Origin of the sequence: Streptomyces sp. NPDC007875, assembly GCF_042868035.1 — a bacterium.
Lineage (GTDB): Bacteria > Actinomycetota > Actinomycetes > Streptomycetales > Streptomycetaceae > Streptomyces > Streptomyces antimycoticus.
Window position 1 is genome coordinate 55,446 of the sequence record NZ_JBIADZ010000018.1, and the last position, 54,804, is coordinate 110,249.

At 70.3% G+C, this 54,804-nt stretch carries 54 protein-coding genes and 3 pseudogenes (1 of these 57 cut by a window edge); 29 read left to right on the plus strand and 28 right to left on the minus strand.

Translation table 11 applies throughout. The features are described 5' to 3' along the window. Positions 1-64: 64 nt before the first annotated feature. The gene (locus ACFYOY_RS31240; RefSeq protein WP_388590837.1) at positions 65-1,261 is read left to right on the plus strand and encodes a helix-turn-helix domain-containing protein; all 1,197 of its coding nucleotides are present in this window, start codon (positions 65-67) and stop codon (positions 1,259-1,261) included. Positions 1,262-1,345: 84 nt separating this feature from the next. Here ACFYOY_RS31240 and ACFYOY_RS31245 read toward each other — a convergent pair whose 3' ends face one another. Together ACFYOY_RS31245 and ACFYOY_RS31250 are read right to left on the minus strand one after the other, a co-directional pair. After that, positions 1,346-2,641 (minus strand): sialidase family protein, encoded by a 1,296-nt coding sequence (locus ACFYOY_RS31245; RefSeq protein ID WP_351882970.1) that lies wholly within the window; start codon positions 2,639-2,641, stop codon positions 1,346-1,348. A gap of 112 nt (positions 2,642-2,753) precedes the next feature. Further along, positions 2,754-4,052, minus strand: coding sequence for a phosphatase PAP2 family protein (locus ACFYOY_RS31250; RefSeq protein WP_351882968.1), 1,299 nt, complete (start codon positions 4,050-4,052; stop codon positions 2,754-2,756). Positions 4,053-4,481: 429 nt separating this feature from the next. On the opposite strand from ACFYOY_RS31250, the gene ACFYOY_RS31255 reads away from it, so the two are divergent. The 7 genes from ACFYOY_RS31255 (at position 4,482) to thrS (ending at position 12,112) form a co-directional block, all read left to right on the plus strand. After that, positions 4,482-5,897, plus strand: coding sequence for an acyltransferase (locus ACFYOY_RS31255; RefSeq protein WP_388590839.1), 1,416 nt, complete (start codon positions 4,482-4,484; stop codon positions 5,895-5,897). 194 nt (positions 5,898-6,091) lie between these two features. Then, positions 6,092-6,826, plus strand: coding sequence for a response regulator transcription factor (locus ACFYOY_RS31260; RefSeq protein WP_351882964.1), 735 nt, complete (start codon positions 6,092-6,094; stop codon positions 6,824-6,826). Beyond that, a complete protein-coding gene (locus tag ACFYOY_RS31265; RefSeq protein ID WP_351882962.1) occupies positions 6,823-7,596 on the plus strand; it encodes a HAMP domain-containing sensor histidine kinase in 774 nt (257 codons plus the stop codon). Before ACFYOY_RS31260 ends, ACFYOY_RS31265 begins: the two co-directional genes overlap by 4 nt. Positions 7,597-7,720: 124 nt before the next feature. Next, positions 7,721-8,965, plus strand: a complete 1,245-nt coding sequence (locus tag ACFYOY_RS31270; RefSeq protein ID WP_388590842.1) for a cytochrome P450 — start codon at positions 7,721-7,723, stop codon at positions 8,963-8,965. 23 nt (positions 8,966-8,988) lie between these two features. Continuing rightward, positions 8,989-9,186, plus strand: a complete 198-nt coding sequence (locus ACFYOY_RS31275; RefSeq protein WP_351882958.1) for a ferredoxin — start codon at positions 8,989-8,991, stop codon at positions 9,184-9,186. Further along, on the plus strand, positions 9,183-10,403 hold the full coding sequence (locus ACFYOY_RS31280; protein ID WP_351882956.1) for an FAD-dependent oxidoreductase: 1,221 nt from the start codon (positions 9,183-9,185) through the stop codon (positions 10,401-10,403). The genes ACFYOY_RS31275 and ACFYOY_RS31280 overlap by 4 nt, the downstream gene beginning before the upstream one ends. A 449-nt stretch (positions 10,404-10,852) precedes the next feature. Then, a complete protein-coding gene (thrS, locus tag ACFYOY_RS31285) occupies positions 10,853-12,112 on the plus strand; it encodes a threonine--tRNA ligase (protein ID WP_388591002.1) in 1,260 nt (419 codons plus the stop codon). A 230-nt stretch (positions 12,113-12,342) separates the two neighbouring features. Here thrS and ACFYOY_RS31290 read toward each other — a convergent pair whose 3' ends face one another. The 5 genes from ACFYOY_RS31290 to ACFYOY_RS31310 form a co-directional block, all read right to left on the minus strand. Next, on the minus strand, positions 12,343-13,488 hold the full coding sequence (locus ACFYOY_RS31290; RefSeq protein ID WP_388590844.1) for a serine hydrolase domain-containing protein: 1,146 nt from the start codon (positions 13,486-13,488) through the stop codon (positions 12,343-12,345). A gap of 89 nt (positions 13,489-13,577) precedes the next feature. Then, positions 13,578-14,120, minus strand: coding sequence for a GNAT family N-acetyltransferase (locus ACFYOY_RS31295; RefSeq protein ID WP_388590846.1), 543 nt, complete (start codon positions 14,118-14,120; stop codon positions 13,578-13,580). Between the two features lie 64 nt (positions 14,121-14,184). After that, positions 14,185-14,760, minus strand: a complete 576-nt coding sequence (locus tag ACFYOY_RS31300) for an XRE family transcriptional regulator (RefSeq protein ID WP_351882951.1) — start codon at positions 14,758-14,760, stop codon at positions 14,185-14,187. Between the two features lie 127 nt (positions 14,761-14,887). After that, the gene (locus ACFYOY_RS31305; protein WP_388590849.1) at positions 14,888-15,463 is read right to left on the minus strand and encodes a hypothetical protein; all 576 of its coding nucleotides are present in this window, start codon (positions 15,461-15,463) and stop codon (positions 14,888-14,890) included. Continuing rightward, positions 15,457-16,173, minus strand: coding sequence for a hypothetical protein (locus ACFYOY_RS31310; RefSeq protein ID WP_351882947.1), 717 nt, complete (start codon positions 16,171-16,173; stop codon positions 15,457-15,459). The genes ACFYOY_RS31305 and ACFYOY_RS31310 overlap by 7 nt, the downstream gene beginning before the upstream one ends. Positions 16,174-16,299: 126 nt before the next feature. Between ACFYOY_RS31310 and ACFYOY_RS31315 the strand changes: the two genes are divergently transcribed. Continuing rightward, complete coding sequence (locus ACFYOY_RS31315) at positions 16,300-16,875, plus strand: GNAT family N-acetyltransferase (RefSeq protein ID WP_351882946.1); 576 nt, start codon at positions 16,300-16,302, stop codon at positions 16,873-16,875. Positions 16,876-16,886: 11 nt separating this feature from the next. On the opposite strand, the gene ACFYOY_RS31320 is transcribed toward ACFYOY_RS31315, so the two are convergent. Further along, entirely contained in the window at positions 16,887-18,980 is a 2,094-nt protein-coding gene (locus tag ACFYOY_RS31320) for an MDR family MFS transporter (RefSeq protein ID WP_351882944.1), read from the minus strand. Between the two features lie 162 nt (positions 18,981-19,142). Here ACFYOY_RS31320 and ACFYOY_RS31325 point away from each other — a divergent pair, with 162 nt between their 5' ends. Next, positions 19,143-20,138, plus strand: coding sequence for a peptidoglycan-binding protein (locus ACFYOY_RS31325; RefSeq protein ID WP_388590852.1), 996 nt, complete (start codon positions 19,143-19,145; stop codon positions 20,136-20,138). Positions 20,139-20,281: 143 nt separating this feature from the next. Beyond that, entirely contained in the window at positions 20,282-20,932 is a 651-nt protein-coding gene (locus ACFYOY_RS31330) for an HAD-IA family hydrolase (protein ID WP_388590854.1), read from the plus strand. Between the two features lie 112 nt (positions 20,933-21,044). Here ACFYOY_RS31330 and ACFYOY_RS31335 read toward each other — a convergent pair whose 3' ends face one another. Then, positions 21,045-21,626: a TMEM165/GDT1 family protein gene (locus ACFYOY_RS31335; protein WP_351882938.1), complete on the minus strand. Its 582-nt coding sequence runs from the start codon at positions 21,624-21,626 to the stop codon at positions 21,045-21,047. 615 nt (positions 21,627-22,241) lie between these two features. Here ACFYOY_RS31335 and ACFYOY_RS31340 point away from each other — a divergent pair. The 6 genes from ACFYOY_RS31340 (at position 22,242) to ACFYOY_RS31365 (ending at position 29,163) form a co-directional block, all read left to right on the plus strand. Further along, the gene (locus tag ACFYOY_RS31340; protein ID WP_351882936.1) at positions 22,242-22,910 is read left to right on the plus strand and encodes an HNH endonuclease family protein; all 669 of its coding nucleotides are present in this window, start codon (positions 22,242-22,244) and stop codon (positions 22,908-22,910) included. 106 nt (positions 22,911-23,016) lie between these two features. After that, positions 23,017-24,729 (plus strand): alkaline phosphatase D family protein, encoded by a 1,713-nt coding sequence (locus ACFYOY_RS31345; protein ID WP_351882934.1) that lies wholly within the window; start codon positions 23,017-23,019, stop codon positions 24,727-24,729. Between the two features lie 148 nt (positions 24,730-24,877). Beyond that, positions 24,878-26,851 carry an FAD/NAD(P)-binding protein gene (locus ACFYOY_RS31350; protein ID WP_388590857.1) on the plus strand — a complete coding sequence of 658 codons (1,974 nt, stop codon included), beginning with the start codon at positions 24,878-24,880 and terminating at the stop codon, positions 26,849-26,851. 139 nt (positions 26,852-26,990) lie between these two features. Then, a complete protein-coding gene (locus ACFYOY_RS31355; RefSeq protein ID WP_351882930.1) occupies positions 26,991-27,473 on the plus strand; it encodes a DoxX family protein in 483 nt (160 codons plus the stop codon). Between the two features lie 217 nt (positions 27,474-27,690). Beyond that, a complete protein-coding gene (locus tag ACFYOY_RS31360) occupies positions 27,691-28,380 on the plus strand; it encodes a VTT domain-containing protein (protein WP_351882928.1) in 690 nt (229 codons plus the stop codon). Between the two features lie 84 nt (positions 28,381-28,464). Beyond that, a complete protein-coding gene (locus tag ACFYOY_RS31365) occupies positions 28,465-29,163 on the plus strand; it encodes a lytic transglycosylase domain-containing protein (RefSeq protein ID WP_351882926.1) in 699 nt (232 codons plus the stop codon). On the opposite strand, the gene ACFYOY_RS31370 is transcribed toward ACFYOY_RS31365, so the two are convergent. Further along, positions 29,147-29,929 carry an alpha/beta fold hydrolase gene (locus ACFYOY_RS31370; protein ID WP_093461415.1) on the minus strand — a complete coding sequence of 261 codons (783 nt, stop codon included), beginning with the start codon at positions 29,927-29,929 and terminating at the stop codon, positions 29,147-29,149. The two genes, ACFYOY_RS31365 and ACFYOY_RS31370, sit on opposite strands and share 17 nt — an antisense overlap. 168 nt (positions 29,930-30,097) lie before the next feature. Continuing rightward, on the minus strand, positions 30,098-32,356 hold the full coding sequence (locus ACFYOY_RS31375) for an RICIN domain-containing protein (RefSeq protein ID WP_388590860.1): 2,259 nt from the start codon (positions 32,354-32,356) through the stop codon (positions 30,098-30,100). Positions 32,357-32,636: 280 nt separating this feature from the next. Here ACFYOY_RS31375 and ACFYOY_RS31380 point away from each other — a divergent pair, with 280 nt between their 5' ends. The 3 genes and pseudogenes from ACFYOY_RS31380 to ACFYOY_RS31390 form a co-directional block, all read left to right on the plus strand. After that, positions 32,637-33,662 (plus strand): MASE1 domain-containing protein, encoded by a 1,026-nt coding sequence (locus ACFYOY_RS31380; protein WP_388590862.1) that lies wholly within the window; start codon positions 32,637-32,639, stop codon positions 33,660-33,662. A gap of 127 nt (positions 33,663-33,789) precedes the next feature. Next, a complete protein-coding gene (locus ACFYOY_RS31385; RefSeq protein ID WP_351882920.1) occupies positions 33,790-34,425 on the plus strand; it encodes a histidine phosphatase family protein in 636 nt (211 codons plus the stop codon). A gap of 130 nt (positions 34,426-34,555) precedes the next feature. Then, positions 34,556-34,764, plus strand: a pseudogene (locus ACFYOY_RS31390) (phosphotyrosine protein phosphatase); the annotation flags it as partial. Positions 34,765-34,861: 97 nt separating this feature from the next. Here ACFYOY_RS31390 and ACFYOY_RS31395 read toward each other — a convergent pair. Then, positions 34,862-36,355: an FAD-binding oxidoreductase gene (locus ACFYOY_RS31395; protein ID WP_351882918.1), complete on the minus strand. Its 1,494-nt coding sequence runs from the start codon at positions 36,353-36,355 to the stop codon at positions 34,862-34,864. Positions 36,356-36,863: 508 nt separating this feature from the next. Here ACFYOY_RS31395 and ACFYOY_RS31400 point away from each other — a divergent pair. Continuing rightward, on the plus strand, positions 36,864-37,457 hold the full coding sequence (locus ACFYOY_RS31400) for a helix-turn-helix transcriptional regulator (RefSeq protein ID WP_351882916.1): 594 nt from the start codon (positions 36,864-36,866) through the stop codon (positions 37,455-37,457). A gap of 48 nt (positions 37,458-37,505) precedes the next feature. On the opposite strand, the gene ACFYOY_RS31405 is transcribed toward ACFYOY_RS31400, so the two are convergent. Both ACFYOY_RS31405 and ACFYOY_RS31410 read right to left on the minus strand, forming a co-directional pair. Then, positions 37,506-38,111: a ClpP family protease gene (locus ACFYOY_RS31405; protein ID WP_059146678.1), complete on the minus strand. Its 606-nt coding sequence runs from the start codon at positions 38,109-38,111 to the stop codon at positions 37,506-37,508. A gap of 1 nt (position 38,112) precedes the next feature. After that, positions 38,113-38,775: an ATP-dependent Clp protease proteolytic subunit gene (locus ACFYOY_RS31410; protein WP_351882914.1), complete on the minus strand. Its 663-nt coding sequence runs from the start codon at positions 38,773-38,775 to the stop codon at positions 38,113-38,115. Between the two features lie 312 nt (positions 38,776-39,087). Here ACFYOY_RS31410 and ACFYOY_RS31415 point away from each other — a divergent pair, with 312 nt between their 5' ends. Then, positions 39,088-39,750, plus strand: coding sequence for a restriction endonuclease (locus tag ACFYOY_RS31415; RefSeq protein WP_351883102.1), 663 nt, complete (start codon positions 39,088-39,090; stop codon positions 39,748-39,750). A 45-nt stretch (positions 39,751-39,795) separates the two neighbouring features. On the opposite strand, the gene ACFYOY_RS31420 is transcribed toward ACFYOY_RS31415, so the two are convergent. Continuing rightward, positions 39,796-40,989 (minus strand): MFS transporter, encoded by a 1,194-nt coding sequence (locus ACFYOY_RS31420; RefSeq protein WP_388590865.1) that lies wholly within the window; start codon positions 40,987-40,989, stop codon positions 39,796-39,798. A gap of 106 nt (positions 40,990-41,095) precedes the next feature. On the opposite strand from ACFYOY_RS31420, the gene ACFYOY_RS31425 reads away from it, so the two are divergent. Further along, positions 41,096-41,704 (plus strand): TetR/AcrR family transcriptional regulator, encoded by a 609-nt coding sequence (locus ACFYOY_RS31425; RefSeq protein ID WP_388590867.1) that lies wholly within the window; start codon positions 41,096-41,098, stop codon positions 41,702-41,704. Positions 41,705-41,810: 106 nt separating this feature from the next. Here ACFYOY_RS31425 and ACFYOY_RS31430 read toward each other — a convergent pair whose 3' ends face one another. Continuing rightward, positions 41,811-42,272, minus strand: coding sequence for a hypothetical protein (locus ACFYOY_RS31430; protein WP_388590869.1), 462 nt, complete (start codon positions 42,270-42,272; stop codon positions 41,811-41,813). Positions 42,273-42,633: 361 nt separating this feature from the next. Next, positions 42,634-43,542, minus strand: a complete 909-nt coding sequence (locus ACFYOY_RS31435; RefSeq protein ID WP_351882906.1) for a LysR family transcriptional regulator — start codon at positions 43,540-43,542, stop codon at positions 42,634-42,636. 129 nt (positions 43,543-43,671) lie between these two features. Between ACFYOY_RS31435 and ACFYOY_RS31440 the strand changes: the two genes are divergently transcribed. Continuing rightward, on the plus strand, positions 43,672-44,475 hold the full coding sequence (locus ACFYOY_RS31440) for an SDR family NAD(P)-dependent oxidoreductase (protein WP_388590871.1): 804 nt from the start codon (positions 43,672-43,674) through the stop codon (positions 44,473-44,475). Then, positions 44,459-44,655: pseudogene (locus ACFYOY_RS31445) on the plus strand (BBE domain-containing protein); the annotation flags it as partial. The gene ACFYOY_RS31440 and the pseudogene ACFYOY_RS31445, both read left to right, overlap by 17 nt. A gap of 158 nt (positions 44,656-44,813) precedes the next feature. Here the strand turns inward: ACFYOY_RS31445 and ACFYOY_RS31450 are convergent. Beyond that, positions 44,814-45,542 carry an NAD(P)H-binding protein gene (locus ACFYOY_RS31450; RefSeq protein ID WP_351882902.1) on the minus strand — a complete coding sequence of 243 codons (729 nt, stop codon included), beginning with the start codon at positions 45,540-45,542 and terminating at the stop codon, positions 44,814-44,816. A 151-nt stretch (positions 45,543-45,693) separates the two neighbouring features. Between ACFYOY_RS31450 and ACFYOY_RS31455 the strand changes: the two genes are divergently transcribed. Next, positions 45,694-46,170, plus strand: coding sequence for an Rrf2 family transcriptional regulator (locus ACFYOY_RS31455; protein ID WP_351883100.1), 477 nt, complete (start codon positions 45,694-45,696; stop codon positions 46,168-46,170). A gap of 98 nt (positions 46,171-46,268) precedes the next feature. On the opposite strand, the gene ACFYOY_RS31460 is transcribed toward ACFYOY_RS31455, so the two are convergent. After that, a complete protein-coding gene (locus ACFYOY_RS31460) occupies positions 46,269-46,937 on the minus strand; it encodes a nitroreductase (protein ID WP_388590873.1) in 669 nt (222 codons plus the stop codon). A 162-nt stretch (positions 46,938-47,099) separates the two neighbouring features. On the opposite strand from ACFYOY_RS31460, the gene ACFYOY_RS31465 reads away from it, so the two are divergent. Next, entirely contained in the window at positions 47,100-47,750 is a 651-nt protein-coding gene (locus ACFYOY_RS31465; protein ID WP_351882898.1) for an NAD(P)H-dependent oxidoreductase, read from the plus strand. Positions 47,751-47,923: 173 nt separating this feature from the next. On the opposite strand, the gene ACFYOY_RS31470 is transcribed toward ACFYOY_RS31465, so the two are convergent. After that, positions 47,924-48,403, minus strand: coding sequence for a MarR family winged helix-turn-helix transcriptional regulator (locus tag ACFYOY_RS31470; RefSeq protein ID WP_351882896.1), 480 nt, complete (start codon positions 48,401-48,403; stop codon positions 47,924-47,926). Between the two features lie 282 nt (positions 48,404-48,685). Beyond that, complete coding sequence (locus ACFYOY_RS31475) at positions 48,686-49,102, minus strand: MarR family transcriptional regulator (protein WP_351882894.1); 417 nt, start codon at positions 49,100-49,102, stop codon at positions 48,686-48,688. Between the two features lie 102 nt (positions 49,103-49,204). On the opposite strand from ACFYOY_RS31475, the gene ACFYOY_RS31480 reads away from it, so the two are divergent. Then, a complete protein-coding gene (locus tag ACFYOY_RS31480) occupies positions 49,205-50,125 on the plus strand; it encodes an alpha/beta hydrolase (protein WP_351882892.1) in 921 nt (306 codons plus the stop codon). Positions 50,126-50,148: 23 nt separating this feature from the next. Here ACFYOY_RS31480 and ACFYOY_RS31485 read toward each other — a convergent pair whose 3' ends face one another. Both ACFYOY_RS31485 and ACFYOY_RS31490 read right to left on the minus strand, forming a co-directional pair. After that, complete coding sequence (locus tag ACFYOY_RS31485) at positions 50,149-50,631, minus strand: nuclear transport factor 2 family protein (protein ID WP_388590876.1); 483 nt, start codon at positions 50,629-50,631, stop codon at positions 50,149-50,151. Next, a complete protein-coding gene (locus ACFYOY_RS31490; RefSeq protein WP_388591004.1) occupies positions 50,628-51,626 on the minus strand; it encodes an NADP-dependent oxidoreductase in 999 nt (332 codons plus the stop codon). The genes ACFYOY_RS31485 and ACFYOY_RS31490 overlap by 4 nt, the downstream gene beginning before the upstream one ends. A 127-nt stretch (positions 51,627-51,753) precedes the next feature. Here ACFYOY_RS31490 and ACFYOY_RS31495 point away from each other — a divergent pair, with 127 nt between their 5' ends. After that, positions 51,754-52,308, plus strand: coding sequence for a TetR family transcriptional regulator (locus ACFYOY_RS31495; protein ID WP_351882887.1), 555 nt, complete (start codon positions 51,754-51,756; stop codon positions 52,306-52,308). Positions 52,309-52,384: 76 nt separating this feature from the next. On the opposite strand, the gene ACFYOY_RS31500 is transcribed toward ACFYOY_RS31495, so the two are convergent. From ACFYOY_RS31500 to ACFYOY_RS31520, 5 genes and pseudogenes are all read right to left on the minus strand, one after another. Next, entirely contained in the window at positions 52,385-53,356 is a 972-nt protein-coding gene (locus ACFYOY_RS31500; protein WP_388590878.1) for an SDR family NAD(P)-dependent oxidoreductase, read from the minus strand. A gap of 87 nt (positions 53,357-53,443) precedes the next feature. After that, positions 53,444-53,668, minus strand: a complete 225-nt coding sequence (locus tag ACFYOY_RS31505) for a cold shock domain-containing protein (protein WP_351882883.1) — start codon at positions 53,666-53,668, stop codon at positions 53,444-53,446. 44 nt (positions 53,669-53,712) lie between these two features. Continuing rightward, positions 53,713-53,856, minus strand: a pseudogene (locus ACFYOY_RS31510) (VOC family protein); the annotation flags it as partial. 34 nt (positions 53,857-53,890) lie between these two features. Next, complete coding sequence (locus ACFYOY_RS31515) at positions 53,891-54,568, minus strand: response regulator (RefSeq protein WP_388590880.1); 678 nt, start codon at positions 54,566-54,568, stop codon at positions 53,891-53,893. Further along, positions 54,569-54,804, minus strand: the 3' end of a protein-coding gene (locus ACFYOY_RS31520; RefSeq protein ID WP_351882879.1) for a histidine kinase. 946 nt of this gene lie beyond the right edge of the window; only the last 236 of its 1,182 coding nucleotides appear in the window; its start codon lies beyond the right edge, outside the window; the stop codon is at positions 54,569-54,571.

The following is a 54,804-nucleotide window of genomic DNA, read 5'->3' on the forward strand; positions in this document are numbered from 1 at the left end:
GAACGCACGGTCGCGGTTGGTGATCACCTGGTGACTGCGCGGTGACAGCCGTACCCTGGTCACCATGAGCAGCGGGGAGTTCAGCCAGCGAGTCCGCGACTTAGTGCGCGACCGGGACATGAGCGTCCGGGCGGTCGCCCGCCACCTGAACTACGACCACGCCTATCTGTCCCGCGTGCTCTCCGGGAAGCAGCAGCCGTCGAGGCAACTCGTCACGGCGCTGGACAACCTGCTCAAGACAGACGGGGAACTCGCGGAAATCGCGGTACGAGTAGCACCGCCAGCAGTTTCGCCGAAAGCTGCTGAATCACCGGCCATCACTGATCGGATACTCAAGCTCAACGAGGCACGTGGAGCCGACTTCGTACACGCCATCCGGGAGACTTCCCATCGGCTGGTCGTCCTGGACAATGAATTCAGCGGGGTATCCATCGCCGAGCCCGCAGGCCGCGCGTTCAAGGTCGTACATCGGCGGCTCGGAGCCGGAGACTATGATCCGCGGCATGAGCGCGACATTCAGTCGGCCGCCGCGGAACTCGCCGAAGTCGCCGGCTGGGCTCTTTTTGACGCGGAAAGAAACGGCGCCGCCCAGCGCTTCAACCATCAGGCACTGTTCCTTGCGAATCTTTCGGGGGACCGCTCCATCGCACTGCTGACGCTGCAGAACATGGCGATGCACAGTGAGTGGCGTGGGCGGTACCAAGAGGCGCTGTCCATCGCCCGGTCGGTGCTCAACCGTAGGCGGCTGTCCCCGCGCGTCGAGGCGATGTTCCGCTTCCGCGAAGCCAAGGGACTGGTCGGCACGGGACGTACGTCGGATGCCCTCGAGTCGCTCGAACGCGCCCGGTCGCTCATCGAAGACGGTAACGATGTCGGCGAGCCGGACTGGGCATGGTGGGTGACCCACCGGGAAATTGACGGCCACTGGGGTCACACACTTCAGATCGCCGGTGACGTACAGAAAGCTATCGAGCTACTACTGCAATCCGTACAACCAGGGCGTGGCGTCGCGACCGGCTACGCAAGTTTGTCATCCGCACGGCTCGCACAATGTCTGCTGGACGTCAACGCATGGCGCGACGCGGAAGACGTCGTCAGATCCCTGGTCACCGCCGCACCCGGAATCTCGTCGGGGCGGACCCTCCGCGCCATCGGTGATGTCGCCAAGCAGCGCGAAAGGCTGAACGGTGCGCCGCAAAGCCTCACGGATACCCTTGAGCACCTGGGAGAAAAGCTCGACGAGGATCCCTTCACCCTTTAGGTCACTGACGGCTCGCCGACGCGCCCCCGCGCAGCGCGGGTGACACACTCCGCGCCGCTGCCGGAGCACGCACCGGCAGCCGGGTCATGTGCCATTCGTGGCGTGGTACGGCCGGCACACTCCCCCGTCGTAGTCGGTCGCGATCTCCAGTACTTCGTGCCCGTCGGATGAGGGCAGCAGGCTGGAGCTGTAGTTGGGGCAGGGGTCGAGCTTGTCGGATTTCACGGTGACGGGGGCCGGGATTTCTCGCCAGGCGCCGTCGCCGCCCTTGCTGTTGGTCCAGATCGTGCGGCCGCTGCCCTCGGCCCTGCTGCCGTCCGCGTTGTACATCGCCTGTCCGATCAGCAGCAGCTTGCCCTGCGGATTCCCCTCCTCCGGTGCCCAGGCCAGGTTCGGCGCGTGCTTGAAGTACTTGCCGTCCGCCGTCTCGGGCCGGGTGCCGAGGTTGGTGGGGTCGCCCCAGTCCCATCCGTCGGGAGAGGTGCGGTAGTGCACGACGCAGGAGAACTTGGGGTCCTCGGAGCAGATCTCGTACGTCATGACGTACGTGCCGTTCGGCAGCTTCCGTACGACCGCCATCCCGGGGCGGTCGGCGGCCGGGGTGCCGGCGACGGTGTCGTGGAGGCCGCTCCATGAGACGCCGTCGCGTGAGCGTACGGCGACGAGCTTCTGGCTGTGGCGCGGATCGGTCTCGTCGGAGTAGTGGCAGACCAGGTTCCCCTCCGCGTCGATGGAGAACTCTGGCTCCCACAGCCCCTTGGTGTCCTCGGCGGTCGCGACCGTGGACAGATGAGACCACTTCCGCCCCAGGTCGGTGCTCTTGAACACCTCGATCGTCATACGGCGACCGGGCGCGTCCTGGCCGAAGGAGGCGGCCCACAGCAGCGTGCCGGCCGGCATGTCGCCGATCTGTTGCGGCAGCTCGTAGAGGGTCGCGCAGCACAGCCCCCGGCCGCTGGCGGACTTGGGGTCGGCCACGGTGCCCACCTGGCTGAAGCTGGATCCGCCGTCGGTGCTCTCCTGGACGGCGCCGATGCCGTTGCCGCCGTCATGGACGACGGTCGAGGCGAGCACGCGTCCGTTGTCCTTGCCGCTGTGCTGCAGCCGGATCGCCCGGGGGTAGAGGGCCCCGCCGTCGCGCAGCGGAGTGGGGGCCGTCGTGCGCAAGGACCCCGCGTCGCCCGCGCCGCTCTTCGCGGAGGCGCCTGGGGAGCCGGAGCCCCGGGAGTCGGAGGCGGTGGAGGACGCGGCCTTGGTGTCACCGCTGGAGTCACCGTCCTGGCAGGCGCTCAGCCCGAACGCGGCGACGGCGGCCACCGCGACGGCGGCGACTTTTCGAGCGTGGTGACGTGCGGTGCGGGGCGCGGTGCGGTGGGACATGTGTCTCCCCCCTTTGTCAGCAGGTGGTCCCGTCCTTCGGGCCCTGTGACCACCAGGCTGTCCGCTGCCGCTGATGATCCTCTGCTGATCGACTAACGCCTCGCTAACCCACTCACACCAGCTCGGGCTGCGGTTCCGGTTGCAGCGCTGGTGCGGCCTTCGGCTCCCACACCCTGGTGGTCCGTACGTAGCCGTGGATCACCGAGCCCATCGCCAGCAGGAGAAGCGGTCCGAACAGCCACGGATGTCCGGCCATCTCCACCGGCAGATAGCGATAGGCCACCAGGAGTGCGGCGAAGACCGCCGTGCCGTGGACGACCAGCTGGGTTCCTGACCGGTCCCAGCCACGTGCGAGCGAGCGCAGCGCCGCCTCGATGGTGAGCGCGAACACCACACCGGCGACGAGATCCACGCCGTAGTGGTAACCGAATCCCAGCGTCGCGCTGAGCGTCGCGATCAGCCAGAACGTGCCGGCGAAGCGCAGCAGACGTGGGCCCTGGCGGGAGTGAACGAAGATCGCGGTGGCCCACGCCGTATGCAGACTGGGCATGCAGTTGCGTGGCGTGATCTCGTCGAACGGTATCGAGTGCGGGGCGCTGATGGGCGGCAGGGTGTGCGGCCACAGGTTGGCCGTCGCCCACAGCTCGCCGCCGGTACCGAAGGCGCCGGTGCCGTAGGCGAAGATCGGTCCGACCACCGGGAAGATCATGTAGATGGCCGGCCCGAGGAGGCCGATGGCCAGAAAGGTGCGCACCAGATGGTGGCCCGGGAAGCGGCGCTCGACCGCCACGTTGCGCAGTTGATACAGCGAGACGATGACCGCGGCCACCGGAAGCTGAGCGTAGACGAAGTCGAGAACATGGGCACCGATCGGCCCCATGGCCGCGACAATCCGGCCTGCCAGCCACGACGGGTTGCCCAGCGCGTGATCGGCGGTTGCCAGGTACGGGTCGAGCACCGCTGGGCGGGTCTTCGCCGTGATGAGCAGCCAGGTATCGCCGGTCTTGCGGCCGGCCACCAGCAGCAGGCCCAGCCCGACGCCCTTGAGCAGCAGCCCGCGTTCCCGGCCGGTGCGGCGCGTGACCGCGATGACCACACAGCCCAGCATCACCCACAACGCGCCGTTGCCGAAGGGGTGGCCTTCGGTCAGCTTTGCGCCGACCGCCCACCGCACCAGCAAGAAGACGACGTCGATGCCGATCGCGGCACCAGCCGCGATGAGCCGCTCCCGCCAGGTGAGCACCAACATCATCAAGCCCATACCGGAGTACAACAGGAAGCCCGACTTGGGGGGCAATACCACCTCTTGCACCTGAGTGGTGACCGGCCCCGGCAGGCCGTAGCGGCGCGCGGTGATCTCCAGCGCGATGAAGAATCCGAGGGCCACCACACCCGCCGCGGCGTACAGCATCGCCCGTGGTCGACGCCACGTGGTGGACGTAGCCGTGCGGCTTATTCGGGAAATCACCCGCGATGCTATACGTTTCAATGCTTTGGCCGATTTGCTAGATGTTGGGTATTGGTCGCTCTTCGTACCGGATAGCGCCGTTTTCCGGCGATGGGCGGACGATGGGGGCTCTCGCCGTAAGTTCCGATCATGCTAACGGAGCGATGCGGGTGGGTGACGTCGCAGCGCCGTAGCCCCCTCCTCAGCCGGGCCTCGCCCCGGCAGGCCGCGGGCCCCCGGCGGCCGGTACCTCCGTGAGCCGACCTCGCTCGCCCATTTTTCAAAATTGCCTGAAACAAGTTCTAGTCAATGAGGCGGCGTTCACCCCGGGGGTAGGGTCCGTACACCGACCCAGAAACACATTCGGACAGAACGAAAGAACGTGCGCAAATGATGGCATCCCCCACTGCCACCGAGAGCGAAACCAAGCGATCGATCACCGTGCGCGCCGGAGAGGCGAGCGGTGAGCGCATACGTTTGAGCGTCTACGACATGCTCATCGGGCTGGTCTACACCCCACGTACCTTTTTCTACCGGGAGACGCTCGACGGCGAAGCGCTGCGCGCCTCCCTCAGCAGAACACTGCTCAACTTCCCGATGGTTTCAGGCCGCATGAAGAAGGATCCCGACGGCCGCCTCAGCGTGCTCTGCGACGACTCCGGTGTGCGCTTCATCGAGACATACGCATCCGAGCCCATGCCGGATCACGGACCTCACCACACGGCGAAAAAGGGCATCAATCGCTATCTGAGTCAGGTCAACCCGCTCCAGGTGGTCGACGCCGACACACCGCTTTTCACGGTGAAGCTCACCCATATGAAAGGCGGCGGCTCCGTTCTGGGTGTCAACATGAACCACGCCGTGGCCGACGGATCCGCCTATATGCGGTTCATGGAGAGCTGGTCGAAGGAGCACCGAGGGCTCGGGTACCCCGCACCCGGCCACGACCGCGGCATCATCGACGCCCTCGCGGCGCCGGTCGCGGATGACGCCCGGCCGGACAACGACCACTTCACGGTCACCAAGCGCGGCCGGAAGTCCGCCTATGTGGCCCGTATCCTGCTGAGCAGCATCGCCAAGGTGACGACGATGGTGACCACCCGCTTCACCGCCGCCGAACTGGCCACCATGAAGGACGCCGCGATGGCCGACCTCGCGGGCACAGGGCGATGGGTGTCGACCAATGACGCGCTGACCGCCCATCTCTGGAAAGTCCTCGGCGCATTGCGAGACCGCCCCGACACGAGCGTGGAAAAGCTGGGCCTCCTCGCCGACTTCCGTGCTTTCGGCGGCGGGGCCGTACCGGACGGCTACTGGGGCAACACCGTCACCAACACCCGGCCCGGGATGCCCGCGGCCGAACTGCGCTCCCGCCCTCTCGGCGAGGTCGCCACGGCGGTCCGCGCGGGCTATGCCGAGAACACTGAGGAGAAAATTCGCCAGGAAACGGCGTTCCTCTGTGCCGAATACGAGGCGGGACGCCTCAAGCGCATCCTGCCCTCCATGACGCTCGACAAGTTCGAGAACACCATCGTGATCAACAACTGGTCGAAGCTCCCCTTCTACAGCCTCGACTACGGAGCGGGCACGCCCTTCTGGTACGACGTCCCGGCGCTTCCCACTCCCTGGACCGTACTCATAGCGCCGACTCCGGCGGACGAGCCCGGTGGCCGCGATGTGCATATGGCAGTGCCCCGTGCATTGGTCCAGACCCTTCGGGAACAGTCCTGGACCGACCGGTTCCACTGTTACGCGGATTCCGGCGAGGCATCCGCGCTGACTTTCGGATCACCTAAAGCCGGAGGGTGAGGAAACCGGAAGGTGAAGAAGCCGGAAGGTGTGGAAACCGGAAGGCCGTGAGCCGTGGGGGCCGGCGCCCCCACGGCCCGTATGAGCCCCGCCCCGTCCCCCTACCCCCTGTCCCCCTGTCCCCCTGTCCGGATCCCATCGGTCGCGGTCAGGGCCCCGTGCCCCGGAACGGTCGGTTCACGTAGTGTCATGGCGTGTACGGGAGTGTCAGCGAGAAACCAGCGCCCGCCCGTGGCAACGGGCAGCACATCCTGGTCGTCGACGATGAGTCGAGAATCGCCGAGCTGCTCTCGACCACCCTCGAGCTGGCCGGTTACCGGGTCGGCACCGCGGCCACCGGCGGAGAGGCGCTCGATCGGGTCGGGCGGGAGCGGCCCGACCTGGTGATCCTCGATGTGATGCTGCCCGATCTGGACGGCTTCACGGTGTGCCGCCGCCTGGTCGCGGCCGACGAGAACCATCCGCCGGTGCTCTTCCTCACCGCCCGCGACTCGCTGGACTCGCTGGTCACCGGCCTCGGCATCGGCGGGAACGACTACGTGACCAAGCCGTTCCGGATCGCCGAGGTGCTGGCCCGGGTGCAGGCCCTGCTGCGCACCCGCACCCGACGGCGGGAGGAGCCCTCGCCGCGCTACGCGGATCTGCTGCTGGACGATACGACCCGTCAGGCGCGACGCGGTCGGCGGGCGCTGGAGCTGACCCCGGCCGAGTTCCGGCTGCTGCGCTATCTGCTGGTCAACGCGGGGCAGGTGCTGTCCAAGGAGCAGATCGGCGAGCATCTGTGGGTGGCGGACCACCGGCGTTACGGGGACAACGCCATCGAGAAGCTGGTCTCCCGGCTCCGCCACAAGGTCGACGAGACCGGGCCCGCTCTGATCCACACCCGCCGTGGCTTCGGCTACTGGCTCGGCCGGCTCGCCTCCCCATGAGCATGCACGAGCGCTGCGGGGACGAGCGCTGCGGGGACGAGGCCTGCGGAAACGGCCGGCGCCATGGCGAGGACGCGTACGAGCGCCAGCAGCGGCTGGAGGTGCTGCTGCACGAGCTGCGCACCTCCCTCACCACCATCCGCGGCTGGGCCGAGCTCCCCCTGCAGGGGCTCAGCGACGACCCCGAGCTGATGGTGCGCGCCCTGCGCCGGATCCAGGACGAGGCCGACCATATGCACCAGGCGGTCCAGCAGGTGTTTCCGCGTACGGACGCCTCCTGGGTACGGCCGCTGGACGCGGAGCCGGTGGATCTGCGGGACGTGGCCGACGAGGCGGTGGCGGATCTGCGGCTGCTCGACCCCGAACGCCCCATCGCCCGCGAGAACTCCGGCCGGGCGACCCTCGTCGCCGACAACCGCATGCTGCGGCACGCCGTCCGCAATCTGCTGGGCAACGCGCTGCGGCACACCCCCGCCGGGTCCCCGGTGACCGTGGCGGTGCGCGGTCCGGTGCCCGGTTCCGGTGGGCAGCCGCGCGTCGAGCTGTCAGTCAGCGACCAGGGCCCCGGTATGAGCCCGCACGACATCGCCCGGCTCACCTCCCCCCGCTCCGAGGACGGCCCGAGCGAGCTGGGCGGCGGCCTCGGCCTCTCCATCGTGCGGCGGGTGGTCGAGCGGCACCACGGCGAGGTGATCGTGCGCAGCGCACCGGACCACGGCACCACGGTCACGGTGGCCTTCCCCACAGTCAGCGTTTCGTCAGGAAACTGACCGGAGGACGTCAGGTCGAGCGGGTTCGCTGGTCACCACGTCCCCCGGAACGCGAAGGTTCACGTCCCCATCACGCGAAGGTTGACGCTCCGCTCCCATCGGAATCCCCCACCCGAGGAGAGACATGACCGAGACGCTGACAGAGACCACGACCGAGGCGGAAGAGCCGCTTCCGGAATTTCCGATGCCGCGGGCGGCCGGCTGCCCCTTCGCCCCGCCCCCGGCCGCACGGGCGCTGCACACCGAACGGCCGGTCACGCGGGTGCGGCTGTGGGACGGCAGCGCCCCGTGGCTGGTGACCCGGTACGCCGACCAGCGCGCCCTGCTCGCCGACCCGCGGGTCAGCTCCGAGGCCACGCTGCCCGGTTTTCCGCATGCGACCGCCGCCTTCCGCGAGAACGCCCCGCAGCGGCGGACCTTCCTCACCATGGACGACCCCGAACACGCCCGGATCCGCCGGATGGTCACCGGACCGTTCGCGATCAAGCGAATCGAGGCGATGCGGCCCGAGGTCCAGAAGATCACCGACGATCTGATCGACACCATGCTGGCCGGTCCGGCCCCGGTCGACCTGGTACAGGCACTCGCGTTGCCGCTGCCGTCGCTGGTGATCTGCCGGCTGCTCGGAGTGCCGTACGAGGATCACGACTTCTTCCAGCGGAACAGCTCAGTCATGATCAACCGTTACTCCTCGGTCGAGGACGCGGTCGGCGCCAACAAGGCGCTGACCGACTATCTGGACGAGCTGGTCGCCGCCAAACTCGCCGACCCCGCCGACGACATGCTCTCCGAGCTGGCCGCCCGGGTCAGGGCCGGAGAGCTGACCCAGCGCGAGGCCGCCAACATGGGCGTGCTGCTGCTGATCGCCGGCCATGAGACGACCGCCAACATGATCGCCCTCGGCACCGTCGCCCTGCTGGAGAACCCCGACCAGCTCGCCGTCCTGCGGGAGACCGACGACCCGAAGGCTGTCGCCAGGGCCGTCGAGGAACTGCTCCGCTATCTGACCATCGTGCACAACGGCCGGCGCCGGGTCGCGCGGGAGGACATCGAGATCGGCGGCGAGACCATCCGCGCCGGGGACGGGATCATCGTCTACACCGGCACCGGCAACTGGGACGAGGAGGTCTTCCCCGAGCCCGAGCGGCTGGACATCGGCCGTGACGCCCGCCGCCACATGGCGTTCGGCTTCGGCGTCCACCAGTGCCTGGGCCAGCCGCTGGCCCGGATGGAGCTGCAGGTGGTCTACGGCACGCTCTACCGCCGTATCCCCACTCTGCGGCTGGCGACCGGAGTCGACCAACTACCGTTCAAGGAAGACGGTTTGGTCTACGGCGTCTACGAACTGCCCGTCACCTGGGCGTCATGAGCAGCGGAGGCAAGGGAGTCACCATGCGTGTGGAAGTCGATGTGCCCAAGTGTGTGGCGTCGGGCCAGTGCGTGATGATCGCACCCGATGTGTTCGACCAGCGGGAGGAGGACGGCATCGTGATCCTGCTGGACGAGCAGCCCGCGTCCGAACTCCACGCCGATGTGCGTGAGTCCGCGGTGGTCTGCCCGGCGGCGGCGATACGGGTGATCGAGAAGTGAAGCACGTGGTGGTCGTCGGTGGATCCGCCGCCGGTCTGGCGGCGGCGGAGACGCTGCGCCGGGAGGGGTACGAGGGCACGATCACGCTCATCGGCGATGAGCCGTACCACCCGTACGACCGGCCACCGCTGTCCAAGCAGATCCTCGGCAGGCAGTGGGAGCCCGACCGGGTGCCGCTGCGCGCGCCCGCCGATCTGGACGCGCTCGGCCTCGATCTGCGCCTCGGGGTCGCCGCGACCGGCCTCGACCTGGCGGGCCGTACGGTCGCGCTGGCCGACGGGGAGCGGGTGCCGTACGAGGGCCTGGTCATCGCCACCGGCGTCCGCCCGCGCCGACTGCCCGGCGGCGGGAACGGGGACGGCGACGGGGACGGCCACCGCGGGGAGCGCGCGCATGTGCTGCGCACCCTGGACGACGCCCTGGCCCTGCGGGACCGGCTGGGGCCGGGGCGGCGGCTGGCGGTGGTCGGCGCCGGATTCCTCGGCGCCGAGGCGGCCGCCGTCGCCCGGGGGCTCGGTACGGAGGTGACGCTGCTGGAACCGGCGCCGGTGCCGCTGGCCCCGGCGGTCGGCGAGCGGGTCGGACGGGTGCTCGCCCAGGCCCACCACGACCACGGGGTCGATCTGCGCACCGGGGTCATGGTGGCCGAGGTGGCCGACGGCGGGGTGCGGCTGGCGGACGGCACGCTCGTCGAGGCCGATGAGGTGCTGGTCGCGATCGGCTCGGTGCCCAACACCGGCTGGCTGGAGGGCAGTGGCCTCACCCTGGGCGACGGCCTGGAGTGCGATGAGTACAGCGCCGCCGCGCCGGATGTGTACGGCGCGGGGGATGTGGCCCGCTGGCACAATCCGCTGTTCGGTACGGCGATGCGGATCGAGCACCGGACCAACGCCACCGAACAGGGCATGGCCGTGGCCCGCAACCTCCTCCGCCCGGACGAGCGGCGGCCCTTCGCCCCGGTGCCGTACTTCTGGTCGGACCAGTACGACCTCCGGATCCAGGCCCATGGCCATCTGCGCGGCCACGAGGAGGTCGCGATCGTGGAGGGCGCCCTGGAGGAGCGGAAGTTCCTGGCCGTCTACCGCTCCGGGGACCGGGTGGCCGGTGTGCTGGCGGTCGGGATGCCCCCGAAGGCGATCCGCACCTGGCGGCAGGCGGTCGCGACGCGGGCCGCGTGGCGGGACGCGGTGGGGGAGCTGGTGCCGGAGGGGGCGTAACGGCCCGCGACCCGCGGCTGCGGGCCGTGGCGCTGCGGCCTGGCTGCAGGCCGTAGCCCAACGGCCCGGCTGCAGGCCCTAGCCCTGGCGGCCCAGTGCGGGCCGCGACCCGGCAGCCCTGCAACAGGCCGTAGCCCAACGGCCCAGTGCGGGCCGTGGCCCCGGCCACCAGCTGCGGGCCGCACCCCTGCAGGGCGGCACCGGCGGCCCGGCCGCAGGCCATAGCCCGACGGCCCCGCCGCAGCCGTGGCCCGGCGAGGCCCGTGCCCGGAAATTGCCGGGCGGGCCACGTCGGGCCTTGCTACGGTCATCGGCATGAAGCGCGCTGCCATCGCTGCCCTCGTTGCCATGACGACGACGCCGGAGAGTGTCCCGGCGCGCTGATCGATGTTCTGATCCGAAGCCCCGGGGCGAGTGCCCCGGGGCTTCGCCATGCGGTCACTCGTCCGATATCCACCGGCGTTCGCCACGTCGACGAGGAGACCGCGATGTCCGACCACCGCAAGCTGGGCCGTGAGCTGGGCCTGTTCGACACCGACCCGCTGATCGGCGCGGGGCTGCCGTACTGGCTGCCCGACGGCGCGACCGTACGGCACACCCTGGAGGAGTACATCCGCGACGCCGAGCGGCGGGCAGGCTACCGGCATGTGTACTCGCCGGTGCTCGGCAAACGGGAGCTGTACGAGCTGTCGGGACACTGGTCGCACTACAGCGACGACATGTTTCCCCCCATGGAACTGGGCGCGGAGCAGGTCGTCCTGCGTCCGAGCCTGTGCCCCCACCATGCGGTCATCTACCGCTCCCGCGGCCACAGCTACCGCGAACTGCCGCTGCGGATGGCCGAGTTGGGCGGGATGTACCGCTCGGAGCTGTCGGGGGTGCTCGGCGGGTTGACCCGGGTCCGGGCCATCCAGCTCAACGACGCCCATATCTTCTGCACCCTGGACCAGGTCGCCGACGAGGCGGGGGCGGCCCTGGAGATGATCCGTCGGGCGTACGAGGCGCTCGGCATCACCCCGGCCCGCTATCGGCTCTCCCTCCCGGGCCCCGGCGGCAAGTACGTCGCCGCCCCCGAGATGTGGCGTCGCTCGACCGCCCTGCTGACCGACGTCCTGGACCGCTCCGGTCTGCCGTACCAGGCGGTGGAGGGCGAGGCCGCGTTCTACGGCCCCAAGATCGATGTGCAGGTCGCCGACAGGGCCGGCCGGGAGTCCACCCTGTCCACCGTCCAGGTCGACTTCCACCAGCCCGAGCAGTTCGATCTGCACTACATCGGGCCGGACGGCGCCCGGCACCGTCCGGTCATGGTCCACCGCAGCATCATCGGCAGTGTGGAACGGGCCGTGGCCCATCTCATCGAGGAGCACGGCGGGGCCTTCCCCGCCTGGCTCGCCCCCACTCAGCTGGTGGTACTGCCGATCTCCGAGGCCGAACTGCCGCACGCCGAGGCGCTCGTGCGGCGGTGCGTGGACCTCGGTCTGCGCGCGGAGCTCGCCGGACCGGAACGCGGCAGCCTGGGCGCCCGGATCCGGGAGGCCCGCCTCGTGCCCTACCAGGCCGTCGTGGGCGCCAGGGAGGCCGAGGACGGCCGGGTGGCCCTGCGGCTGCGGGACGGCCGCCGGCTGGACCCGCTACCGGCCGATGAGGTGCCGGCCCGTATCGGCGCGCTGGTGAAGGCGCACAGCACCGAGCTGTGGGGTGCGGCGTAGGGGGTGTCCAACGGATCGTGACGCCTGCGGCGGGCTGCCCCCTCCCCGCCCCTTCCCGAAACAGGGGCTCCGCCCCGGGCCCCGCTCCTCAAACGCCGGAGAGGCTCCCGGTGGCAAACCCCTTCCCGCGGCATCGATAGGCGACTCCGCCGCGTGGCGGGGGCCTCGTGCCTGGAACGCGGGGTCTGGCGCGGGGCCCCAGTTTCGGGAAGCGGCGGGGTGGGGGCCGATCAGCCGCCCAAACACTCCCGCACGGCGGCGACGAGGCGGGTGGCGCGGGCGTCGCCGTGGCCGATCATGCGGTTGGTCACATAGGCGAATCCCACGCCGAACTCGTCGTCGCCGAAGGCGAACTGACCGCCCGCTCCGTCGTTACCGAAGCTGCGCTCCCCCAGCATCGGCCGGAAGGACGGCGAGTCGAGCAGAAAGCCCGAGCCCCAGCGCGCCCCCATGTCGAAGCCCAGCCATCCCTTGCCGGACGAGATCTCGCGGACCGCGTCCGTCACGGTCTCGGGGTTCAGCAGCCGCCGATGCCCCTCGATACCGGTCACGGCCGCCGCGTACAGCCCGGCGAGCCCGCTCGCCGACGCGGTGGCGCCCGCGCCGGGCAGCTCCATGCCGAGCAGCGCCGGGTCGTTCCAGCCGTGCGGCTCGTCGAGGCCGGGGAAGACCAGCGCGCCGTTCATGGTCACGATGCGGGTCAGCAGATGCTCGGGCCCCGGCATCCCGGGCCATCCCTCGGCCTCGACCAGCCGGGCCCGCCCGTCCATCTCCGCCGTCGGCAGCCCGATCCAGGCCCGCAGCCCCAGCGGATCCGCCACGGCCTGACGGAAGTACGCGCCCGGGGTGTGGCCGGTGATCCGCCGGATGACCTCACCGATGAGGAAGCCGAAGACATGGCCGTGGTATTCGTACGACGCGTCCGGCTCCCACAGCGGCGTCTGCCCCTCGATGGCGCGGATCACCGGCGCCCAGTCGGCGATCTCCTCGAACGTCAGCACCCGGTCGAGCACAGGGACCCCCGCCCGGTGCCCGAGGACCATCCGGCAGGTGATGGCCTCCTTGCCGAACCGGTCGAACTCCGGCCAGTACCGGCTCACCGGGGCGTCGAGGTCCAGCCGCCCCTCCTGCGCGAGGAGGTGGGCGCAGACGCTCACGATGCCCTTGGCGCACGAGAACACCGGCACGACGGTGTCCTTCTCCCACGCCCGTCCGCTCCCCTGGTCCGCGACCCCGCCCCACAGCTCCACGACCTTGCGTCCACCGGCGAAAACGGTGACCGCCGCCCCGAGTTCGGGAAACTCCTCGAAGTTCCGCGCGAACACCTCGGCGACACCACCGAACCCCTCATCGGTCCACCCGCTGTACCGCTCCATCGCGCCCCGCCCCTTCATGGCCCCTGCCTGAACCTGCCTGATCACAACCGCGCCACCGTAGGCCGTGGCCCGTCCCCGGTACGACCGATTTACGACCCGGTCGGCGTCGTGAGGTGTTTGTAGAAGAAGCTGCAGTCCTCCAGGGAGCCGTCCGGGTCGGCGGCGTAGGCGGGGACGATGCCGTAGCGGGTCCAGCCCTCGGCGCCGTAGACCCGCTCGGCGGGGCTGCCGGTGCGGGTGTCCAGGAGCAGGAGGGTGACCCCGGCGGCGGTGGCGGCGGCTTCGGCGGTGGCCAGGAGGGCGCGGGCGATGCCCTGGCCCCGGGCCTCGCGATGGACGATCAGTTTGAGGAGCTCGGCCCGGTGACGGCCGTTGGGCTTCTGGGAGAAGGCCAGGCTGACGGTGCCGGTTATGCCGTCGGCGTCGTGGCAGACCCAGACGGCCAGGGCGCCGCCGGCCACCGCCGGGGTCTGCGTCTGCCACCAGGCCGCGGCGGTCTCATGGTCGAAGGGGGCCAGGAAACCCATGGAGGCACCGTCGTCGACGGCGTCGACCAGGAGCTCGGCCAGGCCCTTGACGGTGTCGGGGAAGTCGGCGGCGGTCAAGCGGTCGATCCGGTGTGGTGCGGGCACGGGGTGCTTCTCCTTCTGCGGGGTGGGGCCGGGGGTCTCGCGGTGCCGCGGTATCGCGGTGCCGCTACGGCAGGACGACCATCAGCGCGTAGCGCACCGGATCGGGGCCCACGCAGCGGAATCGCGAGCTTCCCCACAGCCGGAACCGCAGACAGTCCCCCGCCTCGAGCTCGTACGCCTGGCCGTTGGCCGTGATCTCCACCGCGCCCTCCAGAACCCAGATGTGCTGCTCGACGCCCGGGACCGGTGGTCCGTCGTACGCGATGTCCGCGCCCGGGCGGAGCGTGCCCTCGACCACCTCGCCACGCAGCCCCGCATGCGGCGGGGACACCGAGCGGCGGGCGAACCCCGAGGTCTCGTCCCGCCACACCGGCTGCGCGGCGGCGCGCACCACCTGGGGCGGCTCCGCCTCCACCTCGGCCAGCAGTCGCGACATCGTGCGCCCGTAGGCCGCGCACAACGTGTTGAGCAGGGCGGCGGTCGGGCTGAGCTCGCCGCGTTCGAGACGTGACAGCGTCGAACGGCTGATGCCCGTCCGCCGCGCCAACTCGTCCAGCGACCAGCCTCGTTCCCTGCGCAAGTCGCCGAGGCGGGTGGCCAGACGGGCCTCCAGCGGTTCGGCGATCTCCGGGTCTCTCATATTCGAGAAGATATCCCAGAAATGGGAGATGGCCACCACCCGGAGGGGATCCGGGCGGTGACCAAGAGGTGGCCCCGGTGGCTTTGACTGTTTTGCCGGCGCTGGGCGTATTGGTGGTGTTGGGCGGTCAGATGCTGATGAGGCGCTCCAGCACATTGCGGTAGCCCCGCATCGCCAGCCGCAGCTCTTCCGTCTCCGAGATGACCGCGTCATCCTCGTGCCAGGCGGCACGGAGCGTGCCGCGGCGTTCGGCCAGGAGATCGGCGAGCCGGGTGGCCACCTCCGCGAGCAGGGCATCGGCCTCCTCGACGGCGCCGCGTGGGGAGTCGACGAAGCCGGTGACGGCGTACCGCAGCCGCTGGGCCAGCATGTCGTGCTCGCTTGTCGGCAGCACGGGGAAGCTGGGGCCGTTCGGGGTGTTCGGCTGCTCGGCGGACGACCCGGGCGGTCCGGACGCCCCGGACGGCTGTCGTGTCGTCGGCTCCGTTCCGTTCGTCGGCCGCGTTCCGTTCGACGGCCGCGTTCCGTTCGACGGCCGCGTTCCGTTCGTCGGCATCGGCGAGTGCCAGGACGTCATCGGATCCGCCGCTTCCCTGTTGTCCCTGTTGCCCACCCCCTGGGACAGCGGCGCCACTTCATGCTTCTCCAGTCCATGGCGCCGCCGGCCGCCGTGCTCCGCCGGGTCGCTCGGGTCCGTCACCACGCGCCGCCCTTCCTGGTGTGGCCGAACCGCGTATGGCCCGTCCCGGCCCTGGTTACGGATCCGGTTCCGGTACCGGTCCCGGGCAGCCACCGGCGCAGTCCGCTTCCGCTCCGCCGCTCGCCGTAGGGCCGGCGTGCGGTCTCGGGGCCGGTCGTGGCGCCGTGGTGCGGGGGCCTGACCAGGTCCTCGAAGAACGGCCGGGCGTGCACGATGGCCTCGCGCAGCTCCTCGGTGTCCGCGCGCCCCTCGCGGGCGAGGCCGGACGTGTCATGGATCTGCCGGTAGCCCTGCACGTGCTCGGCGTGGTGCACGGACAGCGCCGCCACCTGCTCCTCGTAACGGTCCGACGGATAGCCGCGGTCGTGGGCGAGGCGGGCCAGCAGTCGATCGGCGCTGGTCACCGCGCGTTCCGGAGACTCGATGAACATCTCCTGCACGGCCGCCCACTCGGCCACGTACCGCTCGCGCAGCTCACCGGGCAGGGGCTGGGTCCTCAGATCGCCGTACATCCGCAGCCGTTCGTCCAGCTCCCGGTGCGCCGCCTTGGTGTCGCCCGCGTGCTGGGCGACGTTCAGTTCGTACTCGGGCCCGAAGCGGCGTCGCAGAGCGCGTTCCCTGCGGCCGGCGCCCGCACGGACGACGCGGATGATGAGCGCGGCCGCGAGGACGACCGCGACGACAACCACGATGCTGATTACAGCAGTTGACATGGTCTGCTTCTGCCTTCCCGCTCGCTTCCCCCTCCGCGTTCGGGGGGCTCCTTTATTCGGGTAGCCCGGTCTTCGGCCCTCAAACTGCGATGCGTGAGGCGGGTGGTGGGTGCCAGGATGCCGACCATGACGAGTACGCCACGTGCCCACGCCGGTTCGCGCGCCTTCGCCTCCCCCGCGACGGAGCCGACGAGGGGCTGGACGATCGCCGCCCGGCCCGTCGGCGATCCGGTCTCGGCCCTGCTGCTGCGCGAGTACCTCGTCGATGTCGCGGACCGCTACTACCAGCTCCACGAGGAGCGGGACTCGACCCCGGAGGAGATCGAGCAGGCGCTCGCGGAGATGCCCAGCGACGATCTCGCCCCGCCGCGGGGGGTCTTCCTGCTGGCGCATCACGACGGTGAACTCGCCGGCTGTGCGGGGGTGCGACTGCTGGACGGGCATACGGCGGGACTGAAGCGTGCGGCGGAGCTGAAGCGGGTGTACGTACGGCCCGCCAAACGGGGGCTGGGCGGCGGCTCCGCGCTGCTCGCGGCCGTCGAGACGGCGGCGGGCGAACTGGGCGCCGAGCGGATCGCGCTCGACACCCGCCTCGACCTGGTCGAGGCCCGCGCGCTGTACGCGCGGCATGGGTACCGGGAGGTGCCGCCCTTCACGGAGGGGCCGTACGCCGAGGTCTGGATGGCCAAGGAACTGGGCTGAGGCCCCCGAGGTCAGGGCGTTCGCGGTGGCGGCGGGCGGCGGTGGTCGGGGCGGGGCGTTTCCTCTCTCGGCTGTTCCGCGTCGGAACCGCACAGCTCATGCGTCAGCTCGTCCACCAGTTCGCTCAGGTCGGTCGGGCGGCCGGGCGACCACCAGTCGCCCAGGAGTTCCGCGAGGGACGCCTCGCGGGCCCGGTAGAGCCTGAGCGCGACCTCGCGGCCGTCGTCCGTGAGGATCAGGTCCAGTCCGTAGCGGCGGCCCAGGCCGCGCTCCTCGATCTGCCGGGCCGCCTCGGTGATGGCCCGCAGCGGTACGGGCGAGCGCTCGGCGAGCATCGCGGGTTCGACCGAGCCGTAGTGCTGGATGCGCAGCAGCATCCAGCTCGCGGCCGGTCCGAGGTCGAGGCCGGCGCGTCGGGTGATGTCGACGTAGATCTTCCGGCGGCCCTCCCGGCTGCCGAGCAGGGACAGTGCCCGGGCGCACTCCTCACGCGAGGAGCGTTGGACGGGGTTGCTGGCGAGTATTTCGCTGCCGTCGGGCGCGGTGACGCTGCCGCGCAGCGGCTCCTCCCGGAGGTACCAGGCGAGGAGGAAGGCGAGCAGCACGACCGGCACCGCGTACAGGAAGACATCGGTGATGGAGACGGAGAACGCGTGCCGCACCGCCGCCCGGTCCACCGGGGGCAGCCGGCCAAGGCTCCGGGGGTCGGAGGTGAGGGCGCCGGGGGTGATACCGGGTGGCAGGCGTCGTCCGGCGAGGGCGTCGGCGATATGGGGGCCGAGGTTGTTGGCGAAGATCGTGCCGAAGACGGAGACGCCGAACGAGGCGCCGATCGAGCGGAAGAAGGTCGCGCCGGAGGTGGCGACGCCCAGGTCTTGATAGCTGACGGAGTTCTGCACGATCAGCACCAGCACCTGGATGACCAGGCCGAGACCGCAGCCGAAGACGAAGAAGTACGCGCTCATCTCCGCGACCCCGCTGGACTCCCGCAGCTGGTGCAGGAGCAGCAGGCCGACGGCGGTGATCGCGGTGCCCAGGACCGGGAAGACCTTGTAGCGGCCGGTGCGGCTGACCAGGTGGCCGGAGACGGTGGAGGACAGGAGCGTGCCGAGGACCAGCGGCAGCAGGTGGAGACCGGACGTGGTCGGTGAGACGCCCTGCACGATCTGGAGGAAGGTCGGCAGATAGGTCATGCTGCCGAACATCGCGAAACCGACGATGAAGCCGATGACCGCGCAGAGCGTGAAGGTGCGGCTGCGGAAGAGCGTGAGCGGCAGCACCGGCTCGGCCGCGCGGGACTCCACCCGTACGAAGGCCGCCAGCAGCGCCATGCCGACCACCGCGAGCCCGATGATCTGCCAGGACCCCCAGCCGAAGGTGACCCCGCCGAGGGAGGTCATCAGCACCAGCGCGGCGGCGACCGCGGCGATCAGGAAGGTGCCGAGGTAGTCGATGGTGTGCGAGGTGCGACGCACCGGGATCTGCAGCGCGGAGGCGACGACGAGGAGGGCGACGATGCCGACGGGCAGGTTGATGTAGAAGACCCAGCGCCAGCTCAGATGGTCGACGAACACCCCGCCCAGCAGCGGCCCCAGCACACTGGCGGCGCTGAAGACGGCACCGAAGAGGCCCTGGTAGCGGCCGCGGTCACGGGGCGGGACGATATCGCCGACGATGGCCATCGACAGGACCATGAGGCCGCCGCCGCCCAGCCCCTGCAGCGCGCGGAAGGCGATGAGTTCCGCCATGTTCCCGGCGAGCCCGCACAGCGCGGAGCCGATCAGGAAGATGACGATCGCGGTCTGGAAGAGCTTCTTGCGGCCGTACTGGTCGCCGAGCTTGCCCCACAGCGGGGTGGCCGCGGTCGAGGCGAGCAGATACGCGGTGACGACCCAGGACAGATGCTCCAGGCCGCCGAGGTCGCTGACGATCGTGGGCAGCGCGGTGGAGACGATCGTCTGATCGAGCGCGGCGAGCAGCATGCCGAGCAGCAGCGCGCCGATGGCCACGCGGACCGTGCGCCGCGGCCGGCCCTCTCCCGGGCCGGGGGCCACGGCGTCAGGGGCTCCTGGGGTCGGAGCCGGGCTGCCGCCGTCCCGCGCCATGGCGACTCCTCCTCGCTCCTCCGTTCCCTCTTCATCCTCACCCCATCCTCACCTTTATGCCCTGTTACGGCCCGCCGTGCCGGTCCGCACGGCGGGCGAACACCTGCGCGGAAGGGGATCGGATGCGCATAATCGCTGCGAACTCCAGGGAGGGAAAGTTCCGTGACGGCAGAGTCCTGCCCGCACTGCTTCGCACCGGCGCGCGCCAACGGCCGCCCGGGCTGTACGTGTGCCGAACGCGCCGCCGCGTCCACCGCGACGGCAGGCGAGACCGACGACCAGACCCATCCGCATCCCTATGCGACGCCCTCGGAGGAGCGCCCGGGCGGGCCCGATCCGCGTGATCTGCGTCTCTTCGAGGAGGCGGAGAGGAAGAAAGCGGAGAAGGAGGAGGCGGGGAAGGGGGACACCGAGGAGACGCGGGTGATCGACCGCGTCGAGGAGAGACCCGGCGGGAGCGAGGCGGACGGCGACGCCTTCGCCGAAGGAGGCGCACCGGGGGAGGAGCCCGGCCCCGCCCGGCACCGCAAGAGCAAGCGCAGGGTTGTGGCGGCCGTGCTCGCGGGGGCGGCGGCCGTGGCCGTGGCCGGTTCGCTGGCGGTCGGCACCGGTCTGCTCGGCGGTGACCACAAGGAGGACGGCGGCGGCGCGAGCGACCGCACGCTGGCCGACAGCACCGCCAGCGCCCCGGTCGAGGAGGAGCTGCCGACCGCGGAGGACGGCCCGTCGTCCGGCACCCCCTCGCCGAGTGCCACGGCGCGCCCGTCCGCGTCCGGCTCGGCACGGGCGAGCGCGCCCCCGAGCGAGACGGGCCCCTCGGCCACCGCCCGCCCCTCGGCGTCGGGCTCCGCGACCGGCTCGGCGACGAAGCCCGCGCCGACCGCGTCCGGCAGTCCGACCTCCGCCCCGTCCGATCCCCCCGAGCCCACCGGCCCGCCGGCGCTGCGCGAGGGCGACAGCGGGCCCGAGGTGGCCGAGCTGCAGAAGCGGCTGTCCCAGCTGCTGCTCTACATCGGCGCGGCGGACGGGGACTACGACGCCGGGGTGCGGAGGGTGGTTTCCAGCTACCAGGACCAGCACGACATCACGGGCGATCCGGATGGTGTCTACGGCGAGAACACCCGCCGCGACCTCGAATCCAGAACCAACGAGCCGTAGAGACGAGCCGTGCGGGGGCCACCCCCCTGGCGCATATGGGCCACGCTTTGTATCGTGAAGGAACAAAGTGGTTCCGCCCGCTTCCCCTGACCGGCGGGCGGAGCCGCTTGTGTTTCTTTCCGCGCTCGCGCCCAGGAGTCTCGATGTCGCTCACCGCCCGCGCACTCCTCCTCGACATGGACGGCACCCTGGTCAACTCCGACGCCGTCGTCGAGCGCTGCTGGCGGCGGTGGGCGGCCGAGCAGGGGCTGGACGCGGAGAGCGTGCTCCAGATCGTCCACGGACGGCAGGGCCACGCGACGATGGCGGTACTCCTCCCCGACCGGCCGGTCGAGCAGAACCTGGCCGACAACCAGCGGATGCTGGAGTGGGAGACCACCGATCTCGACGGCGTCGTGCCGGTGCCCGGCGCGCCCGCCTTCATGGCCTCGCTGGCCGGCCTTCCGCACGCCCTGGTGACCTCCGCCGACAAGGGGCTCGCCGGCGCGCGCATGGGCGCCGCCGGGCTCACGATGCCGGAGGTGCGGGTCACCGCGGAGTGCGTCGGCGCGAGCAAGCCGGACCCGGAGGGCTTCCTCAAGGGCGCGGCCGAGCTGGGCTTCGCCCCCGCCGACTGTGTCGTCTTCGAGGACTCGGAGGTCGGCATCGCGGCGGGCCGGGCGGCCGGGATGCGGGTCGTCGGCGTCGGACCGCGCGCCGCGGCGCACGCCCCGGACGCCCATGTGCGGGACCTGGAGCAGGTGCGGGTCGAGGCCCTGCCCGACGGCACCCTGCGGCTGCACATCTCGGACTGAGCGCCGGCGCCCCAGCCCCCGGCTGCCCGGCGCCCCACGCCCTCGGACGCCCGGGGAGCCATGCCCCCGGACGCCCGGGCGCACCAGGCGGACGCCCGGGCGCGCGGCCCGCTCAGGCCGCTATGGCCTCGTACAGGCTGAATCCGCCCAGCGCCAGCATCACCAGGGCCGCGACCTTGGTGATCAGCCGCAGCGGTACGTACCGCATCAGGGTGCGGCCGCCCACGATGCCCAGCCCCGCGACGGCCCACAGCGCCAGCACCGCGCCCACGCCCACCGACAGCGGGTCGTCGTAGCGGGCGGCGAGGTTGGCGGTCATGATCTGGGTCAGATCGCCGAACTCGGCGACCAGGATCAGCATGAAGCCCGCGCCGGACACCTTCCAGAAGCTCTGGTCGGCAGGCTTGCGGACCTCCTCCTCCCCGTCGTCCTTCTTGAGGAGCAGCATCGTCGCTCCCCCGAGGAAGAGCACCCCCACGATCGCCTGCAGCAGCCGGTGCGGCAGCAGGGTGAGCACACTGCCCGCCGCGATGGCGAGCCCGACATGGAGGGCGAAGGCGGCGGCCACGCCGACGAAGACGTACGAGGCGCGGTAGCGGGTGCCGAGCATCAGCCCGGCCAGGGCGGTCTTGTCGGGAAGTTCGGCGAGGAAGACGACGCCGAAGACCACGGCGGCGACGGTGATGCTGAACACGGAATGGATACCTCGTAGATCGGGCCGCACCCAAGGGCCCCGGGGAGGGATCGCTTCGGCACGGCAGCGTCGGACACTGCGGCCGAAGGTCTCGCTGGCGCACGGCCTCCGCGTCACGCGGTGGTCCCGTACGCTCCGGGCGCCGGCCCGCACCACGAGGGGCGGGCAGTATGTCGACGGTCCGGCGAGGAGCTACTCCCCTTCTGCTGCCGACAAGAATACGGGAACCCTCCGGCGCGGCCGCCGCCCGGGCCACCGGCCCCAGCCACACCGCGCCCTCCGCGATCAGCACGAACTGCCGCCCCGTGCCCGCCGTCACGCATGAGGCGCCTCCCAGTACCCTGCCGCCGAAGCCGTCGGGAAGTGTGACCAGGCCCACAGTCCGGGTCCGATCGAGCTCCGCGGCGACGGGCGCACGGACCACACGGACCACCACGCGGCCCGCGGCGGCCGCGCCGGATCGCCCACGTGACCCCCAACCGCCTCCTGGAACCCCTTGCGTTGACATGACCGCGTCGTCACTCTGTTACCTGGCGCCCACCCCACGGAAACCCGGCGTCGCAAGCATGGCCGGGCACCAGCGGCCAACGACCCCCCACTCTCAAGGGAGTTCGCATGTCAGACATGCACCGTCATCCCACCCGCCGTGGCGTCTACGCGCGTCGCGCCTCCGTCTTCGGCGGGTTCGTCGCCCTGCTGGGCACGATCGTCATGAGCGGGCCCACCGCCCAGGCTTCCCCGCCCACCCCGCCGAGCGCCGCCACCGCCCGCACCCAGCTCGCCTCGCTGACCGTCAAGACCGAGGGCACCACCGACGGTTACAGCCGCGACAAGTTCCCGCACTGGATCACCCAGAGCGGCTCCTGTGACACCCGCGAGGAAGTCCTCAAGCGCGACGGCACCAATGTGCAGACCGACTCCAGCTGCAAGGCCACCAGCGGCTCGTGGTACTCCGAGTACGACGGCGAGACCTGGACCGCCTCCAGCGACGTGGACATCGACCACATGGTCCCGCTCGCCGAGGCGTGGAAGTCCGGCGCCAACAGCTGGACCACCGCCCAGCGCCAGGCTTTCGCCAATGACCTGACGCACTCCCAGCTCATCGCCGTGACGGACAACGTCAACCAGTCCAAGAGCGACCAGGACCCCGGCGAGTGGCTGCCGCCCCGGACCGCCTACCACTGCATGTACGCCCGCATGTGGGTCTCGGTGAAGTACACCTACGGCCTCAGCCTCGACTCGGCCGAGAAGTCCGCGCTCAGCGGCATCCTCAACGGCTGCTGAGACGGCATACCGACCGGCACACCGCCGGGTGGAACCGCCGCACCTCCTCCGTCGTTCCGTACCGTACGCATGACGAGCACATCAGAGAACGACGGAGGAGGTCCGGATGGCCGGGCTGCGCCTGGGACCACTACTGCGCCAGGTCGACTGGGAGACCGGCACCGGCGCGACCGTCTGGGTCGAGGCCGACCGGCCCTGTGAGGCCGAGGTGCGGTGCGCCGACGGCGCGGGCGGCACCGCCCGCACCTGGCAGATCGCCGGCCACCACTACGCCCTGATCCCGGTCACCGGGCTGCGGCCGGACGCGGAGACCGCCTACCGGGTGCTGCTCGACGGTGAGCAGGTCTGGCCGCTGCCCGACTCCCCCTTCCCCGACAGCACCATCCGCACCCCCGCCCCGGGGACGGACGCGCCCGTGCGCGTGGCCTTCGGCTCCTGCCGGTGGGCCGCACCGCCCTCCGACGCCTCGCACGACCCCGTCGGACCCGACGCGCTCGACACCCTCGCCCAGGCGCTGGCCCGCGCCCCCGAGCGCCCGCGCCCCGATGTCCTGGTGCTGCTGGGCGACCAGGTGTACGCGGACGAGACCTCCGCCGAGACCCGCCGCTGGCTGGCCACCCGCCGCGATCTGAGCGAGCCGCCGGGCGAGCAGGTCGCGGACTACGAGGAGTACACCCGCCTCTACTACGAGTCCTGGCTGGACCCCGAGGTGCGCTGGCTCCTCTCCACCGTCCCCAGCTGCATGATCTTCGACGACCACGATGTCATCGACGACTGGAACACCAGCGAGGCATGGCAGCGCCGGATGCGCGCCACCCCGTGGTGGCGGGAGCGGATACTGAGCGGCCTGATGTCCTACTGGGTCCATCAGCACCTGGGCAACCTCTCCCCCACCGAACTGGCCGCCGACCCGCTCTACGCGCAGGTGCGCACGGCCGACGACGGCACCGAGGCACTGCGGGAGTTCGCCACCCGCGCCGACGCCGATCCGTCGTACACCCGCTGGAGCTACCGCCGCGACTTCGGCCGCACCCGGCTGCTGATGGTCGACACCCGCGCGGCGCGGGTGCTGGAGGAGGGCCGGCGGGCGATGCTGAGCGAGAAGGAGTTCGCCTGGGTGCGCGAGCAGGCCATGGAGGGCGCGGACCGTACCCCCGGCAGCCCCGGTCAGGAAGAGCCCGGGGCCTTCGGCGGCTACGACCATCTGCTGCTCGGCACCTCGCTGCCCTGGCTGCTGCCGCATTTCGTGCATGACGTGGAGGCGTGGAACGCCTCGGTGTGCGGCGGCAGACGCGGTGGGCGCTGGGCGCGGATCGGCGAGAATCTGCGGCAGCGCGGCGACCTGGAGCACTGGGCGGCGTTCCCCGAGTCCTTCGACGCGCTCACCGAGACCATCGCCGCGGTGGGCGGCGCACCGGGGGCACCGGCCACGATCAGTGTGCTCTCCGGCGATGTGCACCACGCCTATGTCGCCGCCCCGGACTGGTCGCGGTGGTCGTCCCGGCCGCCCCGCAGCCAGGTGCGGCAGTTGACCTGCTCTCCGGTCCACAACAGCATCTACGCCTCGATCCGGCTCGGCTTCCGCTTCGGCTGGAGTGCGGCGGGCCGCGCCCTGGGCCGGCTCTTCCGGCGCCATGGGCGGGCGCCGGGCCCCCGCCTGACCTGGCACAAGACGGGCGGGCCCTGGTTCGGCAACCAGCTCATGACGCTGACCCTCCAGGGCCGCGGCGCCCATCTGCGGCTGGACCAGGCGCGGTCGGACGCCTCGGGCGGCGGCGCCCGGCTGGTGACGGCCCTGGAGACGGACTGGGCCGGGTAGTCGGTCCCTTGGGTACCGTTCCGTGCCGTACGTCACGTGATACAGCCCACAACGGAGCGGTACCTTCCGGAGACCAGGTCGATTCGTGTGGAGCGAGCGGCATGATGGGCGCGCATCCTGCGTCACATCTGCCCCGGGAGACACGACCTTGGCCGGAGACCCTCACGCGATAGCCGTCGTCGGCGCCGGGCCGCGCGGCACCAGCGTGCTGGAGCGCCTGTGCGCCTCGGCCCCGGAACTGGCGCCCGGCACCCCGCTGACGGTGCACCTGGTGGATCCCTCGCCGCCCGGTGCGGGACGGGTGTGGCGCACCGCCCAGCCGACCGAGTTGCTGATGAACACCGTGGCCTCGCAGGTGACCCTGTTCACCGACGCCAGCGTCGAATGCGGCGGACCGGTGCGGACCGGGCCGAGCCTGTACGAATGGGTCGCGGCCCGCGGTCTGGCGCCCGGCCTCGGCCCGGACGACTATCCGAGCCGCGCGCTCTACGGCCGCTATCTGGAGTGGGTGTTCGGCGAGGTGGTGCGGGGCGCGCCGGAGACCGTGACCGTCCGGACGCACCGGGCCCGCGCCGTACGGCTGGAGGAACGGGCCGACGGCGAGCAGGTGCTGACGCTGGACGACGGGAGCTCTCTGGAGGGGCTGCACGCGGTCGTCCTGGCCCAGGGTCACCTGCCGGCGGCCACCGACGCCACGGAGCGGCGGTACGCGGCCCACGCGGAGCGGCACGGGCTGCGCTACTACCCGCCCGCCAACCCCGCCGATGTCGACTTGTCGCCCATCGCGCCGGACGAACCGGTGCTGCTGCGCGGTCTCGGCCTCAACTTCTTCGACCATATGGCGCTGCTGACGGCGGGCCGGGGCGGCACGTTCGCACCGCATCCGCGCGGCGGTCTGGTCTACCGGCCCTCGGGACGCGAGCCACGGCTGTACGCGGGGTCGCGGCGGGGCATCCCGTACCACGCGCGGGGCGACAACGCGAAGGGGCCGTGCGGGCGGCACACCCCGCTGCTGCTGACCCCCGATGTGCTCGGCCACTTCCGCAAGCGCGCGGACTCCGGCGATCCGCCGGACTTCCTCGCCGAGATATGGCCACTGGTCGCCAAGGAGGCCGAGACGGTCTACTACGAGGCGCTGCTGACCCTCCGCGCACCCGATACCCGCGCCCCGGCGGCCCCGGAAGCCTCCGGGGCCGAGCCCGGCGCCCCCGCCCCGTTCATCTCAACACGCTTCAGGAGTCACTTTTTGGCCACCGGGCACGGCAGCCCCGAAGAGGCCGCCGTGCTCACGGAGTACGGCATACCGGACGCGGAGCGCTGGTCCTGGGACGCGGTCTCCCAGCCGTATCGCGGACGCCGGTTCACAGGGCGTGACGAGTTCCGGCGGTGGCTGCTGACGTACGCCCACCAGGATGTGGCCCACGCCCGGCTGGGCAATGTCGAGGGCCCGGTCAAGGCGGCCCTCGACGTTCTGCGCGACCTCCGCAACGAGGTGCGGCAGATCGTCGACCACGGCGGGCTGACGGGGGCGTCCCGCCGGGCCCATCTGGACCGCTGGTACACCCCGCTCAACGCCTTTCTCTCGATCGGCCCGCCGCGCCGCCGGATCGAGGAGATGGCCGCGCTGATCGAGGCGGGCGTCCTGGACGTTCTCGGCCCACGGCTCGAAGTGACCTTGGAAAGCTCGGACACGGGGGCCGAAGGGGCTGGTTTCGCCGCGCGATCGGCCAAGGTGCCGGGTCCGCAGGTGGTGGCCACGACCCTGATCGAGGCACGGCTGCCGGAGCCGGATGTGCGCCGGACCGCCGATGAGTTGCTGATCCATCTGCTGGAGACCGGGCAGTGCCGTCCGCATCGCGTGGAGGGTTACGAGACCGGCGGACTCGACGTCACCACCGCCCCCTACCGGGTGGTGGACGCCCACGGCCGCCCGCATCCGCGGCGGTTCGCCATCGGGGTGCCGACCGAGGGGGTCCACTGGGTGACGGCCGCGGGCGCGCGGCCGGGCGTGAACTCCGTCACCCTCTGCGACACGGACGCGGTAGCACGCGCGGCGCTGCGTGTGGCGCATACGGGAGAGACCTTGCAGGAAGGTGTCCCGATGTGCGCGGCGGGGCTCTGAAGAGCGGCTTTTCGGGTGTCATGAAGGGGGCTCCGGGGCACCGACATTGGCATGAACTTGAACTTGCAACAAAAGATGAGGGGAACCTAACCTGGCGTTCCGCTGTTCCCTGTCCCCAGGAGCAAGGAGCTCCCCTCCCATGCCTTCTTCCCCCACCCCCCGCACCCTGGCCGAGGCGCTCGATGGCGCCAGGCCGTACGTTCTCTCCCTCTTCCGCATCGTCGTCGGACTGCTCTTCTTCTGCCACGGCGCCTCGTCACTGCTCGGCTGGTTCGGCGGCATGATGGGCACCGGCAAGACCGTCGAGGCCGGTACCTGGCCGGGCTGGTACGCGGCGGTGATCCAGCTCGTCGGCGGCGCCCTCGTGATGCTCGGCGTCGGCAGCCGCAGCGCGGCGTTCATCTCCTCGGGCTCGATGGCCTACGCGTACTTCCATGAGCACCAGCCCGAGAAGCTGTGGCCCATTCAGAACGGCGGCGAGCCCGCCGTGATGTTCTGCTGGGCGCTGCTGCTGCTCGTCTTCACCGGCCCCGGCCCCTGGGCGCTGGACCGGATATTCGGCTCGGCCCGCGCAAGCGAAGCGGCGCCCGAAACGGGGCGCCAGCCGTCGACTGTCGGCTAGGCATCACTTCTCCGCATTCGACCGACATTCAGCACCACCTGACCGATCACGCCATGCAGGGTCGAACGCCCTGCATGGCGTGATTCGAACAACATCATGACGCCCCTTACCGTTATCCTCGTCAGTCACAGGCGTACGCTGTATGGCTGTTACAGGCTGACGCCTGCCGCTTCCCGGCGACATGCGCAGCGGGGGGACCGGGATCGGGAGTAGAACGTTGTTGGAACATCTGGGGTCGCTGACCAACACCCCATGGATCTATGCGGTGATCGGGGCGTCCGTCCTGCTCGATGTCTTCCTGCCCGTCCTGCCCAGCGGAGTTCTGGTCATCACCGCCGCCACCGCGGCCGCCGGCACCACCGTTGACGCCGTCGGCGTGGTGCGCCAGGCCGGCGCCGCCGACTTCCCCGCCATGTTCGGGCTGATGCTGTGCGCCGCGACCGCCTCCGTCCTCGGGGACATGGTCGCCTACCGGCTGGCCTGGCGCGGCAGCGACCGGCTCGACCGCGCCATCGCCCGATCCCGCCGACTCACCTCCGCACAAGAGAAGTTGGGCACCGCGCTGGTGCGCGGCGGCGGTCCGCTCGTGGTGATAGCCCGCTTCGCGCCCGCCGGGCGCTCGGTCGTCAGCCTGAGTGCGGGCGCGGCCCACCGGAGGGTGCAGGAATTCCTGCCGTGGTCCGCGGTGGCCGGGCTCGCCTGGGCGGCGTACAGCGTGGCCCTCGGCTATATCGGCGGCCAGTGGCTCGGCGCCACCTGGCTGGGCACGGCGGTCTCGGTGCTCGCGCTGTTCGCGGCGGGCTCCGGCGCGGCGTATGTGATGAAGCGTCCGGGCGCGGACGCGGCCGGACCACTCCCCGCGGCACCCGCCGGGCAGCCGATGCCCCCGGTCCACCAGGCGCGATAGGGCCGTGTCGGCGACCGATTACGGATCGGCCCGCGAGACCCGCTACCGTCCCTGCATGCGTACCCCTTCCGTACCGCCTCCGGCATGCTGACCCGCGCCGCCGGGCTGGTCGCGGCGTTCGTCGCCGGGCTCGCACTGGTCGTCGCCGCGGTGCTCGTCGTACGGCATCTCACCACACCCTCGGAACCGGAGCTTCCGGTGGTACCCGAGGCCCGGCGCCCCGTCGTGGAGTCGGCGGTGCGTTCCTGCACCCCGCTGAGCGTGCCGCTGCTGGCCGCCCAGATCGACGCGGAGAGCGGCTGGCGTCCGGACGCGGACTCCGGGCACGCCCAGGGCATTTCGCAGTTCTCCCCGGTCACCTGGAAGGAGTGGGGCCAGGACGGCGACGGCGACGGCAAGGCCAATGTCTGGGAGCCCCGCGACGCCATCCCCTCGCAGGCCCGCTACATGTGCCATCTGTACGAGGTGGTCAAGGTGGTCCCGGGCAGCAAGACCCCATTAGGGGCGACCCAGCTCGCGCTCGCGGCGTACAACGCGGGGCCGAACGCGGTGCTCCGGGCGCGCGGCATCCCGAAGATCCTCGAGACGCAGGACTATGTCGACAAGATCTTGAAGGATCTGCTGCCCAAGTACCGGGAGAGCGAGGAGAAGTACCAGCGGAGCGAGGCGAAGCACACCAGCAGTGCCTCCGCCTCACCGTCCGCCTCGTCTTCCACCTCGCCCTCCACCGATCCGTCCGCGACCTCCTCCGGCGCCTCACCGTCGGCTACGCGTCGGCCGTGATGAAGTCCTCCACCGCCCGCACGAGTTCCTGTGGAGTCTCATCGGCGGGGTAGTGCCCGGCATACTCCAGCTCCACCAGCTCGGCGTTGACGTACCAGCGCAGCCAGGTCTGCCGCATCACCTCCGCCGTGAGCGCCGGATCGTGGGCGCCGACCACGATCCGGACCGGCACCTGGGCGCCGGCTATGTCCTCGTGGAAGTCCTCCAGTGCCCACGAGTCCAGCCAGGCGCGGAGCGCCTTGGGCTCGCTGTGCTCCAGTGAGTGGCGCACCATCAGGTCCAGCCAGGCGGCCGGGTGGCGGCCGCCGGTGGTGAGGTCGATGATCGTCCGTCGGTTCTCCGGGTGGTCGGCGGCGGCCGCGAACAGCTGCCACTGCTCGCCCTCCATCGGCACTCCGCTGGCCGGCACCGGCGCGACCCCGACCAGCCGGCGGACCCGCTGCGGGGCGGCCGCCAGGACGCGCTGGACGACGGCCCCGCCCATCGAGTGGCCGACGAGCGAGAACCGCTCCCAGCCGAGGTGATCGGCGAGCGCGAGCAGATCCTTCCCGGCCTCGCCGGTGGTGTACGCGCCGGGGATGTCGCGCGCCTCGCCGTAGCCGCGCAGATCGGGCAGAACATAGGTGAACCCGCGCCGGTCGACATGCGGCAGCATCGCGGCGTACGCGGCACGGTCCGAGAACCAGCCGTGCACCGCCATCACATGGTGCGGCCCGTCGCCGACGGTCTCATACGGTGGAACGAGGGGTGGAACGATCGGTCCCATGGCACCTCCGGTCCCAGTCGAATACGGGCGACGCGGCGCGTGCCCGTGGGGCTCAACGGTGACGTCTCCCGCAGAGGTGGGCAAGCCCGATGCGCATATGCGTGCCCGCGATACGCCCCGTGGAGGGGCCGTATCGCGGGCACGTGGTCGTCCGTGGGGCCGGGGGGTCTAGGGGTAGTTCACGAGGTTCGCCACATTGTTGCCGGAATTGGACGGCCCGCCCGTGTTGTTGATGACGTGGCTGATGGTGCCGGTGCCGCCGAGCGACACGGTGACCATGTGGTGGAAGCGGACGCCCGGGGTGTCGGGGACCTCGAAGGCGCGGGCCGCGACGACACCGGGGTTCACATTGAAGTAGCAGTAGCTGCCCAGCCCCCACGCCTCATGGCTGGTGACGTTCGGACCGACCTTGTAGGCGGCGTAGCCCTGGGTGTTCCCATTCATCCAGGCGCCCTGGTTGGGCGGGTCGTAGGGCATTTCGTTCTGGTAGAAGTAGGTCCGGCCGCCGTTGCCGTTCCAGATGGTCTGGTACTGCTGATAGTGCTCGACGAACAGGCCGTACATGGTGACGTCGGTACCGTTCACGGTCAGGCCGTTGGCGGCGGTGTTGGTGTTCCAGCCGACGCCGTCACCGTGGTCGGCCCGCCAGATCCACAGATGGTCGCCGATCACATTCGAGCTGTTGACCACCAGGCTCTTGGACGCCTTGCCCACCCCGGCCCCGCCGACCCGGAAGAACACATCGTGCAGGGACGTCGGATTGGCCGCGTGCTTGCCACTGGCCCCGCTCGGCCCCACCTCCATCAGGGAGGCGGAATTCACCGTACCGGCGTCGAACAGCAGCCCCGCCACCTTGACCCCGTCGACATCGGCGACCGTCATCGCGGTCACACCGTTGTCGGGGACGAGGGTGGCGAGCCCGAGGCCGAGGACGACCGTGTCGGGCCGGGTCACCTTCAGGGTCTCGCCGAGGTGATAGACGCCCGGGGTGAACAGCAGATGCTTGCCCTGGGCGAGCGCGGCGTTGATGGCCGACGCGGAGACCCCGGGCTTGGCGATGAAGAACTGGTCGATGGGCAGCGACGATCCCGCCGGCGTGCCACCGGCCCAGGTGGTGCCCTGGGAATTCGACCGCAGTGAGGGCACGAAGACCTGGTAGGCGCCCGCCTGGTCGACGTAGAGGAAGGGCTTCTCCCGCACGGTCGGGGTCTGGTTCACCACCGTGTAGGGCGGGTTGGGGAAGTTCCCCGAGGGCGCGTTGAGGGCCCCGACGAACACCATGTTCCAGTTGGATCCGGACCAGCTTCCCCACTGGGTGTTCCGGGAGAGCCACTGCTGCTGCGATCCGGAGCGCACCTGGCCGTCGATCTTCGTATCGGCCATGAACCCGCCGCTCGACCAGCCCCCGTCATCGAGCTGCAGCGAACCGCGGACATGCATCCGGCGGTACGGCGCGGCCTGGGACACCGCCCATCGGTCGGTGCCCGAGGCGGGGGTGACCGACAGGTTCTCCGCGCCGCGCCAGAAGTTCTGGGTCGCGTTCCCCTGGAACCAGTCGGCCTCGGCGTGCACCGCGCCGTTGATGGTCACATCGTCCGGTGACATCCCCAGGCCCAGCACCTGCGTATAGAAGCCCACGTTGACGTCTGCGCTGTACGTGCCCGGCTTGAAGAGCACCGCATAGCGGTTGGAGCCGAACTGGTTCCGCTCCTGCTGCTGGAAGATGGAGTTCAGGCGGCTCTGAATGGCCGACGCGGGCATCGTCGGATCGAAGACGGCGACGTTCGGGCCGAGGTCGGGGCCGTCGCCCGGCTGCTCGGGCGCGGCGGCCACCTGGAAGGACTGGGCGGCGCTGCCATTGCAGGCGTACTGCGTGAGCTGCGCCCCGTCCTGGGTGGAGGCGCCGGGCACATCGAGGCATTTGCCGCTGTGCCGGTTGACGAAGTGATACGCCCCGCCGCCCTCGTCCACGGCGCGCCACTGCTGGTTGTCGCCGCCGCTGTAGGTCCACAGCTGGACGGGGGCGCCGTCGGCCGTGGACACATCCGTCACATCCCACGCCTGGGCGGCGTCGTTGCGGTTGTCGACGCGGACATAGCCGTCGCCCGTGTCCTCGAACTTCCACAGCTGGGCGGCGGAGTTGTTACAGGCGTACTGCTGGACGGCGGTGCCGTTCGCCGTCGCCGCACCCCGCGCGTCCACGCACTTGCCGCTGCCCTTGTTGACGGCGGTGGCCCCGCCCGTCGGCAGCGCCGCGGCCTTAGCGCTCGCCCCGGGCGCCGTCGCCAGCGAGCCGCACAACGCGGTGAGCAGCGCGAAGACGGCCAGCAGAGCTGCTCTCGGGGATCTGGGGGATCTGGGGGGTCTTGGGGGTCCGGAGGGTCTCGGGGATCTGGAGCGTCTCGCGAATCGTGCCGGTTCTCGCATCACGGAAGCCTCTCCTCGTGGGGTGGGGGAAGAGCGCCCCGGTGCGGTCACAGGGCGGTCGCGGCGCGTTCCAACGAGTCTTCGTTACCGGCCGGTTGGTTGGTCTGTACCGCGGCTTTGTGGACGGTATGACCATGGGATTCCGGTGTCAATACGAGACTTAAGTCAAGTCATGAAATTGTGCTGCCCGTCTGCGCAGGGGCCAGGCTGTCCTGCGTACGGGCGAGCTCGCCCCGGCGGCCGCGTGTCAGTCGCGCCGGCCGAGGGCGCGCGTAGTGGGATGGCCGCTGTGGCGCGCGATACGGGGATCCGGCGGAAGAACGGTTTCCGGCGCCACGGTGCCACGGCGCTGCGGCTCGTGGCCGTCGCCGCCCTCTACTACGCGGCCGCCTGGATCGGGCTGCTGCAGGAACTGGTGCGCGATCAGGTCACCCCGCTGTGGCCGCCGACCGGAATCGCCCTGGCCTGTCTGCTGACGCTGGGGCCCATGGCCTGGCCGGGCATCGCCCTCGGGGCCGTCGCGGTCAACGCCCCCATCGGCCCGTCGCCCCTGGCGGTCCTCGCGATCGTCGTGGGCAACACCCTGGCCCCGATCTGCTCGTATCTGCTGCTGCGGCGCGTGGGCTTCCGGCCCGCCCTGGACCGGCTGCGGGACGCGCTGGTCCTGGTCTTCCTCGGCGCCCTGGCGGGCATGCTGATCAGCGCCACAGTGGGGACCGCCGCGCTCATCGTGTCGGGCGCGCTCGCGGCGGGTGACTTCTGGACCGCCTGGTCGGTGTGGTGGACGGGCGACGCGATGGGGGTGCTGGTGATCACCCCTCTGCTGCTGGTGCTCCACCGCCTGCTCCACCGTGCCCGACTGCCCCGTGGCGTCAGCCCGTACCGCCTGCTGGAGGCGGCGGCCCTGCTGCTGGGCACGGCGGCCGTCACCCTGGTCGCCACGCGGACGGAGGTCAGCCTCCTCTTCCTCGTCTTTCCCTTCCTGATCTGGGCCGCCCTGCGCTTCCAACTCGCGGGCGCCGCCCCGTGCTCGCTCATCGTCTCGGTCCTCGCGATCGCCGCGACGGCGGAGGGCACCGGTCCGTTCTCCCACCATTCGCTGCCGGCCCGGATGGTCATTCTCCAGGCATTCAACGGCTCGACGGCCCTGACGGCCCTGCTGCTGTCGGCGATCATCACCGAACGGAACGCCACCCGCCGCCAGATCGAACACGTCTGCGCCCAACTGGCCGAAGCCGTCTTCCGCCTCACCCCGGACGAGCCCCGCCCGCCCGAAGGCGACCGGAAGTCCACGGACCGGCGATAGCGGGCCGTCCGAGAGTGCCGCCGGGAGCGGCCACGGGGCGCGGCGCCGGGCGCGCCGGGAACCGGTCTGCTGGAACCGCCACCCCGCACCAGCCGTCTCTTCCATCGACTCTCGACGGACAGGGACCATGACCGCGACCCACGCCACCCGCTATCTCTATCTGACCCGCCACGGCGAGGCCACGCCGGACGAAGACGGGCTCACCCCCACCGGCCGCCACCAGGCCGCGCTGCTCGGCGAGCGGCTCCGGGACGTCCCGCTGTCGGCCATCCACCACGGCCCACTGCCGCGGGTGGCCGAGACCGCCCGGCTGATCGATGACCGGCTCGACGGCGTACCCGCCCATGTCTGCGAACCGGCCGGGGACTACGTGCCGTACACGCCCCGCCGAGACGAACTTCCCGCCGATTCCGCCGACTTCCTGCTCGACTTCGTCCATGGCTTTCCACCCGATGAGCGCGCCCGCGGCCCGCTACTGGCCCGTACCGCCGAGGAGCGCTTCACCGGCCCCGTGGACGGCCCCGAGGACCGCCATGAGCTGGTCGTCACCCATAACTTCCTCATCGGCTGGCTGGTCCGAGCCGCGCTCGACGCCCCGAAGTGGCGCTGGCTCGGCCTCAACCAGTGCAACGCGGCGCTGACGGTCATCCGCTATCCCCCGCCCGGCCGACCGCCCTCGGTGCTCTTCTCCAACGACATGGCGCATCTGCCCGCGCCGCTGCGCTGGACCGGCTATCCGCCGGAGCTGCGCATCACTTCCTGACCCGGGGAACCGGCCCCTGGCCTTCCGCCGGGGGCCGGGCCCGCGCTGTTGGGCCCGGCCCCCGCCGTGTCCGAGTACGCAAGCAGCCCAGCAAGCGTGAATAAGGACAGCCACACGGTAGGGCCCGGCACTGACATCCGAAGCCGTGCAGGCCTCGGCTGTCGTCATCACCATGGGCTGCGGCGATGCCTGTCCGTACGTGCCCGGCAAGACCTACCTGGACTGGAAACTCGAGGACCCGGCCGGTCAGGGCGTTACAGCGGTGCGGCCGATCCGCGACGACATCCGGCCCGCGTCCAAAGCCTCGTCAACGACCTCACCGCAGGAGGCCGCGGGTGACCCTCACCTCGAAGTGCGTCCGGGTCACCCGCCTGACGGCCGAGTGGTCCTCTGCGTCAAGGGTCTGAGCGGGGTCGGAGTCCCGAGGACGAGCCGGTCAGCATGACGCCGGTGGGATGCTCTGCTCGTACTGGAAGACGTTGTGGGGGTCGTACTTCGCCTTGATCTTGCGCAGCCGGTCGAAGTTGGCCCCCCAGTAGGCGGTTTCCCAGTCCTGCATTCCGATGTTCGGCACATTGACGTAGGCGCCGTTCACGTAAGGCCGCAGCGCCTGGCTGAACTCGGCGATCCATGCCTGGGCCACCGGGGTCAGCTCGTCGCCACTGCCCGGTACCCCACGAGTCCCCCAGCCGGCCCCGGGCTCGGAATAGAAAAGCGCGTTGCGATGCGGGAACGCCGCGCCGCCACGCGGCTCTCTCCGCACCGCCCCGCCGAAGGCCTGGGTGAAGAAGTTGCTGTCATCCGTGGGGGCGTCTCGCATGAATGAGGCGATCAGGCTGATCGCCTTCTTCGGGAACGGCTCGGTGGTGAACTGCGAGAAGAATTTCCAATTCGCGGGCTCGTCCTGCGTCGGAATCTGGAATCCCGCGTATACGTCGCCCCAGTTACCGATCTGCACGGAGACCTCGGGCTTACCGATCGACAAGATCGGGGCCAGCAGCTTCTTCGCCTCTGCCGCCGTCCCTTCCGCGAGAACCCCGAACAGCAGGATCTCGTTTCTGTGGATCTCGAGCTGGGTTCCGAGGCGGTTGTCGGCGCTCGGTCCCGTACGCTGCCACGCGTCGAAGACCCTCTGCAGGTCCCCGAGGCCGTCCCAGGTCGCCTGCACATAAGCGACGCTCTTGAGCGGAGCCGCCTTGTAGGTGAGCGAGGTGACGATCCCGAAGTTGCCGTTTCCCGCCCCGCGCAGCGCCCAGAGCAGGTCCGAGTTGTTCTTCAGGTCTGCCGTGATCACCTTGGCGCAGTCCGGGTCCGACGCGACGACGATCTCGGCCGCCGTCAGACTGTCACAGGCCATGCCGAGGTAGCGGGTGAGGAAGCCGAAGCCGCCGCCGAGCGTGGCACCGGACAGACCTACGCTGCCCTCCGTTCCGGTCGTCACCGCGAGGTCCTTCTTCGCGAGCGTGGTCACCGCTTCCAACTGGTTGAGCCCGGCGCCGACCCTCGCGGTACGCGAGGCGGTGTCGATGTGGACCGACTTCAACTCGCTGACGTCGATCACGATGCCGTTGTCCACATTCGACCAGCCCTCGAGGCTGTGGCCACCGCTGCGCACCCGCAGCGCGACGTCGTGCTGCCGCGCCCACGTGAGGGCGTTGACCACGTCCTGGGTGTTCTGGGCATAGACGATCACCAGCGGATAGTGAACGAAGAGCTCGTCCCAGCCGAGGCTCGCATCCGCGTACCCGGGGTCGTTGGGGGTCACGATGCGGCCGGTCAGCTTGACCGGCTGGCTTTTCGCGCTTTTTGACAATTCGCTCGCGACGCTCGCGCCCGGAGCTTCTGCGGCCACGATTCCCGGGAGAACAACCGCGCCGGCACCAGCAGCCGCCGTCGTCCTGAGCAGGCGGCGGCGAGAAAAGTCGTGCATGGTCCGTATCCTCTCGACCGAGCTACGCCAGCAATCGGCCGAGGCAAATGTTGTCCGCCTGCTGGCGAGTTCAATTCCTTGTGTACGATCCCTGGGAGCCGCACAGTAACAGGAGTGATCGAATCGGCGTTACCCGACACGCTAATTGAGGCAATGACGGCTTACTGAAGGAGAATATATCCGGGCGGCATGAATTAGCCCAGCCGAGTGGATACGGCCGGGCTTTGTGTTCGTATTATCGGCGCGATGATCACTCTCTCACACCTGGTCGCAAGTGATGCTCTTACGCAAAACCTCCGAAGAGGGCACGAAGAAGAGCCGACCCAACTCCCCGGTCGCAGGCGTCCGGGAGGACTCCACGTCGACGACCGGATACCGGCCCGTGGAAACGTCGCCAACTACGGCGGGCCGGCTTGCGGAGGCCACCGCGGATCGAACGCGTGAGCGGTTCGCCAAGGGCAGAGCGCCGTCCCCTTCCCGTCGGGCGCGACGCTCCTACCCTGAGGGGGTGAGCAGCCACGCGTCGAACCGAGCCCGCGTCATTCCCCTGCGTCCGGCCACCGCGGACCCGGCGCCCCAGGCGGGAGCCACCGCCGGGGCCACCGGAGCCCCCGCGACGGGCCCCGCCGTTCCGGCCGCCCCGGCTGCCCCGGGCGGCCCGATCCGGCGGGAGCAGCCCGGCCGGGAGCCGGTGAAGGAGCCTCTGCTGCGGGATCTCGTCGGAGGCGTGTTGCGGCGCGAGCGGCTCGCCCAGCAGCGCACGCTCAAGGACGTGGCCGAGGCGGCCCGGATCTCGATGCCGTACCTCTCCGAACTCGAACGGGGCCGCAAGGAGGCGTCGTCCGAGGTCCTCGCGGCCGCCGCCCGCGCGCTCGGCCTGAGCCTGGCCGACCTTCTCGCCATGGCCCAGGGCGAGCTGATCCGACTCGTCTCCGGCCCGCGGCGGCGGCGTGACGGTTCGGTGGTGTCGGTCGCGTCCCTGACGTCCGTCACCTCCGTCACCTCCGTCACCCCCGCCACCTCCGTCGCGTCCCCCGCATCCGTCACGGACCGCGGGTCCCGGCACGCGGGGCGGCAGGGCGAGGTACGGCTCGCCGCCTGAGACACCGCCGCCCGACGCCCCGCCTCCGGGACACCGGCTGTCCCCCCCTCAGAAACCCCGGCCCGCCCGCCGACTCAACACCTCGTCGGCGAGCCCGTACGCCACCGCCTCCTGCGCCGTGAAGACCTTGTCGCGGTCCATGTCGGCGCGGAGCGTGGCGGCGTCGTGGGGCGTATGGCGCGCGAGCACCTCCTCGACCTGCGAGCGGATCCGGAGCATCTCCTTGGCCTGCAGACTGAGGTCCGAGACCGTGCCCTGCTGACCACCGCTCACCGGCTGCCCCAGCAGCACCCGGGCGTGCTCCAGGACGAACCGCCGCCCGGGGTCTCCCCCGGCCAGCAGCACCGCCGCGGTCGAGGCCGCCTGCCCTACGCAGAACGTCGAGATGGGCGCGGACACGAACGTCATCGTGTCGTAGATCGCCATCAGCGAGGTGAACGAGCCGCCCGGTGAGTTGATGTAGATCGCGATCTCCTGCTCCGAGCTCGACGATTCGAGGTGGAGCAGCTGCGCGATGACGACGTTGGCCACGCCGTCGTCGATCTCCGTGCCGAGGAAGATGATCCGCTCGGAGAGCAGCCGGCTGTAGATGTCGTACGCCCGCTCCCCCTGCGTGGTGCGCTCGACGACCGTCGGAATCGTGTACTGCCCCATGTCAGATCCCCATCCTGCGTCGCGCACCGGCCGGCCGTACGTCCGCGAGGGACTCCAGGACCCGGTCGACCATTCCGTACTCCTTCGCCTGCTCCGCCGTGAACCACCGGTCGCGGTCGCCGTCGCGCGAAATGGTCTCCACGCTCTGTCCGGTGTGTTCCGCCGTGATCCGCTCGATCGACCGCTTCATGAATTCGAGATTCTCGGCCTGAATCGCGATATCGGCCGCGCTCCCCCCGATACCGGCGGACGGCTGATGCATCATGATGCGGGAATTCGGCAGTGCGTAGCGCTTTCCCATCGCTCCGACAGTGAGCAGAAACTGCCCCATGCTCGCGGCGAATCCCATGGTGAGCGTGGACACGTCGTTCGGAATCAGCCGCATCGTGTCGTAGATCGCCAGCCCCGCCGTCACCGAACCGCCCGGGCTGTTGATGTAGAGGCTGATGTCCGACCGCGGATCCTCGGCCGAGAGCAGCAGCATCTGCGCGCACACCCGGTTCGCGGACACCTCGTCCACCTGCGTCCCGAGAAAGACGATGCGCTGTGTCAGCAGCTGCGAGGCAAGATGATCGTCGAACCGCGTGGGAGCCGTGTCCCCCTCCGCGGCTCGCGGAATCGACCCCGGCTCCCAGCCGGTGGCGAATGCTCCGAATGTTCCCATCGGACCTCCCTGTGAGTGCCGCCTGTGCGTACCGCGACGCACACCGCCGCGGTCCTTTCACCATCGGCCCAATTCGCCTGCGCGGTAAGGAATCTCGGCTCGCGGCAGATTCGCCCACGGCAGACCCGGTCCGGCCCATAAGGCGGTCTTGCGGGGCGTCCCGCCATTCCCGAGACTGCCGGGAAACGAACCGACAGGGGGGCGGGCGCGATGGCCGTGCGACGACGAGGACAACGGCAACGGCGACGTAAAGCGGCGTTACGGCGAGCGAAGGCACGGCTGCGCCGCACGGCCTGGAGCGGCGGCGCGGTGATGGTCCTCGCGCTGGCCCTGGTCTGGAAGACGGTGTGGCCGTACGTCGTCGGGGCGATCCTCGTGGGGCTGCTCGGCGTCATCGGATGGTGGTTGCGGCGAACGCATCTGCGCACCGTGGCGCAACACCGCACCTGGCAGACCGAGGAGGAGAACGCGGCACGTGAGCGGTCCATGGCCGAGGTCGACGCCATGACCTGGCAGCGGTTCGAACGGTACGTCGCCGAGCTGTGCCGCCGGGACGGCTGCACCCAGGTCGTCGTCTCCGGGAAGTCGGGTGACCTGGGCGCCGACGTCATCGGCCGGATGCCGGACGGGCGCCGGCTGGTGATCCAGTGCAAGCACTACGCGCCCCATCGCACCGTACCGAGCGGCGATATGCAGAAGTTCCTCGGCACCGCGAAGGCGGAACACGCCGCGGACGTGGCGGTGTTCGTCGCCACCTGCGACTTCACCCGGGAGGCGGAGAGGCTCGCGGTGAAGCACGAGATCGTCGCCTTGCACCGGAACCTCCTCGGCGCCTGGGTGCGGGGCTCCACTTTGGAGTCGCTGATCCCGCTCAACGGGGCGGGCAACGGCCGTAGGCCACGAAGCCTCAGGGACGGCCGGGGCGCAACCGCCCGCCCCAACGCACCCGGCCCAGGCCACCACCGCCCTCGATGAGCTCCCGACCCAGCCGGCCGATGGCGATCACCGCCTCCCGGGGAGTCATCGCCCCGCCGGAAAGGCCGCGCGCCGACCGCAGCCGACCGTGACCAGTGCGATGAGCGCGAGCACGATCATCCCGGCGGGGAGGACCGATGCGCCGATGCCGTCGACGACGACGGCACCGAGCGCACCACCCGCGAAGATCGCCAGGTTGAAGGACGTCGTGAGCAGGGCGTTCGCCACATCGCCGTTCTCGCCCGCGGCTTCCCCCATGGCCGTCTGCAGATGCGTCGCCGCGCCGCCGAACGCGATGCCCCACAGGACGATCGCGAGGAGCACGAGAACCAGGGCCCCCTGGCCGAGGACGAACGTCGCACCGGAGACGATGAACAGGCTCACGCTCGCCAGGGTGAGCCGGCGCAGCGCGTGGTCGATGAAGACGCCGGTGATCCAGATCCCCGCGAGTGCCGCGACGCCGAAGACGACGAGTGCGATGTCGGGCCGCAGCGCGAGATGTGTCTGCCGCAGATAGGGGGCGATGTAGGTGTAGAGGAGGTTGTGCGCGAGCATCCAGACGAAGACGACGACGAGGATGGTCGCCACGCCCGGAATGCCCAGCACCTGCGCGAGCGGCACCCGTGTCTGCGCCCGCTGCCCCGCGACATCGGGCACGAGGAACCACGCGAAGACCATGACGACGGCGGTGAGCAGGGACATCGCGGCGAAGGCCCATCGCCATCCGGCCGCCGAACCGAGCCAGGCGCCGAGCGGCGTCCCGACTGAGAGCGCGACCGGGGTCCCGGTCATGGCGATGGCGAGGGCGCGTCCCGAGTGCTCCGGCGCGGCGATGCGCCGCGCGTATCCCGCGAGCATGCCCCACAGCAGGCCGGAGAAGGCTCCCGCGACGAAGCGGGCGCCGAGGGCCACGGGGAGCGAGGGCGACAGAGTGGTGACGGTGTTGGCGACCAGGAATCCGAGCAGCCCGGCCAGAAGGAGCGGCTTCCGCCGGGCCCCGCGGGTCAGCATGATCGCGGGTATCGCCGCGAGCACCGTTCCGATCGCGTAGGCGCTCACGAGCTGCCCGGCTCCGCCCTCCGAGACGCCGAGCCCACCGGCGAGTTGCGGGAGCAGTCCGGCGGGCAGCGTCTCGGTCATGATCACGATGAAACCGGTGCACGCCATCACGACCAGCGCCGGAACGGGAAGCGACTCGCGTGATCGCGTGGGAGCCGCGGCGGGGAACGTCGAGGTCATCGAGGGGACTCCTGCATCATTTACGGATCGATCGATCCGATATTGACGCGAGGCGACCGCGGCCGTCAAACTGGATCAGTCATTCCGAAAATGGAGGAGGTCTGCCGTGTCACCCGTCGGCCGTCCCCGCACCTTCGACCCCGAGTCCGTTCTGGAAGCCGCGATGCTGCTGTTCTGGGAGCAGGGCTACGAAGCGACCTCGCTCGCGCAACTGCGCGAGGCCACGGGCCTGTCCTCGGCCAGCCTGTACGGCGCCTTCGGCTCGAAGGACGGATTGTTCGAACGGGCCGTGGAGCACTACATCTCAGGCCCGGGCAGCATCACCGACGTCGCTGCCGACGAGGCCCTGAGCCCCCGGGAGGCCATCGCCCGCCTCCTGCACGGCTCGATCGATATGCAGACCGACCCGTCCCACCCCCGCGGATGCCTCATCGCCCTCTCGGGCACACTCGGCGCACCGGAGACGGGCGAGGCGGCGCGAAGGGTCGTGGCCGCCCGCCGAGCGGTGGACCGAGCCCGCGTCAGAGCATGCGTCGTAGGCGGCATCGCCGCCGGAGACCTCGCCGAGCACACCGACGTGGACGGCACCACGTCGATGATCCACGGCTTCCTGCTCGGCATCTCGACGCAGGTACGCGACGGCATCCCGGCCCAGCACCTGCACACCGCGGCCGACACGCTACTGGCCAACTGGCCCACACCAAGCGGCGATTGACGCACCCGGGCGCCACCGACGGAGAGGCGCCATGGCCGTCAGGTCTCTCTCACGGCCTTCGCCCGCGTGCGGGGCCCGGATGGGTGGTGCGGGCGGCGGTGGCCAGTCAGAGCTTGAAAACCACTCCGCGCCAGGTCCACCCCGCCCCGAGAACCGTGTCGCGCAGGGGGTCCTTCATCTCCCGCGAGTCGAAGCGGAACGTCTCAACCCGTTGCCGGCGGCCGTCGGGCCCCTGCTCGTAGGTCCACCGCTTGGAGACCGTGGTCGCCGGCCCGCGGCTGTACTGGCGCGAGGTGGCGAAGGCGGGCGTGGTCCCGACCCATGTCACCTCCCACTGCTCGTCGAGCGTGCGCACCTCGCACTTCTCCGGGATCAGGCGCATTCGGATCCGGAGCTGCCGGTTCAGCCGGCTGCGGGCGAAGAGGCTCTGCCAGGCGGCTTCCTGGATCCGCCACTCCGCTACCAGGTCGGCCTTCTCCTCGGGTCGGGCGGCGCGCACGACGAACGGCACTTCCGTGCCGTTGAGCCCGAGCAGCGCGGCCCGCAGGTGCGCGGGAGGCTGCGACACGACCCCACTGCCGGGGTATTGGGTGCCGGTGTACGTGTCCCAGCGACGGCCCACCGCTACGCCTCCGCTCCGGCATCGGGGCGAACCGATCCCGTCCGGGCCGGGACGTCCCCCCAGTCCATGATTCCCATGCTGATCACGGTACGGCGGGGCAGGCGTATCAGGACCTCATACGGGCGGTCTTGTGCGCGACCCGTGACACACACACCATCACGGGCCTACCGTCACAAGCAGGTTCGACCCATGCCGAGCGCGAGCCCCCTCTCCCCAGGTGTGGCCTCTCGCTGCGATCGAGCCCGCTCGCGCCCCCGCGCCAACCCCCGGGGGCGCTGGCATGTGCCCGCACGGTCGCACCCGGGCGTCAGGGTGCCGCACGAAGCTGTGCGGCCTCGTGGCGCAGCGCCTCCACGGTGGCCGCCACCTCGGGAGAGCGGTCGCGGACCGTGACGGCGACCATCGCCCGGCCGAGCCAGGCGGGGTCGTCGACTCGGACGGTACGGACGCCGGCGGGGATCGCGGCCGCGGCCACTTCGGGGAGTACGGCGATGCCGAGGCCGGTGGCGACTAGGCCGAGGCGGGTGGGCCATTCGCGGGCGGCATAGGCGATCCGCGGCTGGTCGAGGGTGGGCCAGGCGCCGAACTGGGGGTCGTCGCGGAGGCCCTTGCCGACGATCCAGGGCTCGTCCCTCAACTCGGTGACCGGGATGGTTCCGCGACCGGCGAACCGGTGGTTCGCGGGGACGGCGAGCAGGAGACCGCCGTCGAGGAGCAGATCGCGGCGCAGTCCCTCGAATGCGTAGGCGGGCAGGTCCGCTCCCACGCCGATCACCGCGACATCGATGCGATGGGCGCGGAGTTGGCGAAGCTGCGTGGGAGAGGACGCCTCGCCGAACTCGACGATCAGCGCCGGGTGGTCGTTGCGCAGCCGGGCCAGCGTCCTGGGGACGAGCACGGCGGCGGCCGAGGGGAAGGCCGCGATGGAGACGCGTCCGGTGACGTGGTCCGTCAGCCCGGCGAGGTCCGCGCTGACGGCGTCGATCTCGCTGAGGACCGTCGCGGCCCGGCGGGCGAGCACCATACCCGCAGGTGAGGGGGTCACCCCGCGGGCTCCCCGGACGAACAGCGGTGCGCCCGCGGCGGCTTCCATCGCCGCCACCTGACGGGACACCGCCGACTGGGTGTATCCGAGCGCGTCGGCCGCGGCGGTGAACGATCCGGTGTCGACGACGGCCTGGACAACGCGGAGACCGGTGAGGGACAGGTCGGCCATGCCACCACCCTGACACATTCCGGGAGTGCATGTCTCCTATGCCAGACCTTCGCTGGTGGAATGCCTTGACCAGCCGCACGCTGGAGGAGCAAGAGCAGGCAAGCCATCCCATAGGGAGCACTGACAATCATGGCGAAGACGTGGTTCATCACGGGCAGCTCGAGGGGGTTCGGCCGCGAGTGGGCGGACGCCGCGCTGGAACGCGGCGATCATGTCGCGGCGACGGCCCGGGATGTCAGCCGGCTGACCCCTCTGGTCGAGCGGTACGGGGATGCGGTGCTGCCGCTGCGGCTCGACGTCACCGACCGTGCCGCGGTGCATGCGGCAGTGCGGCGTGCCCATGCGCATTTCGGTTCGCTGGACATCGTGGTGAACAACGCCGGCTACGGGCATTTCGGCATGGTCGAGGAGTTGACCGAGGACGAACTCCGGGCCCAGATGGACACCAACTTCTTGGGTGCGGTGTGGGTCACGCAGGCCGTTCTGCCCCTCATGCGGTCGCAGCGATCGGGACGGATCCTGCAGGTGACCAGCGAGGGCGGCGTACGGGCCTTCCCCGGCATCGGCGCGTACCACGCCTCCAAATGGGCCCTTGAGGGATTGTCGGAGTCCCTGGCCCAAGAAGTGGCAGCCTTCGGCATCCATATCACCAACGTCGAGCCCGGCCCCTATGCCACCGACTGGCTGGAGCGCGGGGCACGGCACAGTGAGCGGCACCCGGACTACGCCGAAGTCCACACGGCCACGGCGGTGGATTTCGAGGTCGGCGACCCGAGCGCGACCCGCGACGCGATTCTCCGCATCGTCGACGCGGAGCGGCCCCCGTTGAGGATCTTCCTCGGCAAGTCCTTCAGCGATGTCGCCGATCTCTACGAGGAGCGCCTGAAGACGTGGCGGGAGTGGCAGCCGGTCTCCCTGGCGGCGTTCGGTTGAGGGGCACGGCGCCGACGTCCGGCCGCGGTCCCGCGGCGCGGTCTACCTCAACTTCATCGGCGAGGAGGGCCGGGACCGGGTCATCGAGGGATTCGGCGCCGAGAACTCCACCGGCCGGCCGCGGTGAAGGCCCTGTACGACCCGGACAACGTCTTCCGGCTCAACCACAAATCGAGCCCCACATCGAGCCCCGCCCGGCGGGGCGGTGACCCCGGACGGGCCGGCGTCCTGTCCGCTTCCGCCACGGCGGGCCAGGGCTCGGCGCTCTGTGATCTACGTTCCGCGGTCTACCGTCCGTGGCCTACGGTCCGCGCGCCTGAGCGGGCGCGAGCGGCTCGTCAGGAGAGCCAGTCGGTGTAGCGGGTGGGGGCGAGGTGGGCGCTCTTGTCGGTGAGAACGTCGCCCTTGACGGCGGCGAACAGGCCGGCGGTGGGGTCGGTGACGACGGTGCGGTCGTCGCCCTTGTGGGACAGGGTGATCCGGCCCAGCTCGTCCAGGGAGAAGACCTCGGGGCCCCCGATGTTGTAAATGCCACGCACCGGGGCGCCCGCGGCGACCTCCGCCACCGCGGCGGCCACGTCCTTGGCGGCGATCGGCTGGATCGGCGTGGCGGGCAGCCGGACGGTGTCGTCGTCGGCGGTCCAGGACATGGTGGCGTCCATGAACTCCATGAACTGCGTCGCCCGGACGATCGAGTACGGGATCGGCCCGGCCGCGAGGATCTCCTCCTGGAGCACCTTGGCCCGGTAGTAGTCCAGCTCCGGCACCTGGTCCACGCCGACGATCGAGAGGATGACGAAGTGGCCGACGCCGCCCCGCTGGGCCGCGGCCAGCAGGTTGTCCATCGAGGTCCGGAAGAAGGCCAGGGAGGCTTCGTCGAAGGTCGGGGAGTTGGTCAGGTTGACGACGACATCGGCTCCAGCCACCGCCTCGTCCAGCCCCTGGCCGGTGATGACGTCGGCTCCGGTGGACTGCGAGTGCGGTACCGCCTCGTGCCCGGCAGCGTTCAGATTCTTGACGACCTGCGATCCGATCAGCCCGGTACCGCCGATGACTGCGAACTTCATGACATGCCCTTCGTCGGGATTGCTTCTCAAATACGGCATATGGATACCCGCGCGAGCGCGGCATCCACCAAACTCGGACACATCTTGTCCGAGAAAATACGCGGACACAAGTTGTCCGAGTAGACGGGCTGATTACAGTGGTCCCGTGAAGATGTCCGGCGGAGTCGAGTGGGCCCTGCACTGCTGCGTCGTGCTCACGTCCGTCGAGGAGCCCGTCCCCGCGACCAAGCTGGCGGAGTTCCACGACGTCTCGGCCAGCTACCTGGCCAAACAGCTGCAGGCGCTCTCCCGGGCCGGGCTTGTGCGCTCGGTCCAGGGCAAGGCGGGCGGCTACGTGCTCACCCGGGAGCCCGCCTCGATCACGGTGCTCGATGTGGTGGAAGCGGTCGACGGCCCCGCCGCGGCGTTCACCTGTACGGAGATCCGCCAGCGGGGCCCGATGGCCACCCCGGCCGAGTCGTGCACCACACCGTGCCCGATCGCCCGCGCGATGTCCGGGGCGGACGCGGCCTGGCGGGAAGCGCTGCGCGCCGTCTCGATCGCCGATCTGGCGCAGGACGTCGCCGAGACCTCGGGCCCCTCGGCGATGACGCGCGTCAGCGCGTGGCTGACCACGCCGCAAGGCTGAGCACCACGCGTCGACCCCGGGGTCCCCGGGGGCCCCTCGATCCCAGAGGACCCCGAAGACCCTGAGGCCCTCGAGGACCCCTCGCCCCCTACGGACCCTCAGCAACCGTCAATGAACCTGACCGTCTCCTCGAGCGGCGCCCGTCCCGTACGCTCGACTCTCTCGGTGACGTCCTCGAACCCGATCGACATGCCACAGAAGAGCATGAGCTTGTCCGGGGGCGAGACGATCTCCGCGACGTTCTTGCGGAACTTCGCCCATGCCATCTGCGGACAACTGTGCAGCCCCTCGGCGCGCAGCAGCAGCATGACGGTCTGCAGATACATGCCGACGTCGGACCACTGGGCCGGACCCAGGTCGCGGTCGATGTAGCAGAACAGGGCGGCGGGCGCGCCGAAACACTGCCAGTTCCCGGAAGCGGCCCGCTGGCGCGCCTCCAGGTCCTCGCGCGGAATGCCGAGTGCCCCGTAGCGCTGCTCGCCGAAGGCGGATCGGCGATCGCTGTACGGGGACTTCAAGTCGGGCGGGTACTGCACATACTCCGCCTCGTCCCAGGGGTCGCCCGCGGCCAGGCGCTCGCCGGCCCGCTTCTTGAGCTCGGCGAGCGGCCCGCCGGTCAGCACGTAGGTGTTCCACGGCTGAATGTTCGATCCGGATGGCGCCCAAGCCGCTGCGGACAGCACACGCTCCAGCGCCTCTCTCGGGACAGGCTGGTCGGTAAACCCGCGCACTGCCCGTCGACTCGTGACCGCCTCGTAGACGTCCAAGATCGCCTATCTCCCATCTGCTCAATACGACGCGACGCGCCCATCTCGGCTACACTCACGACAGTATCATTCAATACTATCTCGTGTTTAACTATCGTCGAGCGCCAATGCTCAGCCCTGCCCCGGACTCCCCGCCCCGGGCGTCACTCTTGGAGAAAGTTCATGGTCACGCTGCTGCACATCGACTCGTCCGTGCTTCCGGGCGAGGCGTCCTCGTCCCGTTCGGTCACGGCCGCCTTCCGCAAGGCATGGGAGGAGCAGCACCCGGAGGGCACGGTGATCTACCGCGACCTCGCCGCCAATCCCGTCCCGTACATGACCGCCACCGCCTGGTCCGCCGGTTACACCGCCCCGTCCGAGCGCACCCCGGAGCAGTCCACCGCGTTCGCCGTGCGCGAGAAGCTCATGGAGGAGCTGGAGCAGGCGGACGCCGTCCTGATCGGCGCCCCGATGCACAACTTCTCGATCCCCTCGACCCTCAAGGCGTGGCTGGACAACGTGCTCCTGCTCGGCCGCACCGCGGGCGAGTCCCCCTCCGCCGAGGGCACGCCGGTCGTCGTCGTCGCCAGCCGCGGCGGCTCCTACGCACCGGGCACCCCGCGTGAGGGCTTCGACTTCGTACAGAACTATCTGGAGGCCGTCCTCAAGCGCACCCTGGGCCTGGACCTCGACTTCATCGTCCCGGAGCTCACCATGGCCCCCCGCAACCCGGCCATGTCCGACCTGATCCCGCTCTACGAGGCGTCCCGCGAGCGCGCCTTCGAGGACGCGACCGCCAAGGCCGTGGACCTCGCGAAGCGCCTCGCCGCGTAGCCCGTGCTGGACGATGGACGCCGTGTGACGCCGAGCCCCAGGAGGTCACACGGCGTCCTCGTCGCCCACGCAAGGACAGAGGGGCGCCGGCCACAGCCCCCAGGCACCCACAAGCCGGGCTCGGCGAAACGCACCCACACGGCGGGCAACTGTCGCGCGGACGCGCCCTACCCCTAACCCTCCGCCGGATAGGCGAACCGGTTCAGCAGATCCGTCAGCCGCTCGGGCTCGCCGGGCCCCAGCTCGGCGACCAGCCGCTCAGCCAGCGGCTCCGCCGCCACATGGGCCGCGTCGAAAAGCTCGACACCCTGAGGCGTGATCTCCACCGCCCGCACCCGCCGATCCCCCGGAACGGCCTTCCGTACGACCAGCCCCTTGCGCTCCAGGTCGTCCACGACCCGCATGATTCCCGCCTTGTCCGACCCCGTCGCCGCCACCAGGTCCCGCTGCACCGTGGGCCCGCAGTCGACCAGCACGATCAGCACGGCAAAATGCCGCAGCTCAATGCCGAGCGGCCGAAGCGCCTCCCCCATCACCGCGGCCGCCCGCCAGTGCGCCCGGCGCAGCAGCAACCCGAGAGCGAAGGGCGAGGCATCCCCGGGGCGACCGGTCGCACGCGAGGCGGTGGACTGGGGAGAAACATCGGCGGTCATGAGGCCACATTACAGCTATTCATCCGTTCGATACGGTTTCACTTGAAACCAAATCCGGCGACCAGGCTCCCGCGGCGATCATTGACGCCGTCCCCTCCCCGCATCTCGCCTTCGAGCCGGAGAACACTGCACCCGCCCTCGCGCCGGCCCCAGCGCCGCCGCGCTACCGGCGAAGGAGTCGTGAGCGACCTAGGCCGGTTCGCCGGCCCAACATCGCGCGCGGATACGCCGGCGGCCCACGCCTCCGCCGCACCCTCGACGAGCGAACCCGACGAGTTTCGCCTATTCGGTCTCGAGGAGCCTCAGCAGCATCCGACGCAGTTCGGACTGGTCTCGTTCGTCGAGCCGCGCCATCATCGTCGAGAACTCCGAGGCCAGAGCCTCGAGGGCCTTGGCGCGCACTCGCTGCCCCTCGGGAGTCGTCATGAGGCGGTGGCGGCGCAAGTCGCTCTCGTCGATCTCTCTGCGCACCAGCCCGCTGTCGACGAGGTTCCGCAAGTACGTCGTGATGCTCGCCTTCGGAAGCATCAGCTTCCGTGTGAGCTCGGCCGGGTACTTACACGCATCCACCTCGTCGAGAACGAAGAACTCCTTCGTCTCGAGCCCCAGCTCTTCGAGCTGCGGGGCGGCAGCGTTCATAACCCTGGTCAGAAGTCGTTGATTCAACTTCCACAGCTCAGCAGCGTCATCCGCCGGCATGGCACTCCTTGAGATATGGTACGACCTTGAGCTAGTTCGGTTTGGAACTAGCTGGAAGCCGAACAGCTTCGAAGGATTCTACGCGGAAGGCGCTGACCCCTCGTGCCCCAGCACATCTCCATCCCTCGCGGCGCCATCGATCTCGCCGCCGATCTCTACCTCCCGGAGGGCTTCGACGCCGCAGCACCTCAGGCCGCGGTCGTGCTCTCCACGCCGGGAAGCAGCGTCAAGGAGCAGATCGGTGCGAACTACGCGTCCCGACTCGCCAAGAACGGCTTCGCCGCTCTCACATTCGACCCTGCCCATCAAGGACAAAGCGGTGGACAGCCCCGTGACCTCGAGGATCCTTATCGTCGCGGCGAAGACATCTCCTACGCGATCGACGAACTGAGTACCATCCCCGGCATCGATCCACAGCGGATCGGAGCGCTCGGCATCTGCGCCGGTGGCGGCTACGCCGTGCACACCGCTCGCACCGATCACCGCGTCAAGGCGATCGCCACGGTCGTCGCCGGCAACATGGGCGAGTCCTGGCGCGGGCCCGGCTTCTCCCCCAACGGCCCCGCCGCAATACTCGATGACCTTGCCGCGGCGCGGACGCGGGAGGTCATCGGGCAAGACCTCGAGCGGGTCAACTGGTTGCCGGACACCCTCGAGGACGCGGCGGCGGCCGGATTCACCGACATCGACACCACTCAGGCGATCACGTACTACCGAACGCCAAGAGGCGGCAGCGAGCACTCGACCAACCGGCGCCTTCGCCGCAGCGACTCGCTGCTCCTCGGCTACGACGCCTTCCACCTCGTCGACCAGCTGCTCACCCAACCGCTCCAGGTGATCGTCGCAGGGCGCCAGGGGAACACCGGCCAGTACGAGGCAGGCATGGAACTGTGGGGGCTGGCCCCCAACCCCATCGATCTGCTCATCGTCGAAGGCGCCGGACACTACGAGATGTACGACGAGCCCCGATACGTCGACCAGGCAATGGAACGCCTGACAGCCTTCTACAGCGAGTATCTGTAACCGTTGGCTTGGGACCGTCCTTCCTACCAGGCGTTGTCCGTGCCGAGGAACAGCTCGGCGATCCGCCACTCGCCCCCGGCGCATTCGAGCCCGAAGGTGTAGAAGCCGGTCGCGACCACGCCCCCGCCCCCGCCCGCGTTCGACGTGAGCATGAGGTAGGCGTGCACCAGCGCCGTCTCGGCGTCCGCACGGTGGAAGACGACGTTGACCAGGTTGTGCCGTCGCTGGTCGGTCTCCGCGTCCATCGCGTCTCGTACGAACGCGAGGATCGCCGCGCGTCCGACGACGGGCCCCAGGCCGCTCTCGCCAGCGATCTTGAACGCCCATGTGGCGTCCTCGGTCAGGACTGCTCCCAGTGCCTCCAGGTCCTGCTGGTCCAGGGCGAAGGCATAGCGAGCCAGCGTCTGGTGGACGGCGAGCTGTTCCGCCGGGTCGAGGGCCACCTTCCCCGGGCGGATCGCAGTGAGGTGGGCGCCTCCCCAGCCGGGGGCGGCCTTCGCGCTCATGCGACCGTGAGCACGATCTTGCCCTGGAGGTGTCCCTGGGCAGCTCGCTCGTGTGCCGCCCGGGCGTCCGCGAGCGGGAAGGTGCTGTCGATCGCCACGCGGATCGTGCCGTCCGCGAGCAGGCGCCCGATCTCGGCGAGCTGCGTGCCGTTCGAGCGGACCTGGGCGGCCGTGACCGTGACACCCAGCTTCGCGTTCTCCTCGTCGTCGAACTCGCCGAAGTACACCGGGTAGAGGGACCCGCCGCGCTTGACGGTGCGCAGGAAGCGCCGGCTGTCGGGACCCCCGACGGTGTCCAGGACAAGGTCGACGTCACGGGCGACGTCCTCGGGCCGCTCCTTGGTGTAGTCGATGAACTCGTCGGCGCCGAGTTCGCGCAGGAACCGCTCGTGGGCGCCGGAGGCCACGGCGATGACGCGGGCTCCCTTCCACTTGGCCAGCTGGAGGGCGAGGTGGCCCACACCACCGGCAGCGCCGTTGACGAGGACCGCCTTCTCGCTGTCGAGTGCCATCGGGCGGTGCTGGGCCGCTTGGAACGGCGAGGGGTGGTCGTGCCCGAGTTCGATCAAGAACTGCCATGCGGTCAACGCCGACATGGGCAGGGCGGCGGCGCGCACATGGTCGACGCCGGCCGGCTTGCGGGCGAAGTCGGACGCCGGCGCGGTGACGTACTCGGCGTAGGCGCCGGCCTGGAGCGCGGTGGGGAAGCGCAGTAGGCCGAGCACCTCGTCTCCGGGCGCGAAGCCGTCGACGTCGGCGGCGACGGCTTCCACGACGCCCGAGACGTCGGTCCCCGGAATCAGGGGGAGATCCATCGGGGGCTTCAGCTCGGCCGGTACGTCGGGCATCCCCTCGCGGGCGTACCAGTCAGGAGGATTGATGCCGACCGCGTGTACACGGACGAGCACCTCGCCCGGCCCCGGTTCCGGAACGGGCACCTCCTCGTGACGCAGCACCTGGGGGCCGCCGAACTCGTGCAGCCGGATCGCCTTCATGCTCTGTGTGGGCACAGCTCTCTCCTGCGTCTCCCCGCGGGGTAAACTAAGTGAACCACAGATCCGTTTTTCCGGACCAGTGATCCGACTATACGGGTCAGTGATCCGGATATTCAAGGGAGGGCAGATGAGGGCGGATGCCCGGGCCAACCATGACCGTCTGCTGGCCGTCGCCGGCGCCGTCATCACCGAGCAGGGCGTCGACGCGTCGATGCGCGATATCGCCCGCCAGGCCGGGGTCGGGCTGGCGACGCTGTTGCGTCACTTCCCGAGCCGGGAGGCACTGCTCGAGGCCCTGCTCCGTACGAGCTTCGACGAGCTGACGGCACGCGCGGCCGAGGTCGAGACCACGAGCTCACCCCAGGACGCGGTGATGTTGTGGCTGCGCGACTTCGTCGCGTGCACGAAGAACTACCGCGGGGTGGTGACGGCGATGATGAAAGCGATCGAGGACCCCGAGTCCGCGCTCCACAGCTCCTGCGTCACCATGCGCGGGGCCGGCACTCGGCTCCTCACCCGCGCCCAGGCCGCGGGCGTGGCGCGGACCGACATCGACGGCGCCGACCTCTTCGCCCTGGCCTCGTCGCTCGCCTGGCTCGGCGACCAGCCCGGGCTGGAGGCGCGCGCCGAGCACCTCTTCGGGGTGGTGGTGAGCGCGATCCTCACGGATCGAGCGGTGTGACGCCGGAGGCGGCTACCGTCACGGGTACCGCACCCGCACCCGCGGCCACGCCCGCGCCCCGGCGACCACACACCTCTCAGGCGGCGAACGCGTCCACCCCGGTCAGCTCGGCGGACAGCGCCCACAGGCGGGCGGCCTGCTCCGGGTCCGTGGCCCACTCCTTGACGCCGACCCGGGAGCCGTCCGCCGGGGCGGGCTCGGCGATGTCGCAGTCGTCCAGGTAGACGCCGCCCATGCCGTTCAGCCGGGGGGAGGTGGCCGCCCACACCTGCGTGGCCGCACCCTGCTGCGGCGTCTTGAACGCCTCGGGGTGGAGCAGGTTGCCGTCCTCGTCGATCCAGCCCCGCTCCACCATCTCCTGCTTCGGCAGATGCCGCTGCAGCGGAGTGAGGATGCCACCGGGGTGCAGCGAGAAGGCCCGCACGCCCCGCTCCCGGCCGAGGCGGTCGAGTTGCACGGCGAACAGCACGTTCGCCGTCTTGGCCTGGCCGTACGCCTCCCACTTGTCGTAGCCGTGGCGCCAGTGGACGTCGTCCCAGCGGATGGGGGAGGCATGGTGGCCGGTGGAGGAGACCGAGACGACGCGGGCGCCACCCCGCTCGATCGCCGGCCACAGGCGGTTGACGAGGGCGAAGTGGCCGAGGTGGTTGGTGGCGAACTGGGCCTCCCAGCCCGGCCCGACCCGGGTCTCGGGGCAGGCCATGATTCCCGCGCTGTCGATGACGATGTCCAGGGTCCGGCCCGAGGCGAGGAACCGCTCGGCGAAGGCGCGCACGCTGTCCAGGTCGCCGAGGTCCAGTTCAGCCACCTCGACACCGTCGATCCCGGCCAGGCCCTCCTGTGCCGCGCCGACCCGGCGGGCCGGGACCACGACACGGGCGCCGGCCTTCGTCAGTGCGCGCGTGGTCTCGACGCCGATGCCCGAGTAGCCGCCCGTCACCAGGGCGAGCCGACCGGTGAGGTCGATGCCCGCGAGGACGTCGTCGGCGGTACTCCGGGCGCCGAATCCCGAACCGATCTTGTGCTGGGGTGTGGTGCTGTCACTCATGACGGCACGCTATGGATTCGGGTGCGCTCGAAGTCAAGCACGGTCGGCGGCGGTGGTCCGGGCAGTCCGCGCACGAGGAAGCGGATGTCAGCCGGATCGAGGCACGATGGTCACCGCGCGGTAGTCGTACCCGTCCTGTTTGAAGCCAGGAGCTTCCCACTCGAGGTCCACCCGCTGTCCGGGCGACAGCGTGCGGAAGCCGGTCACCTGGATGTCGGAGAAGTGGCCGAAGCAGCCGCCCGGAGTCTCGGGCGAGTCGAGCACGCCCCAGCCTTCCTCATCGCTCCACTCACGGACGGTCGCACTCACCATGGGGGGACCCTACGGGTTCCGCTCGGGCCCGTGGAACTTGAGCGTCAGGAATGCATGGCCGCTCGGTCGGACTCGCTGCGCAGAACGCAGAATTCGTTGCCTTCGGGATCAGCGAGGATGGCCCAGCCTGAACCATCGGGATTCCGGTGATCGGCGACGAAGGTGGCACCGAGGCCCAGCAGCCGGTCCTGACAGCCCTTTCCATACACGCTTGTTGCACGGTCATTCCTCCGCGTCGCGGACCAGGAGTGCGATCTGTACCCGGTTCTCCACCGCCAGCTTGGCGAACAGGCTGCTGGTGTGGGCCTTGACGGTCGCGACGCTGATGTGCAGCCGCTGGGCGATCTCCGGGTTGCCCAGTCCGTCCGCGATGGCCCGAGCGGTTTCGCGTTCTCGTTCGGTCAGTGCGGACAGCTGTCTCCGCGCGGCTTCGCGGGATGAGTGGCGAGCGTGGACGGACTGCGGGCCGGTGGCTGCGGCGATCACTCGTGCCGTCGCCGCCGGAGACAGCACGGGGTTGCCGTCCGCGATGGTCCGCACCGCGTCCAGGATCTGCGGCGGTTGGGTGTCCTTGAGGACGAACCCGAGCGCTCCGGCGCGCAGTGCGCCGAGCACGAGATCGTCGGAGTCGAAGGTGGTCAGCATGAGCACCCGCGGCGGCACCGGTCGGGTGAGGAGTTCCCGGGTGGTGCTGAGACCGTCACGGCCGGGCATCCGCACGTCCATCAGCACGACGTCCGGCCGCTGCTCGTCCACCACGGCGATCGCGGCGTTCCCGTCGGCCGCCTCCGCGACGACGGTCAGGTCCGGTTCGCCGTCGATGACGAGCCGCAGCGCCATGCGCACCAGCTGTTCGTCGTCGACGACGACGACACGTACCGGCTCCCGCTCGCTGTCCACTCATGTTCTCTTTTCGTGGCTGGGTTTTGGCCAAGGTAGTTGTGCGGTGAGGAGGTACCCGTGGTCGGGTGTGCGGTGATGGTTGAGTTCTCCGCCGGCGAGGTCGACGCGTTCGGTGAGACCGAGCAGCCCGAATCCCGATGCCGGTGGTTGTGCGGTCGCCCTGGTGGCTGCGGAGTTGTGCACGCTGACGTTGAGTGTGTCGCCCGCCGTTCCTTCGAGGGCGATGCGTACGG

Excerpts from the sequence above, each read along its gene's own strand:
- ACFYOY_RS31240 (WP_388590837.1), top strand. The coding sequence starts at position 65 with ATGAGCAGCGGGGAGTTCAGCCAGCGAGTCCGCGACTTAGTGCGCGAC.
- ACFYOY_RS31245 (WP_351882970.1), bottom strand. The coding sequence starts at position 2,641 with ATGTCCCACCGCACCGCGCCCCGCACCGCACGTCACCACGCTCGAAAA.
- ACFYOY_RS31250 (WP_351882968.1), bottom strand. The coding sequence starts at position 4,052 with ATGCTGTACGCCGCGGCGGGTGTGGTGGCCCTCGGATTCTTCATCGCG.
- ACFYOY_RS31255 (WP_388590839.1), top strand. The coding sequence starts at position 4,482 with ATGGCATCCCCCACTGCCACCGAGAGCGAAACCAAGCGATCGATCACC.
- ACFYOY_RS31265 (WP_351882962.1), top strand. The coding sequence starts at position 6,823 with ATGAGCATGCACGAGCGCTGCGGGGACGAGCGCTGCGGGGACGAGGCC.
- ACFYOY_RS31270 (WP_388590842.1), top strand. The coding sequence starts at position 7,721 with ATGACCGAGACGCTGACAGAGACCACGACCGAGGCGGAAGAGCCGCTT.
- ACFYOY_RS31275 (WP_351882958.1), top strand. The coding sequence starts at position 8,989 with ATGCGTGTGGAAGTCGATGTGCCCAAGTGTGTGGCGTCGGGCCAGTGC.
- ACFYOY_RS31290 (WP_388590844.1), bottom strand. The coding sequence starts at position 13,488 with ATGGAGCGGTACAGCGGGTGGACCGATGAGGGGTTCGGTGGTGTCGCC.
- ACFYOY_RS31300 (WP_351882951.1), bottom strand. The coding sequence starts at position 14,760 with ATGAGAGACCCGGAGATCGCCGAACCGCTGGAGGCCCGTCTGGCCACC.
- ACFYOY_RS31310 (WP_351882947.1), bottom strand. The coding sequence starts at position 16,173 with ATGTCAACTGCTGTAATCAGCATCGTGGTTGTCGTCGCGGTCGTCCTC.
- ACFYOY_RS31315 (WP_351882946.1), top strand. The coding sequence starts at position 16,300 with ATGACGAGTACGCCACGTGCCCACGCCGGTTCGCGCGCCTTCGCCTCC.
- ACFYOY_RS31320 (WP_351882944.1), bottom strand. The coding sequence starts at position 18,980 with ATGGCGCGGGACGGCGGCAGCCCGGCTCCGACCCCAGGAGCCCCTGAC.
- ACFYOY_RS31330 (WP_388590854.1), top strand. The coding sequence starts at position 20,282 with ATGTCGCTCACCGCCCGCGCACTCCTCCTCGACATGGACGGCACCCTG.
- ACFYOY_RS31340 (WP_351882936.1), top strand. The coding sequence starts at position 22,242 with ATGTCAGACATGCACCGTCATCCCACCCGCCGTGGCGTCTACGCGCGT.
- ACFYOY_RS31345 (WP_351882934.1), top strand. The coding sequence starts at position 23,017 with ATGGCCGGGCTGCGCCTGGGACCACTACTGCGCCAGGTCGACTGGGAG.
- ACFYOY_RS31355 (WP_351882930.1), top strand. The coding sequence starts at position 26,991 with ATGCCTTCTTCCCCCACCCCCCGCACCCTGGCCGAGGCGCTCGATGGC.
- ACFYOY_RS31365 (WP_351882926.1), top strand. The coding sequence starts at position 28,465 with ATGCTGACCCGCGCCGCCGGGCTGGTCGCGGCGTTCGTCGCCGGGCTC.
- ACFYOY_RS31370 (WP_093461415.1), bottom strand. The coding sequence starts at position 29,929 with ATGGGACCGATCGTTCCACCCCTCGTTCCACCGTATGAGACCGTCGGC.
- ACFYOY_RS31375 (WP_388590860.1), bottom strand. The coding sequence starts at position 32,356 with ATGCGAGAACCGGCACGATTCGCGAGACGCTCCAGATCCCCGAGACCC.
- ACFYOY_RS31380 (WP_388590862.1), top strand. The coding sequence starts at position 32,637 with ATGGCCGCTGTGGCGCGCGATACGGGGATCCGGCGGAAGAACGGTTTC.
- ACFYOY_RS31385 (WP_351882920.1), top strand. The coding sequence starts at position 33,790 with ATGACCGCGACCCACGCCACCCGCTATCTCTATCTGACCCGCCACGGC.
- ACFYOY_RS31395 (WP_351882918.1), bottom strand. The coding sequence starts at position 36,355 with ATGCACGACTTTTCTCGCCGCCGCCTGCTCAGGACGACGGCGGCTGCT.
- ACFYOY_RS31405 (WP_059146678.1), bottom strand. The coding sequence starts at position 38,111 with ATGGGGCAGTACACGATTCCGACGGTCGTCGAGCGCACCACGCAGGGG.
- ACFYOY_RS31410 (WP_351882914.1), bottom strand. The coding sequence starts at position 38,775 with ATGGGAACATTCGGAGCATTCGCCACCGGCTGGGAGCCGGGGTCGATT.
- ACFYOY_RS31415 (WP_351883102.1), top strand. The coding sequence starts at position 39,088 with ATGGTCCTCGCGCTGGCCCTGGTCTGGAAGACGGTGTGGCCGTACGTC.
- ACFYOY_RS31420 (WP_388590865.1), bottom strand. The coding sequence starts at position 40,989 with ATGACCTCGACGTTCCCCGCCGCGGCTCCCACGCGATCACGCGAGTCG.
- ACFYOY_RS31435 (WP_351882906.1), bottom strand. The coding sequence starts at position 43,542 with ATGGCCGACCTGTCCCTCACCGGTCTCCGCGTTGTCCAGGCCGTCGTC.
- ACFYOY_RS31440 (WP_388590871.1), top strand. The coding sequence starts at position 43,672 with ATGGCGAAGACGTGGTTCATCACGGGCAGCTCGAGGGGGTTCGGCCGC.
- ACFYOY_RS31450 (WP_351882902.1), bottom strand. The coding sequence starts at position 45,542 with ATGAAGTTCGCAGTCATCGGCGGTACCGGGCTGATCGGATCGCAGGTC.
- ACFYOY_RS31455 (WP_351883100.1), top strand. The coding sequence starts at position 45,694 with ATGTCCGGCGGAGTCGAGTGGGCCCTGCACTGCTGCGTCGTGCTCACG.
- ACFYOY_RS31465 (WP_351882898.1), top strand. The coding sequence starts at position 47,100 with ATGGTCACGCTGCTGCACATCGACTCGTCCGTGCTTCCGGGCGAGGCG.
- ACFYOY_RS31470 (WP_351882896.1), bottom strand. The coding sequence starts at position 48,403 with ATGACCGCCGATGTTTCTCCCCAGTCCACCGCCTCGCGTGCGACCGGT.
- ACFYOY_RS31475 (WP_351882894.1), bottom strand. The coding sequence starts at position 49,102 with ATGCCGGCGGATGACGCTGCTGAGCTGTGGAAGTTGAATCAACGACTT.
- ACFYOY_RS31485 (WP_388590876.1), bottom strand. The coding sequence starts at position 50,631 with ATGAGCGCGAAGGCCGCCCCCGGCTGGGGAGGCGCCCACCTCACTGCG.
- ACFYOY_RS31490 (WP_388591004.1), bottom strand. The coding sequence starts at position 51,626 with ATGAAGGCGATCCGGCTGCACGAGTTCGGCGGCCCCCAGGTGCTGCGT.
- ACFYOY_RS31495 (WP_351882887.1), top strand. The coding sequence starts at position 51,754 with ATGAGGGCGGATGCCCGGGCCAACCATGACCGTCTGCTGGCCGTCGCC.
- ACFYOY_RS31500 (WP_388590878.1), bottom strand. The coding sequence starts at position 53,356 with ATGAGTGACAGCACCACACCCCAGCACAAGATCGGTTCGGGATTCGGC.
- ACFYOY_RS31505 (WP_351882883.1), bottom strand. The coding sequence starts at position 53,668 with ATGGTGAGTGCGACCGTCCGTGAGTGGAGCGATGAGGAAGGCTGGGGC.